This window comes from Streptomyces sp. NPDC102274 (genome assembly GCF_044766385.1).
Lineage (GTDB): Bacteria > Actinomycetota > Actinomycetes > Streptomycetales > Streptomycetaceae > Streptomyces.
Window position 1 is genome coordinate 340,886 of sequence record NZ_JBIWLW010000002.1, and the last position, 57,671, is coordinate 398,556.

Genomic DNA, 57,671 nt, shown 5'->3' on the forward strand with positions numbered 1-57,671 from the left:
CTCCAGCGGCCGGGCGCAGACCGGGCCGACGCACACCGGCAGCACGTCCTCGCGCAGCGCGGTCAGGATCTCGCGGTGCAGTCCCAGGGTGTCCGCCGCCGCCAGGAAGGCGGTGATCGCCGGGGCGCTGGTGAAGGCGATGGCCTGTACCTCCCGGCGTATCGTCTGCTGGATCAGCCGGCGTACCGGCTCCGGGTCCTGGGGCGGGGCCCAGCGGTAGACCGGGACCTCGATCACTTCGGCGCCGCGTTCACGCAGCGCGGCGGTGAAGCCGTCCAGTGGGGCGCCGTGTTCCTGCACCGCGATCCGGCGGCCGTTCAGATTCCGGGCGAGCAGCCAGGTCAGCAGCTCGTCGTTGGCCTCGGAGCGCGGTGAGAAGGTCTCGTCCAGTCCGGTGGCACGGACCGCGCCGGTCGCCTTCGGGCCGCGGCTGAGCACCACCGCGTCCCGGCAGGTCTGGGCGAGCCGGCCGCCCTGTCCCCAGCCCTCGGCGGCGCTCATCCAGCCGCGCCAGCCGACTCCGGTGGTGGCGACCACGTAGTCCAGCGGGGCGGTCAGGCACAGCTCGGTGGCGCGGCGCAGCGCCGCGTCGTCCTCCAGCGGGAGGATCCGCATGGTGGGCGCCTCCACCACGCGCGCGCCGCGCCGGCGCAGCAGGGCGGTGAACTCGTCGCGACGACGCGCGGCGGTCACTCCGATCGTGCAGCCGACCAGCGGGCCGACCGGCTCGGTGGCCGGAGGGCCGCCGGTGGACCTGCTGGCAGTTCCCATGCTGTGCAGGCTCGGTGCGCGGGGTTTCGGTCGCATTGCGCGGGCGTCACGCGGGGGTTAGCGAAGCGCGGTGTGCTGTTACGGAAGATGTCATTACCCCCACCTTGTCCCGGGGGCCGCGTGAGGGACGCGTACCTCGGCCGCAATACGGGGGACCCGGTCGCGTAACCGGGCCGGATGACGCTCGGTGCCATGACGACGACCGACACCCACTGCCCGTACTGCGCGTTGCAGTGCGGCATGCGGCTGCGCACGGCGCCTTCCGGAGCGACGGTGCCGGTGGAGGTCGTGGAGCGGCCGGATTTTCCGGTCAACCTCGGCGCGCTGTGCGGCAAGGGCCGTAGCGCCGCCGCGCTGCTCGACCGGGCCGCCCGGCTGACCGCACCGCTGGTGCGCGACCGGCGCGGCGGCGAGCTGCGCGAGGCGTCGTGGGACGAGGCGCTGGACCGGGTGGCCGCCGGCCTGTCGGGTGCCGCCGAGTGGTACGGCCGGGACGCGGTGGGGGTCTTCGGCGGGGGCGGGCTGACCAACGAGAAGGCGTACCTGCTGGGCAAGTTCGCCCGGGTGGCGCTGCGTACCGCGAACATCGACTACAACGGCCGCTTCTGCATGTCCTCGGCGGCTGCAGCGCACCGGCAGGCGTTCGGGATCGACCGCGGGCTGCCGTTCCCGATGGCGGACATCGCGCGCACCGGCTGCGTGATCCTGGTCGGCGCCAACCCCGCCGAGACCATGCCCCCGGCCGTGCGCTACTTCCGCGAGCTGCGCGAGAGCGGCGGGCGGCTGATCGTGGTGGACCCGCGCCGGACCAGGACCGCCGAGCTGGCCGACCTGCATCTCCAGCCGCTGCCCGGCACCGATCTGGCGCTCGCGCTCGGTCTGCTGCACCTGGTGGTCGCGGACAGAAGGCTCGACCAGGACTTCATCGAGGAGCGCACCACCGGCTTCGAGGCGGCCCGAGCCTGCGCGATGGCGCACTGGCCGGAACGGGTGGAGGGGCTGACCGGTGTGCCGGTGGCCCAACTGCGGGAGACCGCGGCCATGTTCGCGGACGCCGAGACCGGCATGGTGCTCACCGCCCGCGGCCCTGAGCAGCAGAGCAAGGGCACCGACACGGTCAGTGCCTGGATCAACCTGTGCCTGGCCACCGGCAAGGCCGGCCGCCGGTACTCCGGGTACGGCTGCCTGACCGGCCAGGGCAACGGGCAGGGCGGCCGGGAGCACGGGCAGAAGGCCGACCAGCTGCCCGGCTACCGCTCGATCGAGGACCCGGCGGCGCGGGCGCACGTCGCCGCGGTGTGGGGGGTGGACCCGAACCAGCTGCCGCGCTCGGGGCGCTCGGCCTACGAGCTGCTGGACTGCCTCGGGCAGGAGGGCGGCGTACGGGCGCTGCTGCTGATGGGGTCCAACCCGGTGGTTTCGGCGCCGCGGGCCGGGCACGTCGCCGAGCGGCTGCGGAGTCTCGACTTCCTCGCGGTGAGCGATCTGGTGCTGTCCGAGACGGCCGAGCTGGCCGATGTCGTGCTGCCGTCGGCGCAGTGGGCCGAGGAGACCGGAACCACCACCAACCTGGAGGGGCGGGTGATCCTGCGTCAGCAGGCGGTCTCCGCGCCACCGGGCGTGCGCAGCGACCTGGCCGTGTTGAGCGGACTCGCCCGGCGGCTGGGGGTGGAACAGGGCTTCTCCGAGGACCCGGAGCAGGTCTTCGAGGAGCTGCGGCGGGCCTCGGCGGGCGGCCAGGCGGACTACTCGGGCATCAGTTACGAGCGGATCCGCGCCGAGGACGGGGTGTTCTGGCCCTGCCCGGCCGACAACAGCAACGGCAACGGCACCAACAACGAGGGCAGCGGCAGCAGCGGCAACGGGAGCAACGGCAGCAGCGGCGACGGTAACGGCACACCGCACCCCGGCACGCCCCGGCTGTTCCTGGACCGCTTCGCCACACCGGACGGCCGGGCCCGGTTCGCCGCCGTCACGCACCGTCCGACGGCGGAGCAGCCGGATGCCGAATACCCCTTGTTCCTGACGACCGGCCGGGTGGTCTCCCAGTACCAGAGCGGCGCGCAGACCCGCCGCGTGCCCGAGCTCAACCGGGCCGCACCGGGACCGTTCGTGGAGCTGCACCCGCGGCTCGCGCACCGGCTCGGGGTGGCTGAGGGCGAGCTGCTCGCGGTGACCAGCCGGCGCGGGCGGGCGGTCGCCCCGGCCCGGGTGACCGAGAGCATCCGACCCGACACCGTGTTCATGCCCTTCCACTGGGGCGGCGCCGGGCGGGCCAACTCGCTGACCAATCCGGCCCTGGACCCGACCTCCCGGATGCCGGAGTTCAAGGTCTGCGCGGTGCGGGTCGAGCGGGCGGGGAGCACGGCGTGAACGCGCGCATCGCGGTGGTCGGCGCGGGCATGGCCGCCGCCCGGTTCGCCCAGCAGTACCAGGACCTCGGCGGAAAGGCCGAGGTGACGCTCTACGGCGTGGAGCCGCGCGCCCCCTACAACCGGGTGCTGCTCGCCGACGTACTCACCGGCCGCTACGACCCCGAGGCCATCGCCCTGCCGACCGGCGCCGCCCTGCTGCGGACCGGCGCCGAGGTCGTCGCACTGGACCTGGCCGCCCGCACGCTGCGACTTCCGGGCGGGGAGAGGGCCGGGTACGACGAACTGGTGCTGGCCACCGGCGCCAACCCCGTACTTCCCCCGATCCGCGGCCTGCGCGCCCCCGACGGCGACCTGCTCGCCGGGGTGCACGCACTGCGCACCCTCGCGGACTGCCGCGGCCTGGCCGAGGCCGCGGCCGGAGCCGCGCGCGCCGTGGTCATCGGCGGCGGAGTGCTCGGCGTCAGCGCCGCCCGCGCGCTGGCCGCGCGCGGGCTTCCGGTGGAGATCGTGCACCAGGGCCCGCACCTGATCGAGCGCCAACTCGACGCACAGGCGGGCGCGGCGATACGGAGCGTGCTGGCCGGACTGGGGGTCGAGGTCTACCCCCGCAACCGGGCTCGGGCGCTCCGCGGTGGCGATCGGGTCGACGGGGTGGAGTTGGCCAACGGCTACCTGCTGACCACCGATCTGGTGGTGCTGGCCTGCGGGGTGCGCCCGCGCACCGGGCTCGCCCACGCGGCCGGGCTGCTGGTGCGCACCGGCGTGGTGGTGGATGACCGGCTGGCCGCCTCCCACCCCGGCGTGTTCGCCATCGGCGACTGCACCGAACACCGCGGCACCGTGCACGGTCTGTCCGGCCCGGCCTGGCAGCAGGCCGACGTCCTGGCCGCGAGGCTGTCCGGGGCCGAGCCGGACAGGGAGTACACCGGCTCCCACCCGCTGACCCGGCTCTCGGCGGGGCCGCTGGAGTACGCCGCGTTCGGCGAGGTGGACGGCGAGACGCACCAGGCCGACCCCGGCCACCACGTGCTGCGGCTGGTCGACGCCACGCGCGGCTCCTACAAGAAGCTCGTGCTGCGCGGCGACCGGCTCGTCGGCGGCATCCTGCTGGGCGATCTGGCCACGGTCGGCGCCCTGACCCGGGCGTACGAGCGGGACGAGCCGCTGCCCGAGGACCCCCTGCACCTGATCACCACCCGAGGAGCCCGTTGATGACGCGCACGGACGGCAAGGACCACCCGGACCGTATCGGTGACACGCACAGCACGGACAGCACGGACAGCACGGACCGCGAACACCTGGTCCTGATCGGCCACGGCATGGTCGGCCAGCGCTTCCTGGAGGCGTTGTTCGAGCAGCCGGACGCCGGGGCAGGAGCCCCGGTCCGGCGGGTCACCGTGCTCGCCGAGGAACCCCGCCCCGCCTACGACCGCGTACGGCTGACCTCCTGGTTCTCCGGTACCTCGGCCGAGGAACTGTCGCTGTGCCCGCCCGGCTTCCTCGCCGAGCACGGCATCGACCTGCGGCTCGGCGACCCGGCCGTCGCGATCGACCGCGACGCACGGACCGTCACCACCGCGTCCGGGCACCAACTCCGCTACGACGCCCTGGTGCTGGCCACCGGCTCGTACCCGTTCGTCCCGCCGGTCCCCGGGCACGACGCCGAGGGCTGCCACGTCTACCGCACCATCGAGGACCTGGAGGCGATCCGGGCCGGCGCCGCCGGGGCCCGGGTCGGCGCGGTGGTCGGCGGCGGGCTGCTCGGGCTGGAGGCGGCCGGCGCGCTGCGGGCCATGGGGCTGGAGACGCATGTCGTGGAGTTCGCCCCGCGGCTGATGGCGATCCAGGTGGACGAGGGCGGGGGCGAGGCGCTGCGCCGCAAGATCGACGACCTGGGCGTGCTGGTGCACACCGGCGCCGGCACGCGGGCGGTCACCACGGACGAGGACGGCCGGGTACGCGGCATGGCCCTGTCCGACGGCACCGAACTCGCCGCCGACCTGGTGGTCTTCTCCGCCGGAGTGCGCCCGCGCGACCAGCTCGCCCGTGACTGCGGCCTGCCGGTCGGTGAGCGCGGCGGCATCGTCGTCGACGCGCGGTGCCGCACCGCCGATCCCGCGGTCTGGGCCATCGGCGAATGCGCGCTGGCCGCCGACGGCCGGGTCTACGGGCTGGTCGCCCCCGGCTACGCGATGGCCGGGGCCGCCGCCCGCGAACTCACCGGCGGCACCGGCTCCTTCACCGGAGCGGACACCTCCACCAAGCTCAAACTGCTCGGCGTGGACGTGGCCAGCTTCGGCGACGCGCACGGCACCACCGAGGGCGCACTGGAGGTGCTCTACGCCAACAGCCGCGCGGGCGTCTACAAGAAGCTCGTCATCGGCGCGGACGGCGCGCTGCTCGGCGGCGTCCTGGTCGGCGACACCGACTCCTACGCGCTGCTGCGCCCGCTGGCGTTGAGCGGCTCCCCGCTGCCCGCCCCGCCGGAGCAGCTGGTGCTGCCCGCCTCGATCGGCGCCGCCGCCGGCCCGATCGCGCTGCCGGACGAGGCGGTCGTCTGCTCCTGCCACCACGTCAGCAGGGGCGAGATCCGGGCCGCCGTGCGCGAGCGGGGCAGCACGAGCGTCCCCGAGGTCAAGAAGTGCACCAAGGCCGGTACCGGCTGCGGAAGTTGCGTCAAGCTGCTCGGCGGCATCGTGGCCGAGGAGCTGGCCGCGAGCGGGGTCGAGGTCGCCAAGGGCCTGTGCGAGCACTTCACGCAGACCCGCGCCGAGCTGTACGAGATCGTCCGGGTCAAGGGCATCGGCTCGTTCGCCCGGCTGCTCGACGAGCACGGCGGCAGGCTGGGCGGCGAGGGCTGCGACATCTGCAAGCCCGTGGTCGCCTCCATCCTGGCCAGCCTCGGCAACGGCCACATCCTGGACGGTGAGCAGGCCGCCCTGCAGGACACCAACGACCACTTCCTGGCCAACATCCAGCGCAACGGCTCCTACTCGGTGGTGCCGCGGGTCCCCGGTGGCGAGATCACCCCCGAGGGCCTGATCGTCATCGGCGAGATCGCCCGCGACTTCGGCCTCTACACGAAGATCACCGGCGGCCAGCGGATCGACCTCTTCGGCGCGACCGTGGATCAGCTCCCCCCGATCTGGCGCCGACTTGTCGACGCCGGTTTCGAGTCCGGACACGCCTACGGCAAGGCGCTGCGCACCGTGAAGTCCTGCGTCGGCGAGTCCTGGTGCCGCTACGGCGTGCAGGACTCGGTGGGCCTGGCCATCGAACTGGAGCTGCGCTACCGAGGGCTGCGCTCCCCGCACAAACTGAAGTCCGCGGTCTCCGGTTGTGCCCGGGAGTGCGCGGAGGCGCAGAGCAAGGACTTCGGGGTGATCGCGACCTCGGCGGGATGGAACCTCTATGTGGGCGGCAACGGGGGGATGACCCCACGTCACGCGGATCTGCTGGCGGCCGACCTGGACCGGGCGACGCTGATCCGCACCATCGACCGGTTCCTGATGTTCTACATCCGCACCGCGGACCGGCTGGAGCGGACGGCCTCCTGGCTGGAACGGCTGGAGGGCGGCATGGACCATCTGCGGGCCGTCGTCCTGGACGACTCTCTCGCCATCTGCGCCGACCTCGACGAACTGATGGCCCGCCACGTCGAGACCTACGAGGACGAATGGGCGGCCACCCTGGCCGATCCGGAGCGGCTGCGCCGCTTCGTCTCGTTCACCAACGCACCGGGCGTTCCCGACCCGACGATCCGCTTCGTCGCCGAGCGGGACCAGATCCGCCCGGGACCGGCCCCGACGCCGGCCCTGATCGCCGGTCCCGACCTGGAGGTACGCGGCCGATGAGCGGGACGACGAGTGTGGTGCGGGTGGAGATTCACGACGGCGCGGGGTGGGTTCCGGTGTGCGGGTACGCGGAGCTCACCCCGGGGCGCGGCGTCGCGCTGCTGGTGGGCGGCGCGCAGGTCGCGCTGTACCGCGACCGTACGGGGGAGGTGTACGCGGTCGACAACCGCGACCCGTTCAGCGGGGCGTATGTGCTGTCGCGGGGACTGCTGGGGAGCCGGGGGGCGGTCCCGGTGGTGCTCTCACCCATGTACAAGCAGGCCTTCGACCTGCGCACGGGCGAATGTCTGGACGAGGAGACGGCCCCGGACGGGTCGCCGGCGGTGCTGAGGGTGTGGCCCGCGAGAGTTCAGGCGTAGGCGAGCGGTCACCACGCGCGAATCCGAGGGGCGCGAGGGAGTGCGAGTGCCCATCCTCACGCCCCTCGCCACGCCCCGTGCGCAGGACGTTCCACCACCGAGCCACCACGTGCCGTCAGCCGAAATCTCGCCTTCCTACCTTGCTGCGTGGCGAAGCGCCAGACGCGTCAGCAGACTCCCTCTCCGCTCCGGCAGGTGCCCATGAGTACAACGGTCAGCAACTCCAAGAACACCGCGAACACCGAGAACACCGCGACCCCGGCAGTGGCCCGGGTCCGAACCATCGACGACTGGCGTCCGGAGGACGTCCGCTTCTGGGAGGAGGCCGGAGCGCGGATCGCTCGGCGGAACCTGGTGTTCTCGGTCATCTCCGAGCACATCGGCTTCTCCATATGGAGCCTCTGGTCCGTACTCGTCCTCTTCCTCGGGCCGGAGTACCACGTCGACCCCGCCGGCAAGTTCCTGCTCACCGCCCTGCCCACCGCGCTCGGTTCGGTGCTCCGGCTGCCCTACACCTTCGCCGTGGCGAAGTTCGGCGGACGCAACTGGACCGTCTTCAGCGCGCTGCTGCTCCTGGTCCCGACCATCCTTGCCGGGATCGTGCTCGAACCCGGCGTCTCCTACGGAACGCTCCTCGCCGTGGCCTGTGTCGCGGGGGTCGGCGGCGGCAACTTCGCGTCTTCGATGGCGAACATCAACGCGTTCTATCCGCAGCGGCTCAAGGGCTGGGCATTGGGCATCAACGCGGGCGGCGGCAATCTGGGCGTGCCCGTGGTCCAGTTGGCGGGCCTGCTGATCCTGGCGACCGCGGGGGCCGCGCAGCCGCGGTTGCTGCCGCTGGTGTACATCCCGCTGATCGTCCTCGCCGCCCTCTGCGCGGCCTGGAAGATGGACAATCTCACCGCGATGCGCAACGACAAGCGGGCCATGCGCGAGGTCTCCCGTGATCCGCACACGTGGGTGATGTCGCTGCTCTACATCGGCACGTTCGGTTCCTTCATCGGCTTCAGCTTCGCCTTCGGGCAGGTGCTGCAGGTGCAGTTCCAGGAGCAGTTCGACACCCCTGTGAAGGCCGCGTATCTCACCTTCCTCGGCCCCCTGCTCGGCTCGCTGATCCGGCCGGTCGGCGGGCTGCTCGCGGATCGCTTCGGCGGGGCGAAGGTGACGCTGTGGAACTTCGCGGCGATGGCCGCCGGTGCGGCCGTGGTGCTGGTCGCTTCGGTTCAGGACTCGCTGGGCCTGTTCGTCGCCGGTTTCGTGGCGCTGTTCGTCTTCAGCGGTGTCGGCAACGGCTCCACCTACAAGATGATCCCGGCGATCTTCCGCGCCAGGGCGCGTATCGCGGTGGCGTCCGGCGCGGACCCGGAGACGGCCGAGCGCGACTCCCGCAGGCGGGCGTCCGCGCTGATCGGCATCGCGGGCGCGGTGGGCGCGTTCGGCGGGGTGCTGGTGAACGTGGCGTTCCGGCAGTCGTTCCTGACCACGCAGAACGGGAACGCCGCGTACCTCTGCTTCCTGGTGGGGTACGGCCTGTGCCTGGTGCTGACCTGGGCCGTCTACCTCCGTACGTCCCCGGCACGGCTTTCCGACGTGTAGCGCGGGGCGGCCCCCGACCCCTTCGAGCGGATACAGGCGGCTGGACCGAACTCGGACGCCAACCGTGCGAGGGGGCCCTCGACCGTGGTGAGACACGGTCGGACAAGGTGGCTGCAAGGCCTCTGCAAGGAAAGCGTCGTGTGCCCCGGGCACCCCCTCTGTCGACTGCTGCACGCAGCCGACAAGCATGGGGGAGTGTTGTGTCTGTCAAAACCACGAAATCGGCGCTGATCGAACAAGGTCGGTGGCTGACCGTACAGGACTGCAAGCGGGTGCTGGTTGTCGCTCATACCGTGACATTCGCTCAGCGTCTGCGAGAGGCCTTCTGCCTGCTGGAGGCCGACTTCCGTATCCAGGTGGTGTTCACCGCCCCGCCGCACGCGTTCGGTGAGGGTGTCTCGCGGTATCTGGAGACTCTGGGCATCGCCACCGTGCCCTGGGAAGAGGCCCGACGGGCCGAGTTCGACCTGGCGCTGGCCGCCGGATCCCGGGGGGTGCACGAGCTGCGGGCTCCGGTCGTGCGCATCTCACACGGAGCCGGCCACATCAAACTGCTGACCGACACCACAACCCTGGAACCGGGGGAGAAGCGGTCGCCCGGGATGCTGAGCCGTCAGCATCTTCTGCACGAGGGACGGGTGGGTCCGGCAGCGATCGTCTACGCGCACGAGCGCGATCTGGAGGAACTGGCGCGATCCTGTCCCGAGGCGCTTCCGGTGGCCCACGTGGTGGGGGATCCCTGTGTCGATCGCATCAAGGCCGGCATGGCCCGGCGCGAGCGGTACCGCAGGGCGCTGGGGCTCGAAGCGGGGCAACGGCTCGTGATCGTCTCTTCGACGTGGGGACCCACCTCCACCTTCGGGCGGCTCGACGCCCTTCTGCCGCAGTTGCTGAGCCAGCTTCCCGGCCGCGACTACCGGGTGGCTCTGCTGCTCCATCCGAATGTCTTCGCCGGCCATGGGGGGTGGCAGGTGCGGAGCTGGCTGGCCGGCTGCCGCGGCCGGGGGATCGCGCTGGTGCCCCCGGAAGCGGACTGGCAGGGTCCGCTGATCGCCGCCGACTGGATAATCGGTGATCACGGATCGCTGACGGCGTACGGAACCCTCACGGATGCCACCATGCTGCTCACGCCCGGACCGAGGCGCGAGATCTCGGACTACTCGCCGGCGGCGCTCCTGGCCACCCTGGCGCCCGTGATCTCTCCCGCATATCCGCTGGACGAGCAGTTGCGCTACGCCGCGGAGCGGCATCGTCCGCGGCAGTACGAACAGGTGGCCTCCCTGCTGTCCTCGGCGCCGGGCCAGTTCCACCAGCGGATGCGGGCTGTCATCTACCGTCTGCTGAAGCTGGGCGAACCGGCCTGCGCGCCGCTCGTTCCCCCCTTGCCACTGCCACCGCCGCTGGAACAGTGGGAGGCCGTTGACCCGGGGGTGGCGCAGCGATGAGCCGGCCTGCCGACACGACAGGGACAGAGCAGCCCGCGCCGGACGGGAGGCCGGTACTGGTACCGGACGCCGCTTGGTGCGCGGTGCGGTTCGGTGCCCGGCGTCCGTCCGTCGACGCCGGTTCGGATGCTCACACCGGCCTGGTCACTGTCTCCGCCTCCGTCATCTGGAGAGCGGCGACCGGGCACGGTCTGGTCTCCGTCCGGCTCGACGCGGTGTCCGCGGCGGCGGGGAGCCGTCCGTACCTGTCGGGCGATCGTCCCTGCGACGTGCATCTATGGGTGGATCCGGACGCTCCGGGAGAAGCGGAGCAGGTGGAGTACGCCGATGTGCTCGTGCCCCGGACGCCGCTGCCACCGACGGCTGCCCGCCGTCGCGCGAACGAACTGATCGCGCGCTATCCGGGCTGCCTCGTCGCCGCCGTTCCCGACTCCGAGAACGGGTGCGTACTGGGAGCACGGTACGGCGGGGGGATCGTCATTCCGGCGTGGCCGGGAGCGGATGGGTCCCGGCGCCCGGCTCCGCCGTACGCCGTGGCCGCGGTGGCGCACGCCTGGCTGGTGGCCGGAGAGCCGTTGGAATCGCTCCGATCCGTCCGCCTTCGCGAGCAGGGCGGCCGTTTCTGAACCGACGACAGTAAGGGTGCGGAGCCGGCTGCGGCAGAGCTCACCATTGCCGCAGCCGGTCATCGAGGCGCTGCGCGTCGGCAGGGTTCAGCCGCCGGAAAAGGTCCTGGGCCGCCTCGTAGCAGCGGCGTGCCTCCTCCAGGTCGCCCCGCAGCTGGGCGGCCTGTCCGAGCCATTCCAGGGACCGTGCCTGCCAGTGCCCGGACCGGGCGTCGGGCCCCCGGAACATCTCCAGCGCCTCGCGCAGCCGCCGCGTGCCCGTTTCGTGGTCCCCGTCGCAGATCAGGACATGGCCGAGGAGGGCCAGGGCGCGGGCCGCTTCGTATCCTTCCCCCTGGGAGTCCAGCTCGGAAAAGGCCCGCGTCAGATGCCGGGCAGCCGTACGGTGATCGCCGGTCGCCAGGGCGGTTTCGCCGAGACGCCTTCTGGAGAGCGCGGCACCCCGCCGGTAGCCGATCGACTCGCGGAGGCGCAGGGCACGTTCGAAGTGCTCACGAGCCTCGTCGAAGCGCGAGGTGAGCAGTCTGATGTGCCCCAGTCCGTTCACGGCTTGCGCCTGTTGCCGGACGTCACCGTCGGATGTGGCGTGCTCCAGCGCCTGGACGTACCAGTCGGCGGCCTCCGTGTAACGACCGGCGTTGCGCAGACCGATCGCGCCTGAGGTCAGCATGCGGCCCTCGCCGGCCCTGGAGCCGCTCGCGCGCGCTGCCGAGAGGCCCGTGAGGTGCGCCTCGACCCACATCTCGGAGGGGCGCAACCGCAGGAAGAGCGGCCACATGGCGTCCACCAACTGCCAGCAGGAGCTGTGCCATCCCGCCCCGGCACAGTGCCGTACCGCACTCATGAGACCGTTGCGGTGTGTATCGAACCAGGCCAGCGCCTCGGCCGGGTCCGCGAGCGGAGTGGGCAGGACAGGCGAGGAGGGGCGTTCACGCGCCAGCGTGCGGTGGCTGGGGGTGAGGATTCCCTCCGCCGCCGTCGCGGTGGACAGACACCAGTCGACGAAACGACGGAGTACGCGTTCACGCTGGGAAGTGCTCTCCTCCGCGTCACCGCGGCGGCGGGCGTGCGGGCGTACGAGATCGTGGAAGCGGTAGATCCCCGGGCTTGTTTCCTCCAGGAGATTGGCTTCCAGCAGGGCGCCGACAGCTATGTCGACGGCGTCCGTCCCGGTCGTACAGGTGGTGCCGTCGGTCGCGGTCGCTCCGTCGCCACCGATCGCGGTGAGCATGAAGAGGTCGTAGCGATCCGTGGGCAGTAGCCCCATCCGGCGGTAGAGCGTCGCACTGTCGCGGGGCAGCAGACCGTACGACATGTCCAGCGCCGAGCGCATCACGGCTTCTCCATCGATACGCAGGGCGTCGAGCGACCCCTGATCCTGGGACAGGCTCTCGGCGAGGGCGGATACGGAACGGTGCGGGCGGAGAACGAGTTGGGCGGCGGCCAGGCAGACCGCGAGGGGCAGACAGGCGCACAAGGCGACCACCTCACGCGCGGCTGCCGGATCCTGTGCGACGCGCCCGCCGCCACCGCCGACGGCCAGGAGTTCGACGGCCGACTCCGGCGTGAGGGCGCCGAGCCGGTGTATGGCCGCACCCTCGGCAAGCAGCCCGGTGAGGTGGTTTCTGCTGGTCACGACGGTGAGTCCGGTGGGCGCACCGAGCAGTAACGGCCGCACCTGCGCCGCCGTGAACGCGTTGTCCAGGAGAACGGCCAGTCGCAGTCCCGAGGTCAACGAGCGCCACAGCGCTATCCGTTGCGCGGTGTCCGCCGGTACGGAGGGTGCTCCGAGCGCGTACAGGAAGCCTTCCAGGACGGTGCTGGCGGGGACCGGACCGCCGTCCTCCTCCGTGGCATGACCGCCCAGGTCGGCGTACAACTGGCCGTCGGGAAAGCTGTCCGCGTTCTCGTGCAGCCAGCGTGACGCGAGCGTCGTCTTGCCGATGCCGGGGAACCCGCTGACGACCAGTAGTCGGGGTGACTGAGCCGGACGCTCGGCGAGCAGGGCGTCAAGGGCTCGCACATCGTCCACCCGGTCCACCAACGTCCTTCTGATCGGCGGAAGTTGGCGGGGAACCGGAGGCCGGGGCCCGTCCTCTCGGGCCGCCTGGTGAAAGTGGATGCCGCCCTGGATGTCGCGGGCCTGCACAACCGGACCATGGAGAACGGCCGCTCCGGCGATCGTGTTCGTGTGCGTCCGGTGGCCCGCGGGCGGAGAGTGACGTCGTAACCAGTCATTCACGGAGGCGTCGGTGCCGGCGTCGTGAACGGCCAACGTGTCCAGTGCCAGGGCAAGTTGCCGCATCACAGAAGCGGTCCCGACACCTCCCGCCGCTTCCTCCGCCTCCGCGGGGACCTCGGAGGCGCCTGTTCCATGTGCGAGGCGGGGCCACAACCGGGCCACCGCGTGATCTGCCCGCGCCGCCGCTTGTACGACATCGGCCAATTCCCGCCAGGCGAGAGATTCCCGGTCGGTACCGCACGCGGCCATGGCCGACAACAGCGCTCCCGCTCGGTCGAATTCCGGAAATGGCACGTCTGTAGCCCCCCTTCGGCACGGTAAAGATCATGCCAGCAGCATATGCATCAGGAATGCCTCGTCCTCAGCACGCTAGAGAGTCCTTCCCCATCTCGCGCCGCGGATGAACAGATTCGTTCAGTCGTAAGTCAGTTTCGGACTTAAAAAATCCACATATAGCCAGGTGGGCGGCGCTCATGGCACTCTCGGATACCCGGCCTGCAGAGGGGCCGGACCGGCGGGAGGACGCTGGTGGAGTTCGAGATTCGACTTTCAGGATCGGTCGAAGTACGGGCCGCCGGCCGACGCAATGATCTCGGTTCCACCAAAACCCGTCTGGCGTTCGCCGCGCTGGCCTGGGACGCCAGTCGCACCGTGAGCGTGGACAGGCTGATTCACCGGATCTGGGACGACAATCCGCCGGTCAAGGCCAGGGAAGCGCTGCACACGCACGTATCGCGTATCCGTAAAGCGCTACAGATCGTCGGAAGCGACGCACCGGCTGTAGTCAGCCGCACGAACTCCTACGTGATGAACGTCGATCCGGACCGGGTGGACCTGCGCCGCTACACAAGCTGTGTCGACCAGGCCCGCTCCCTGAAGGACAGCGACGACGAGCGAGAGGCGATCCGCCTGCTCGACCACGCGGCGGGCCTCTGGCGCGGAGAACCGCTGGCCGGGATCACGGCCTACTGGGCCGGTCACCTGCGCGCCACCATCGGCGAGAGAAGTCTCACCGCCGCCATGGTGCGTGCTGAAATCCTCATGGCAGCAGGGAAGTTCGCCGACGCCGTACCCGTACTGCTGCCCCTCGTCGAGGAGCACCCCGTCGACGAAGCACTGGTCGAACAACTCGCTCTCGCCCTTTACGGCAGCAGTCGCGCCGCCGAAGCGACCAAGCTGTTGCAGAGGACGCGGCAGCGCGTTGTCCGTGACATCGGCCTCGACGCGGGCCGCCGGCTGCGCCGGGTCCATCAGGGGATCATCTCGGAGACACCAGCGGCGGCGTTGCTTGAGCAGGCGGGCATCGGCAGGCGCACCGTCCCGCGACCGACAGGGAGGATTCCGGACAACTTACCGCGAGATATCCCGTGGGTCGGTCGGCGCGACGAGCTGCGGCGGCTCACAGCGGCGCTCTCCGAGAGGAGCGGTCTGTCCGCGCCGGTTGTCACCATTGAGGCAATCGACGGCATGGGCGGCGTCGGCAAGACGTCGATGGCCGTGCACCTCGCGCATCAGCTGCGCGACCGGTTCCCCGCGGGCAGGCTCTATCTGCATCTTCACGGGCACGCCTCCGATCGGGCGCCGCTGAGCGCGGCCCACGCGCTCAGCGAACTGCTGCGCCTGCTCGGTACGCCCCCCGAGGAACTCCCGCAGAGCCTGGACGAGTTGGTCTCTCTCTGGCGCACCACCGTGAGGGATCGCCGCATGCTCGTGATCCTGGACGATGCCGCAGGCCCCGGACAGGTCCGTCCCTTGCTTCCCGGCGCGTCCCCGACGGCGGTCATCGTGACGAGCCGACAGCGGCTTCCCGGTCTGCCCGGCGTGCGCCCCGTCTCCCTCGATGTGCTGCCGCCCGAGGATGCCATCGCGCTCTTCCACCAGCGGCTCGGCGCGCGACGCGCCGTCCAGGAGGCGGACACCGCGGAAATCGTCCGCATCTGCGGATATCTACCACTGGCTGTTGATGTCGTGGCGAGCCGTCTGCTGGCCCGGCCTTCGTGGACCACGTCCGACCTGCTCAAGCAGCTGACCGGCGGTGGCGGAAATCTTTCCCAATTGCGCGACGGTGAGCGAAACATTTCACATGTCTTCGCATCTTCCTATCGATGGCTGACGCCCTTGCAGCGGCTTGTCTTCCGCCGTATCGGCCTCCATTTCGGATTGGAGTTCGGTCCGCACGCGGTCGCAGCACTGGCCGGACTGTCCTTCGAGGCGACCGAGAACGCATTGGAAGAGCTCCTGGCTCACCACCTCATTTTCGAGCCGTCACCGCACCGATTCACCATCCATGATCTTCTGCGTGTGTACGCCCGTACGTTGATCGATGACGGTTTTGATGCCGATTCCGCTCCGGGGGGTGAGAGTGGGGCAGAATCCGACCTGGACACTGAGGCCGCCTCCGATCAGGCACTTCGCCGCTTGGTGGATCATTACATGAGTGTCGCGGACCGGGCCGATCGGCTGGCTTACCCATTCCGTTCACGCATCCCCGTCGGAGATCCTCGTCTCACCGCATGGCCCGAGATCGCCGACGCGCGTGCGGCGGAGCAGTGGCTGATCGCCGAGGGCGCCAATCTGATGGCTGCGCTGGACTGGACCCGCCGTCATGGTTCCGAAGGTCAACTGGCCTTGTTTTCCCATGTGTTTGCGGGCTACTGGCATATGGAGGGGCATCTGGTCACGGCTGAACCGCTGTTGCGCCGTGCGGTCGCCCACTGGCATGCCGTCGGTGATGACGCGGCGCGGGGGCGAGCTCTGCTCGACCTGAGCGCGCTGTGTTCCAATAGCGGTCAGTACGAAGAGGGGCACTCGACGGCGCACGAAGCCCTGGGTATCGCACGGTCCCTGAAGGATTCCGAGCTGGAGAGCGAGTCCATTCACCAGCTGTCGATTCCGCTGTGGCACACCGGTCAATACGTGCTGGCCCAGACTCTTCAGGAACGATCTTTGGCTTTGCGGTTGCAATTCAATGATGGGCTTCAGATAGCTCGCGCCCACAATTTACTCGGAATCACCCATCTCCACCTGGGCCGGCATCAAGAGGCGATTGATTGTTTCCTGCTCGCCCTCTCGGGTTTCGCCGATGCCGGAGATGACCGGGGTAGATATCGCACGCTGAATAATATAGCGGAGCGTTACCAGGAAATTGGTGATCTGGAAGCCGCGGAGCGCGCTTATCGAGAGGCGATCGAGATCTCAAGGAATATGGGTGGAAGGGGCGATCAAGCCACCCTTCAGATGAATCTCGCGAGCGTGCTGACCGCACTCGGGAAAACGGACGAAGCTCTCGCTCTCTATGGGGGTGCCCTGGGGGCCCTGCGTGCCGTCGGAGACGCGAGAGGGGAAGGGATCGCCCTCAACGGGACCGGTAAGGCCTATCGGGCGGCCGGTCGCGGCGAGCAGGCCCTGGCGAAGCACATCGCCGCCCTCGCGGTCATGCGACGCATTCAAGCCGCAGGTGAGGAGGCCGGTGTGCTCTACGACTTGGCGCAGGCCGAGCAGGATACGGGGCGGCTGGACCAGGCCGCGGCGCACTTGGAGGAGAGCCTCTCCATCAGTCGCAGGCTCGGGGCCCGGAGCGATGAAGAGCGGGCATTGCGGGCGTTGGCCGGACTGCGGCGGCTGAGGGGTTACAGGAGTTAGTGGGTCGTCGCTTCCCGAACGTTGGCACATTGGGCGTATGCGTGCGACGGAAGGCTCCGGCGATCCCGCAGATCCGACGGGGTGTTCCGCGTGCGCGACTCGTCCGGGGGCCAGGGTAGGATCATCGTTATGAGGGCGATCGCCCTCCACCGCTCTTCATAAGTTTGGATTGCTCTTGTCGACGCTGGTCTGTATGCCGTACATCGTGCGGGTGGCAGAAATTATGTCGCAGTCGGGAATTATTTAACGGAACAAGTGAGGTGCCGGACCGCAAACGCGCGGTCCGGCACCTTTTGGTTTGGCCGACGAGGGCTCAGGGGCTGTCCTTTACCAGCGGTTGGCCAGGGTGCGTTTCGGGGCCTTCGCCGGTGTGGTGGTGCCGCCCGTGATCACGAAGCTTGAGCCCGGTTGGGTGACGATGTTGCCGTCCGCCGAGTTCGTGATGGTCACGTTGGACAGCGTCGCGCCGCCGCGCGCGCCGCTCATGGCGAGGATGCCGGCGCCGTTGTTGGATTTGTCGATCTTGACGTTGGTGATGGCGACGTTCGGCATGGCGCCGCCGCCCGTCTTGAACTGGATGCCGTCGTAGGTCGAGTCGTGGATGTCGGTGTCCCGGATCGTGACACCGGGGATGTCTCTGCTCTGGGCGAAGAGGGTGATCGCGCCGAACTCCTGGTCCTCGTTCCAGAAGGCGCCGCCGGTGCGGTGGAGTGCGTTGTTGGCGATCAGGGTCTGGCCGGAGAAGGGCAGCGGGTCATGGTCCGTGGCCAGCATGATGCCCGGGTAGTTGGCCGTGTCGTAGATCAGGTTGTTCTCGATCTTGTTCCCGTAGCCGCCGTAGAGCGCGATGCCGTTCGCTCGCCAGGGCAGTTGGATCGTGTTGTTGAGGAACTGGTTGTCGTGCGCGATGTCCGTCGACGGGTTCTTCACGTAGCGGTTGGCCCAGACGGCCAGGGAGTCGTCGCCGGTGGTGCGGAACGAGGAGTTGAAGACGCGGGAGTTGCTGGTGCCGTTGGTGAAGTTGATGCCGTCGGCGTAGGTGTTGCGGATGCGCATCCCGCTGAACTGCAGACCGTCGGCCGGGCCCCAGAGGTCCGGGATGTTGTCGTAGTCACGGCCGACCCAGACGCCCACGTTGGCGTGCTCGATCCAGACGTTGGAGATCTTGGTGTCCTTGCCGAAGCGGCCGTTGAGGCCCACTCCGCCCTCGGCGCCGCCCGGTCCGCCGCGGATGGTGCCGGAGCCGAAGATGGCGATGTCGGAGATCTGGGTGTTGTCGTCGATGTCGAAGCCGAAGTTGCCCTCGTGCGGGTGGTTGATGCTGCCGACCGCCTGGTGCGGCTCGGTCAGGGTGTAGAGCTGGGAGTGCCACATTCCCGCGCCGCGGATCGTGACATCGCTGATGCCCACCTGGTTGTACTGTCCGCGGTCCAGCGGGTCATCGGTGAGGATCTTCTTCTCCTGGCGCCACTGCCCCGCCGGGATCCATACGCAGGCGATGTCACCCTCCTGGTCGGCCGTCACCGCGCGCTGGATGGCTGTCGTGTCGTCGTTGCCGTCGTCGGGTACCGCGCCGTACTCCGTGATCGAGGTGCACTCGGCGGGCTTGCTCGCCGGGGGCGCCACCTGCTCCAGGTCGATCAGGTCGATGATGTAGAACGAGGCCGAGTCGCCGGCGTCGCGCTGGAGCCGGAACTTGGTGCCTACCGGGTAGGTCGTCGACAGCAGGGCGTGCGACTCGTCGAACAGCCGACGGGCGTCGGCCTGGGGCGTGTTGGTCAGTGCCTCGGGGCCGTCGGTGTTGCCGTACAGCCAGCTGTGCTTCGACGAGAGGGTCAGCTTCCGGACGAAGGTGTCGTTGGCGTAGAGACTGATGGTGGCTTCGGCCCCGCCGCCGTTCGGGGCGTCGGGGATGGAGTTGCGTACGACGATCGAGTTCGAGGGGTTGGTCGAGGTGAACTCGACGAACTGACCGGTGGAGTTGAGCCGTACCGACTTGCGGCCCGATGACTCGCTGGCGAAGTTGGTGTGCCCGAAGGTGCGCAGCGGGTCGGCCTCCAGCAGGGTGCCCTGGTACCGGGCGGCTTCGGCCTCGTACTCGACGTACGGGACGGCGGCCCCGCGTCCGACGACGATCGAGCGCGAGAACGCGTTGTTGGTCTCGTTGGTCTCGGTGACGGCGTTGGTGGCGTCGGCGGTGGCGACGATGGTGGCTCCGCCGTTGGTGGCGGTCCAGGTGCCGTTGACGCTCACGTTGGCCGTCGCGCCCGCGGCGACCGCCGGGGTGTTGGTGTTGAGCGTGGTGCCGCCCACCACGACGCGGGTGACCGTGGTGGCGCCGGAGCTGGTCGTTCCACGGTTCTTCACCGCGACGGTGAAGCTGACCGGTGCTCCGACGGCCGGGTTCGCGGGGGTGGATTCGATGCCGAGCACTTGGAGGTCGGGGCCGGGGCTCTGCCCCACGACCAGGTCCGAGGGCGCGGTGAAGCTGTTGTTGGCGTTGTCCTGCTCGATGATCGTGTCGGTCGGGTCCACCAACGCCGTGACGCGGTAACTGCCCGCCGCGCGCTTCCCGATGTCGACCGGGACGACGGCGGAGGCCCCCGCGGCGAGCGCGGCCACCGGGGCGCTGCCCGCGACCGCACCTCCCAGGCTGACGTTCACCGTGGTCGCGCCGGCGGCGGCCGTTCCCACGTTCCGTACCGTCGCGTTCACCTTGGTCGTGTCGCTCTCCACGGGAGATGCGGGGGTCCACGACAGCGCGCTGACGGTCAGGTCCGGATTGGGCGCCGGTGTCCCGATGACCTGGAGTTCGGCGACCTGCCCGCCGGGCGCGCCGGTGTTGCTGAAGAACTGGAGCTGGAGGTCGGCGGCGCGTCCGGTGACCGGGATCGTGACCGTGTTCTGGTTCGACGCCGGGTTGAAGGTGTAGTTCGCGCGGGCCACGAGTGACGTGAAGGCGGTCGCACCCTGGTCGCGGCCGAGTACCTGGAGGTTCTGGGTACGGGTCGCCCATATCGGGTCGGGGTTGAGCTTGATCACGACAGAGGTGATGTCGGCGTTGGCGCCGAGCTTCACCGTCAGCGTCGACGGGTGTCCCGCGGCCTCCCAATAGGTGCCGGTATTGCCGTCGTTGGCGTTGCGCGCGACGTACGTGAAGACCGTCGACGACGCCTCGATCGGCTTGCCGCCGGCCAGGTCGGCGGCGGCGACACTGCCGCCGTCGGACCGTTCGGCCGCGTAGGCGGGGCCGGAGCCGGCGGCTGAGACGGGCAGGAGCCCGACGGTGATCAAGGCGGCGGTGATCGCGCCGATGATCAGCCGTCGGCGGGGCTGTTTCCGTTTCATGGTGTCCTCTGTTCTGTCGGAACGAGAGAGCCTGTCGGAACGAGAGAACGGACAGCCCGCTGGACTGGGCCGGCCGTACGACGCGCGGGACCCGCGTCACGCGCCACGCGGGTGCGTGGGCGGCGAGGCGCGCGGTGCCGGTGCGCCGGGCCGGGATCTCGGACAGCTGTCGCCCTGAAACAGAGCGGTGCTGTCCGAAACAGAGCGGTGCGGTGGCGGCAGGCGGGGGCGGGTCCCTGCCGCGAAGGTGCACGTGAAGTCGCACGCGAGTAGCACGCGAGGAGCACGTGAGGTCGCAAACGAAGTTGCACGGTGAGCGCAAAGAAATTGAGCTAGTTATCGATGTTTTTGCGAGTCACAGGCTGCAATCATGTCATGTGTTTGTCAACGGTTCTCGCACGCCTGCCCAGTTTTTGGCGCGCCGCAGTGGCACACAGGGCAACACAGAGCCCTGGCGCGGAGTCGTACGACGTGACGCGTCAGTCGCCCATGAAGACGACCCGGCGCGAGGGGCCCGCCGTGCCCGGGGCCGCGGTGCTGAGCGAGCGGCCCGCCGGGACGGCGCGGTCGCGGCCCCAGGAGCGGATCTCCTCGATCTGTTCGGGGTTGGTGCGGCTCATGGGGGAGGCGTTGGCGAAGGTGTCCTCGACGAACGAGGGGTCGAGCCCCTGCGGGGCGTCGCCCTGGAGGTGGAGTTCGGCGCCGACGTCGTGGAGGGCGGCTTCGATGTCGGAGCCGGCGAAGCCGTCGGAGAGGTCGACCAGCAGGTCCAGCCGGTCCGGGGCGGGCTCGGCCTTGACGTAACGGCGGTAGTAGAGCTGGATGATCTCCCTGCGGTCCTGCGCGTCGGGCAGGTCCACGAAGAAGAGTTCGTCGAAGCGGCCCTTGCGCAGCAGCTCGGGCGGCAGGCTGCGGACGTCGTTGGCGGTGGCGACGACGAACGCGCGCGAGTCGGACTCCTGGAGCCAGAAGAGGAACTGACCGATGATCCGCTGAGGCACCCCCGACATGTCGTTGCTGCCGGCGAGGCCCTTCTCGATCTCGTCGATCCACAGGATGCACGGCGCCACGCGATCGGCGGTCTCCAGCGCCTCGCGCATCCGGCCCTCGGACTCGCCGAGGTACTTGCCGTGGATGCTGGCCATGTCCAGCCGGTAGAGGGGCAGCCGCCACTGGGACGCGATGGCCTTGGCGGACAGCGACTTCCCGCAGCCGGGCACACCGACCAGGAGAGCGCCGCGGGGCGGCCGGAGGCCGGTGCCGCGGAGATCGGAGTGCATCAGCTGGTGCTTGCGCCGCAGCCAGTCACGGAGATTGGTCAGTCCGCCGATTCCGTAGTCCTCCTCGCTCTTGAGGTGGATACGTTCGAGTCCCGCCAGATCGCTGAAGATCCGGTCCTTGGAGCGGGCGAGGGCGAGGACGTCGTCCTTCTCGACGGAGCCCTTGGCGACCAGCGTGGCCATCAGGTTGACGGCCTCGCCCTCGGTGACGCCCTGGAGGAATTCCGCCGCCCGGCGCGCGTCCTCCTCGGTCCAGGCGATCGGTACGACCCCGTGGTGGTCGGCGAGGAAGCCGTGGATCGTCGTGTACATCTCGTCGGGGTCGGGGAGTTCGAGCTGAAGGCTCATCCCGAGACGCTGGAGGCCGCTCCAGATCGGCTTGTCGGTGATCAGGACCAGGCTGCCCGCGTTGGCGTCGGCGAGCCTGGCGAGTTCGGCGACATGCCGGGTGAAGGGCGTGTCGGTGTCCAGGTCGTCCGGGTCCACCAGCACCAGGGTCGCGTTCGGCCGGCTGCTGAACTGGGCCGCGGCGAACTCCATCGCGCCCGTCAGCGAACGGTCGTCCTGCACCGTCGCGTTGGACCGCAGATCCCGCAGTCCGGTGGCGCGCGTGTAGATCCAGAACGGCAGCGCCGAGCGGCGCGGCTGGGCGGCGATCTCCTTCACGAGGCGCAGGGCGCGCGGCTGTTCGATGGTGCGCAGGCCGATGACCGGCACGCGTGCGGTGAGGTAGTTGTCCAGGTCGTCGCGGCACTCGCGGTAGTTCGGCATGCGTGGCCTTCTGCTGAGTGAAGGGGGCGAAGGGGGGCGAAGGGAGTGAAGGTGGCGAAGGGGGGCGAAGGGAGGGGAAAGAGGTGCGATCCGAAGGAAGGAAAGGCGAGTTATGGCGGGGTGACCCGGCGCCTGCCCGTCGCGGTCGGGTCGTACGACCACCCGCCGGTCGCCGTGGGCTCCGCCGCGGGTGCGGACGGCGGCGCGGAGGTCACCGCCGTGAGCGGGTTGTCGCGCAGCGTCCGCATCCGGGCCTCGACCCGGCGCGGGTCGCCGCCCTCCGACATCATGCTCTCCACCGCCCGTTCGAGGTCGTGCTGGAGCGAGCGGGTCGCGTCGTCCACCATCTTCAGCAGCCGCGGCCGCAGGTCCTCGGGCAGCCCTGGGTGGGTCGCCAGGGTCCGTACGGGATGCAGTCCCGACCGGGCCTGCGCCAGGGCCCGCCCGACCGAGAACTCGTCCGCAGCCTCGCCGAGCGCCGCGCCGAGCGCGTCGGCGCAGAGCTGGAGGCGCGCGGAGATCGCCTCGGTGAGCCGGATCCGCAGCCGGTCCCAGGTGTCGGCGGCGAAGTCCTCCTGGCGCAGGGCCGGCAGGCCCGCGCCGTCGGACCTGTCGCCGGCCGCCCAGCCGGTCAGGAACGCCGCCCAGGTCTCGTACGTACCCCCGTGGGCCCAGAGACTCCCGGTCACAGGTCCTTCTTCGGGCGTCGTACGGTCATCTCGCCCGGCGGCAGCGGCTCCCAGCCGGGCAGCCCCTCCACCACCTTGCGCAGCCGGGAAGTGGCCCGCTCCTTGGGGCGTGCGGGGGCGGACGCCCAGGGCGAGGCGGCCTGGAAAGGCGTGGCCCGGGACGGCGCGGCCTGAGGCGAGGCGGTCGGGGGCGAGGTGGTCTGGGACGGCGCGGGCCCCGGGACGACGCGCCGGGGCTGCTGTTCGGGGATCATGATGCCTTCTCCTCCGCCGGCTCGGTGACGGTGCGGCCCTCGTACGGCGACGAGGCGTGCGCGGCGGTCGCCAGCGAGGCGATCATGGCGCGGGTGGCGGCTTCCACGGCGTCCGCCTGCTGGAACCGGCTCTGCCAGTCCGTCAGCTCGGCGCGGGCCGCGCGCAGGGTCCCGACGGATTCCTGCTTGGCCCGTTCCAGGGACTGCCTCGCCGTCTCCTGGAGCTTGCGGGCCCCCGCGGCGCGGTTGTGCAGGATCAGCGCCCACACCCCGCCGACGACCAACGCCGCCACCAACGCGAAGCCGACGCTGAACGGGCTGATCAGCAGCAGGACGGCGAGCACGATCCCACCGGGCAGCAGGGCCTTCTGCCGCCAGGGGAAGGCCAGCGCGTCGATGAACGGACGGGCGTGCGCGTCCCAGTGCGCCGCCAAGGACGCCTCCAGCGTCTCCAGCGGAGTCGTGAACGAACCCGACCACGGCGGCAGCGCGAAGGTCTGCGCCCCCACGCCGTGCGTCGTGGCGAAGTACGCCCCCACGTCCGGCGGGATCGCCGCCCGGTAGTCCCGGCTGAAAGAGGCGTGCGCCCGCTTGAACCAGCTGTGGCAGGCGGCCACCGAGAGTCGCTGGGTGGCCGGGGAAGCCCCGATGGCCCCCGGGTTGAGAGCCGATGTGGTCTGGACGGTGAGGTAGTCGAGGGTCTCCTCCAGCGACGCCGAGTCGACGTCGACGGCCTGCTTCGCGGCGTCCAGATCGCCGCCGTTGTCGATGACGGCGTGGTTGAAGGCCAGATCGCGGCGGAGCGGCAGCTCCTCGTTGTCGTACTCCCCGACCAGCCGGTCCAGGATGTCGTCGACCGCGTCCTCGATACGGCCCGAGGGCTGGGACTCGCGCGCCATCATCGCCGTGTACTTGTCGAGTACGGCCTGCTGGGCACGGGCCGAGGAGAGCACGGCGTCCAGTTGAGCCCACTGCGGGGACACCGCGGCCAGCCGCGGGAAGTCGGCCTGGGCGGACGGCGCGCGCATCGAGTCGATCTCCGCCCGCCACCGGGTGACCTGCGCGGTCTCGGTCGCCTCGTCGGCGAGCAGCGTCTCGCGCCAGGTGGCGAGGGTGTCGCGCAGCAGCTCGCGCCCCGCCGCGCCGAACGCGCCCTGCGAGATCGATTCGAGGATCACCGCGAACTCCCGGCCGAGCGTGGCCGGGTCCTGGACATTGAGGTAGTGGCGCAGCCAGCGCACCGCGCCGGCGTGCCGGCCCTGGCGGCGCAGCACCAGCGCGAAGAACAGCGAGGTCCGGTCGGGGGAGCGGCGGAACGCCTCCTCCACGGCGCGCTCGCACAGCGACCGGTCGTCCGCCGCCCAGCTGGACAGTGCGATCAGCGCGGGGGCCAGCCAGTAGCGCGGGGTCTGGAGCATGAGCTGCTCGCCCACGTTCCGTACGGTCTCGTCGGAGACCAGACCGGTGTCGAAGGCCTGGAGCATGCCGACCGCCGAGCGCCTGACCACCTTGTGATGGCCGAACTCGTGGTCCACCTTGTCCTGGATCACACCGACCCGGGTCTCGGCCCGCTGGACGTTGGCCGTCAGCTCGGCCTGCTTCACGAACGTCATGAAGTCGGCGCGCAGCTGCTGGAGTTCGGTACGGGTCTCCTGCTGGGCCTGGCCGACGGCCGACACCTGGCCGGAGACCGCTCCCACCTGTTCGCCCAGCCGCACCACGAGGTTGTTCACGCGATCGACCTGGCTCCGCAGGTGGTAGTCCACCTCGGACATGGATCCTCCGTCGTTGTCTGTGGCTATGTGGCTCTGTGGGTCTGTGGCTCTGCGGTTCCGGGGTCTTCGAGGTTCGTGTGTGTGGGGGCCCTACGGGCGTACGACCGAGCCGTCGTCCAGGACCGGCAGTACCGTCCCGCCGGCATAGACCTCGACGTACTCATAGGCCCTGGACCGCACCAGCATCCGGGCCGCCGCGAAGGGTTCCGGCATCGGATCGCCCGGGGCGAAGTGGTCGATGATCGTGTGGAAGAGACTGAGCCGGTGGTCCACGAAGGGCGGCCCGAGCCGGCACACGGCCACGAAGCCCACCGGGACATCGCCGTACGACGTGGCGTACTGCTCGCGGATCCAGCCGGACAGCTCCCGCACCGCCGCCTCGTTGAGCCCGGCGTCCAACCGCCGTACGGAGTCCATCAGTTCGCGCGTACGGTCCTGGTAGCGGTCCCGCGAGAGGGCCGGGGAGCCCGCCGGCGGCGCGGGTGCGGTGCTTCTGCCCGGTGCGGCGCCCGGCCCAGCGGCGGGGCGTACCACCCGGCGCGGCCCTTCGATGAATCCCATGGATCCCCCAAGATCCCCCGTGTGTCATGCGTCCGTCCGGCACGGCCTGAACCGCGCGGGTTCAGAACAATAGCGACGGCACCTCCATAGTGCGAAGCGCTTGGCGGCTCTGACAGCGGATGACCGAAGTACGCCCGGTAAGCGCCCAGTTCACGACCGGTGCGCGTACGCCGCGCCGCGCGCGCCCTGACAGACTTCCTCCATGGGGACTGCGTTCGTACTTCTGGTGGGGATCAATGACTACGCGGCCTTGTCGCCGGCCGCCGACTCGACACCGGGTTCGCTGAGCGGCTGCGTCAACGACATCCGGGCCGCGCGGGGCTGGCTGGAGGGACGGCTCGACGGTCCGCCGCCCCGGATACTCGAACTGACCGACGGCGAGGCGACGGTGGCCGCGGTCACCGACGCCCTCCGTACGCATCTGGGCCAGGCCGGCCCCGGGGACACCGCGCTGTTCTGGTACGCGGGCCACGGCACCGAGTTCGCCGCCACCGAGCGCGCCCACCTCTCCATCGAGCCGACCGGCTACTGCCAGGCCCTGGTCTGCGCCGATGGCATTTTGATCGACAAGGATCTCGGCGCCCTCCTCGACGGTGTCGCCTCGGGCGGCGCGCACACCGCCGCCGTCCTCGACTCCTGCTTCTCCGGTGGCGCCACCCGGCTGAGCGACGACCTCGTCAAACGCTCGCTGCCGCACGACCCGTCATGGCCGGCGTACGGGGACGGGGACCGGGAGCCGGGATCCCGGGCGGGTGGCCCCCGGGCCCGCGACGTTCCGGCCCCCGCCGAGGCGGCGCGGCATGTGCTGTTGGCGGCGTGCCGCGTCAACCAGGCGTCGTACGAGGACGGACACGGCGCGGGGCGGCACGGGCTGTTCACCCGCGCCCTGCTCGGCGCCCTGCGCGACATGGGGCCGGGCGCGACCTACCGGCAGGTGCTGGCCGCGGCCGGCTCGCGGGTGCAGTCCGCGACCGAGCACCAGAACCCCGTGCTGTACCCGGCCGATCCCGGAGGCATCGCCGACCGGGCGGTTCTCGGCGGCGCGGCGGACCGCCCGCTCAGTCCGCATCTGCTGCTGCACGGCGCGGACGGCTGGCAGGTCGACTGCGGCAGCACACATGGGCTGGTGGGCGGTCCGGAGGGTACGGGGGCCACCCCCGGACATGCGGAGGCCACGGGCCCCACGGAGGCCACGGGCCCTACGGACGCCACCGGGCATACGGACGCCACCGGGCATACGGAGTTCAGCGTCGTCGAAGCAGGTCGCGAGGGGGACCTCGTACGCGTACGGGCCGTCGAGCCCCTGCGCGCGCTGGTCACCCCCGTGGGGTGGACCCCGGATCCGGTGCGGATCTATCCCGTGGCGCTGTCCGCGCCGGCCGTGCCGCCGACCTCGGTCGTGGTGGACGGCGGCGACCGCGCGCTCCTCGACGCCATCGACGCGGCACCGCTGCTGCGCCTCGCGGACGGCGGCCCCAGGAACAACAACCGGGGCCACGGCCGGGCCGGCCATGGCCAGGTCTTCAAGGTCGTCGTCCGGGACGACGGCTGGGCCCGTGTCCTGCGCCGGGACGGGACCGAGGCGACCGCCCCGCTCCCCGCCCACCGCGCGCCGGACTGCCTGGTCCATCTCACCCGCTGGCACCAGCTGCGGGATCTCGCCAACCCGGCGTCGCCGCTCGCCTCCCTGGTGGACGTCGAGGTGTCCGCCTGGAACGGCGAGCGGATTCTGCCGGACGGCCACGGCGAGATCCGCTGCGCGTACGCCGACGGGCGCGAGCCGCTGGTCTCCGTACGGATCCACAACCGCTCCCACGACCGCACGCTCTGGTGCGTGCTCCTCGACCTCACCGACAGCTACGCCAGCCACTCGGGGCTCTTTCCCGGCCACTTCATCGGCCCGGGGCGCACCGGTTACGCCCTCGGCAACGCGCCCGTACAGCTCTCGCTGCCGGAGTCCCGCAAGGCCGAGCCCGGCGCGTTCGTCCGTGACTGGCTCAAACTCATCGTGGCCGAGGGCGAGTTCAGCACTGTTCCGTTCCGTCTCGCGCCGTGGAGCGCGGACGCTCCGCCCGTCGCCCGCGGCACCGAGGAGGATCACGTCCTGCGCTTCACCCGCCCTCCGCACGCGGGCCGCGACGCGGGCCCGGGGCCGGGCGGCGGTGGCGCGCCCGGCCAGTGGCACGCCCTCACGATCCCTCTGCGCACGGTGGTGCCGGAGTGACGCCTGTCCGGTGCCCGGGAGTCAGTGCCCGAGGTGCGTGAAGCCGGCCCACGCGGTGAGGTCGTCCGGGGTGAGGGCCCCGGCGCGCAGCGCCAGCGCGTCGGGCATGGCGGACGGGAGGACGCGCGCGGGGTCCAGCATCCACAACTGGGCGCGGCGCAGGGCGGCGCCGGGGGAGAGGTTCTCACCGCGCAGGTAGTGATGGGTCATGAACATGAGCAGCGAGGTCGCGTCGTCCGGCACCGGCCAGAGCGAGCCCACGACCGACCGGGCCCCGGCGACGAGGAAGGCCGTGGCCAGGCTGTACGCCTCGTTGTGGCCGCGCCCCGAGACATGGCTGCGGCAGGCCGCCAGCACGACGAGTTCCAGCTCGCCCCGCCCGGCGCCCGCGGCGGCCTCCGTCAGCTCCTCGGCGGCCAGCTCGCCTCCGTGGAGGGAGAGATAGGCGCTGTGCCGCCGGTTCGCCGCGACCGTTCCGTGGCAGGCGAGATGGAGTACGCCGCCGGTGTTCGCGGGATCGCGCAGCCAGGCGGTGACCTCGTCGGGGGTGGCCAGGCCGCGCCCGAGGAAGCGCCCGGCCGGGTAGAAGGCGTGCCGTACCGCGTCGGCCTCCTCGCCCGCGTACCGCAGGTCCCCGGTCGGGTTGCCGACGACCAGGGCGGCGCCCGTGTGCGGGACCGCGGGTCGCCCCGCGACCTCGCAGAGCAGCCGCGCGGAGGCCGCGTACGAGATCCCGGCCGCCTCGACCGCGTAACGCCGGCCTCCCGCCCCGAGGGATTCCCAGGCGGCGTGCCAGGGGACCACGCCCAGGGCGCCCATCGGGACGAGGACGAAGGTGGGCGGGGGTTCGCCGGGCGCCTCGCCCACCCCGAGCCCTTCCAGGAGCGGCTTCATCGCGGCGTACCAGGCCCAGCCGCACAGCCGGTCGAGCTGTCTGCGCGGGGTCGGCGCGGCGGTGGCGTCCGGGTCGCCGTACGGGGCGCCGCCGTCCGGCACCGGGCCCATGTCACGTGCGGCCAGAGGTGTCGGGTCGTAGGCGCGCAGGGGCGCCGCGTCCTCGCGGAGCAGGGGCAGCGGGAGCGAGCCCACCCGCCCGGCGGCGGTGACGACGACGGCCGCGCCGGGGCGCGCCTCGTAGCCGGGGACGAGATAGACCAGATAGTCGGCGCGTACGGCGGTGAGCGCCTCGCCGATCCGGGCGGGCGACGGCGGTTCGAGGAGCAGGTCCTGGGGCTGACCCGTCTCGTCGGGGTCGGTGAGTACGGCCAGCACGCGCCGGCGTAGTTCGCTGGGGACGGTCTGCGCCGCGTCGGCCGTCGGATCGGCCGTCGGGTCGGGACCGCTTCCGGACCGCCGTCCCGAGCCGGTCGCGGGCGACGGGCCGACGCCCGCCCCCGGCAGTACGTCCGTGCCGCCCGCCGCCCGCCACTCGTCGGCCAGATCCTGGCGCCCGGCTGCGGCCAGCCGCTCGGGCACGGATCTGGACGTGGTCGCCGTGTGCAGGACCAGCCCGCGACACGAGTCCAGCGCCTGGACCGCCTCGTCGGGGACGTTGTCCTCCAGACACCACGAGGCCACTTCGAGGGCCGCCCGCGTGGCGTTCGCGGCGACCTCGGCGGCATGCGAGGTGCCGGATTGCAGCAGCGCGGCCCAGGTCCAGCCGCGCAGCGCCTTGAGTCCGGTACGGCGCCCGGTGCGCCGGTCGTCCCGGCCGGGGGCGGCGCGCAGCCGGTACGCACGCCCGAGGGTGAGCCCCAGCGCACCGTACAGCCGGTGCTCGGGCCCGCCGGTCCGGAGCGCGGCGCGCTCCAGCCAGTCGATGCCGGTGTCGAGATCACGCCGGTCGCGCCCGGCGGCGGCGAGCCCGCAGAGGGAGGTGCCGACGACGTTCGCGTACCGCAGCCAGTCGTCGCTGCCCTCGTCGACCAGCGCGAGCGCCCCCTCCACCAGCGTGAGGGACTCCCGTACGCCCTGCGCATCGCCCCGCGCGCCCGCGCGCAAGCCGCGCGCGATGCCGTTGTCGCCGAGCACCCAGGCATGGTGGTCGCGCGGCAGCTTGGCCGCCAGCCGCCGCAGTTCGGCCGTACCGGGCCGGCCGTGCGGCGGCGGGAGCGGCGGTACGCCGAGCCGGTCAGCGAGCTGGTCGCGCTGCGAGTGGACGTTCTCCAGGAGCGTCCAGACCTCGATGCGTGAGGGGTCCTCGGGGTCCATCTCCGCGTGGAGCGCCGCCAGTTTCGCGCGACCCCGGTCCACGCCGGCCAGATCGCCGCTGAGCGCCGCCCGGTTCGCCTCGAACCCCGCCTGCTGGCCGTCCAGCACCCGGCGCATGTACGGGGTGATGGCGGGGCTGTCCCTCAGCCGTTCCCAGGCGGCCCCGGCGCTGTCCAGGTCGTCCACGGCGCCGCGCAGCTGGCCGCGCTGGTTGGTGGCGAACGACCGCAGGAGGCCGAAGCTGTCGTGGAGATCGCGCTGGGTGTCGCCCGGCGCGGCCCCGCTTCCGGCGCCCCCTTCACCCGACGCGTCGCCGGTCTCGCCGGTCCTGTCGGATTGGCCCAAGGCGGTGCGGGCCCGGTCGAGTTCGGCGATGACCTCGTCCAGTCCCGTGCCCGAGCCGGCCAGTTCGTCATGGAGTCTGACGTACCCGACGGCCCCGTGCACCGTGCTCTGCCAGGTGGAGTTCTCCGGTCTGCTCGCCCTGGCGGCCTCGAAGAGGGCGGTCTTCTGCTCCTCGGTGATGTGGGTGCTGTGCGGATCGAGCATCGGCGCCACGCTGAGGAGATAGCCGGCGAAGGCCCCGTACTCCTCGCTCTCCGGATCCAGGGAGCGCCACTGCTCATAGAACTGATCGAACGTACGTGTGAGCCGGTCGGCGCTTGCCATGTCCTTGCCCATGGCGCCGTACGCGTCGTCGTCGAAGTCGAGGAAACTGCGACCGTGGGAGAAGTCCGCCATCATCTCCCGGGCTGCCTCCCTGCCCTCGTCGAGCACTCCGTCGGGGTCGTCCACCGGCCCGGACGGGGTGGGCCCCGCCGCCTGGGACCGCAGCCAGGCGAGCATCACCTTCGCCATACGCCGCAGCCCCGGGTCCGCCTCCGCCCCATCGATCGCGAGTACGCGCCGCGCGCAGTCCTCGATGTCCGCCAGCCGGTCCGGGTCCTGGTCATCCTGGTAGCGCGCCTGTTGCAGGGACGCGAGCAGCATCGCGCCGGGCACCGGGTCGCCGTCCCGCGCGGGCCGCCACTCCCGTACGGCCCGCCTGAGCAGGGGGATGGCCCGGTCGCGGGTGGTGTCGTCGTCCTCTTCGGCGGCGTGATCGTAGAGCAACCGGCCGAACGCGTCCGCGAAGACCGGTGTGAGCTGCTCCTCGGCGCCCGGTTCGGCGAGCAGCGCGTGCAGTTCGGCGACGGCGGGTGCCAAACGCTCCCGCTCCTGCCAGTTGAAGCGCAGAACGGCGCGGACATAGACGCTCCTGGCCCGCGCCTGCCAGGCCCACCAGGGGTCTCCCGCGTCCGTCGCGTCCGTCGCGCCCTGTTGCTGTCGCCGCCGCTCGCGTGCCTCGGCGAGCGCGCGGACGAACTCGTTCCGGGCCTCCCGCAGTTGCTCACGGTCCGCGGCGGCCCGGCCGCCCATCAGCAGGCTGGTCGCGAGCCCGTACCGGAACAGCGGGACGTCGGCGCCGGGCGCGGCCCCGGCGAGGGCGGTCCGGTAGTGCTCCACCGAGGCGCCGAAGTCGCCCTGTTCGAAGGTGAGGTCGCCCAGACGTCCGAGCAGCTCGGTGGCCTCCTCGGAACCGGCCGCGTGGTCGCCCAGCGCGTCCCGCTGCCGGCGGGCGGCCGTCGCGAGGAGGTCCGCGCGACCGGGGTCGTCCTCCGCGGCGCCGCGGTACCGGGCGTCGGAGGTACGGGCCAGCAGGAGACGGGCCAGTGGTGCGTTCCCGGCGGCGAACGGTGAGGTGTCGGGCAGGCCGGCGAGCCCGGCGGTCAGCTGTTCCTCCGCCCGGTGGAGGAGCGCGGGGGCGGGCTCCTGGTCGTACTGGCACAGCAGCACCTGGCCGTACAGCACCCGCCAGGCGTACCAGATCTCCTCGCCGTCCTGTCCGTTCTGTCCGTCCTCGTCCCGTGCCGCCGTGCTTGCCGCGTGTGCCGTGCGTGCCGTGCGTGCCGAGAACGCGCGCGGCAGCGCGTCGGCGGCCCGGCTCAGATCGTCCTCCCGGCCCTGCCGCAGATGCAGATGGAAGCTCCACTCCCCGGCCCAGGCCCACATGTGGGGGAGTTCGGGGTCGTCGTCCGTCGTCCGGGCCGCCGCCGCGAGCAACTCGTCCCGGGAGGCGCGCAGTTCGTCGTCGGACAGTTGAGAGACATCGGGAAACTCGTCCTCGGGCAAGAAGGTGCTCCTACGGTGCGATCTGCGCGAGATACGGCGCGAGTACGGAGTTGAGCCAGTGTTCGCCCTCGGGCGTCGCGAAATCGACGGCCGGCTCGCCCGTCTCCTCGACGATCTCCGTGAGCCCCCGGTCCAGGCACCGGTCCTGGAAGAGGATCAGCGCCTGCGCGGCGGGCTCGCGCTTCGACGGCCAGACGAAGCCCTGGGCCCACGGGGCGGTCCGTCCCCGGATCCAGTGCCCCCAGTGCCGGGTGTACGCGTACTCGTCGGGCTCGGACTGAACCAGCCACGCGTCCTGCGCGACAGAGGCGAGATCCGCCCCGGAGACCAGTGACACCACGTCGACATCGGCGGACAGCCGCAGGAAGGACAGCCGCTTGCCCCGTACGGAAGCGCGCGGCAGCAGCCGGACCCCGCCGCCCGGGGTGAAGGGGACGGACCGCAGCAGCGACTCGCAGACCGCGGCGGGCACGGTACGCCCGGCGTAGAGAAAGGGGTAGTCGTCGCAGCGCGTCGCGTCGAACCGGCCGCCGTCGTAGAGGCAGTCGGACGGTACGGGGTTGAACGCGGTGCCCGGACGTTTGGACGCGTGGACCCGGAAGAGCGGGGTACCGGCGGGCAACGGCACCTTCGTGGGCGTGCCCGGGAGGGCGGTGGGCGGACGGCTGTTCGGCACGGAGTTACTCCCCCTCCACCAAGTAGCGTGCGGTACCGACGAGTTGTCCGTCCTGGCCACTGCCACTGCCGAGCAGTTCCGCGGGCGCGACGCCGAGGTAGCCGTTCGCCGACAGCCACCAGTCGGCCGCGCCCCAGGGATCGCGTGCGGCGTCCAGCAGCCCGTTCACCGTCACGACGACCGGCCAGGGGGTGGCCACGTCGCTGAACTGGAAGGACGGGATCCGGTCCGACGGGATCCCGTCCGACGGAATCCGGTCCGACGGAATCCGGTCCGACGGAATCCGGTCCACGTCCAGGGCGCCGGACTCACCGCACAGCCGGATCAGCCCGGGGGTGCGCGCGTGTGCCTCCGCGGCCCAGTCGTCCAGCATCGGATACGAGAGCAGGCGCTCCCGTACAGGGCCGAGCAGCGGGCCGACCATGGGGTTGTCGTCCAGCAGCAGGAAGGCCAGGTCGGCGGCGGTGAAACCGGCGTACGTCTCCTCCGACGGCGTTCCGCCCCCCGGCGGCCCGTGCTCCAGGGTCTCTTCCTCCAGCGTCCCGGCGAGGCGTCCCGGGTGGCCGGCGACGAGCCGCTCGGCCTCGGCGGGAGGCAGCAGCGCGAGGACGAAGCGCGCGGTCTCGTCGGCCGCCGCCGTACGGCCGGGGGCATGGCGCTCCATGGAACGCAGCGACCGCAGCGAACGCAGCGCGGACGACAGCCCGTTCGGGGCACTCGTCACGTCTCCCGCACCGGCCGTACCTTCCGTGCCTTCCAAACCCCCGCGCAGGTAGGGGCCGAGCCGGCCCCAGTCGGCGGCCACCGCCGCCAGCACACGATACGGATTCACCCGCGCCCTCTCCCCGTGATGAGCGCCCCGCTCCACCACATCCGTTCCCGGGGCGTCTGCGGCATGCCCGAAAGGATCGCACTGCCGGGCACGCCGCTTCAACCGCATCCCCCGGCCCATTCAACCGCCCGCACTGGTCGCTTCCCGGTCGCGAACGGGGCGACTGCTGGGGGCTGGAGGGGCGGCGCGGCCGGAGGTGCCGCACGGAGTCTTCCGTGCGCCCCTGGTGAACAGGTTGTGCAGAAACGATGTGAAGATCCCACTTTTTTCCTGCGTCGCCATGTGGTGAGATAATGCGCTCGCGCATTCTTCTGCGCCGTTTCAACAGGGGGAGGTACGGCGTGACGTCGCGTCGGATCTGGGTCACGGCCGGCATCACGGCTGTCGGTGTCTCGGGGGTACTCGTCTTCCAGGGCATGTCCGGGGGGCTCGGGTTTCCCGGGTCCCCGGACGCGCCCGGGGACGGCAAGCCGTCCGGGCCCCTGCGTACGGACGTCCGGGCGGCGGAGCTGAAGACCCGGGACGACGGCCGTGGCGCCGATCTTCCGCGGCGGGACACCGACCGGTTCAGCATGCTGGGTGTCACCTGGAGCGACCCGCGGGCACGCGTGACCGGCACGGTCGAGGCGCGTACCCGCGCCGTGGGGTCCGGGACATGGTCCCGCTGGCTGGTGCTCGACGGTGACAGCGGCCAGGGCGAGAGCGCGGCCGACCGCGGCGGGACCGAGCCCGCGTGGGTGGGGCCCTCCGACGGTGTCGAGGTACGTGTCACCGGCGACGGGAAAACCTCCGCACGACTGCCCGCCGGTCTCAGCCTGGCCATGATCGACACGGACAGCGGCGGTAACGGCGGCGGCAGCGCCAGTGACGGCGGTAGTAAGGGCGGTGATGTCGGCGTCGGCGGCGGTAGTAAGGGCGGCAAGGACCTGGCGATGGCGCCCGCGGGCTTCGCCGCCGACGATCCCGTCACCCCGGCGCCGGGCGAGACCTCGGACGCCCCCGCTCCCACCGACGCCCCGAGCACCGCTCCCACGGACGGTACGCATCCCCCGGTCCCGCCCGCCCCGAGCGGGAGCCCGAGCGACGAAGCCTCGACCACTCCGCCGTCCTCGCCCTCGTCGGAGCCGCCGGATACTCCACAGCCCTCGACGCCCCCGACGTCGTCCCCCACCCCGACCCCCACGGTCAGCGTCCCCACCGCGCCGCCGTCGACCGCGCCGCGCCCGCCGATCACCTCGCGGGCCGGCTGGGGAGCCGACGAGTCGATCAGTCCCGACGAGCCCGGCTATCTGCCGGACGGCCGGATCAAGGCGGTCGTCGTGCACCACACCGCCGAGAGCAACGCCTACACCTGCGCACAGGCCCCGGCCGTGGTGCGGGGCGTGTACGCGTACCACGTGAAGGAACTGGGCTGGAAGGACATCGGCTACAACTTCCTGGTCGACAAGTGCGGCACGGTCTACGAGGGCCGCAAGGGCGGCGTCGACCGGCCCGTGCAGGGCGCGCACGCCTACGGCTTCAACTCCGAGACGACCGGCATCTCCGTCCTCGGTACGTACACCGACGTCGCGCCGTCGCAGGCCGCGATGGTCTCGGTCGCCCGTATCGCCGCCTGGAAGCTGGGCCAGTACGGGGTGAACCCGGCCGGCACCGCCACGCTCACCGCCGGTGACAGCGGGCGCGACTACTTCGGCAAGAGCTGGGCCAAGGGCGCGCGGATGTCCTTCCCGGCCATCCACGGACACCGCGACGGCTACAACACGCAGTGCCCCGGCGACGCCTTCTACGGCAAGCTGGCCACCGTCAAGTCCTGGGCGGCGGGGCCCGCCACCGGACTGGCCGTCACGTCCGTCACCGGAGCGGGCCTCGCCGGATCGACGTACTACACCAAGGCCGCCGTCACCGTGAACTGGTCGACGACCACGCCCTCGGCGCTGATCACCAAGAACGAGCTGCTGGTCGACGGCAAGGTGGCCGCGAGCGTCTCCGGCGCCACGACCTCGGCGAAGGTCACGCTCGCGGCCGGCACCCACAAGGTCGCCGTCCGAGCCGTCCACCAGTCCGGCAAGACCGCCACCAGCGCCGCGGCTACGGTCGTCGCGGAGACCACCGCCCCGGCCTTCACCACCAGGCCCGCGCTCTCCCTGCGCGTCGGCGTGGTCAACACCACCGCCGTTCCGCTCACCCTGAGCTGGAAGGCGGCCGACAGCGCGGCGCTCAAGGAAGTCCGGCTGACGGCTCCGGTCGCCAAGACGTACGGGCCGACCACCACGAGCGCCGCGCACACCGCCAAGTCGGGTGCGGCGACGACCTGGTCGATGACCGCGTACGACCAGGCCGGCAACACCGCCGCCGCGTCGGTGGCCGGTACCCCGGTGATCGTCCAGGAGAGTTCGGCGACCAGGACCGGCCCCTGGACCACCAAGTCGTCCACCAGCTATCTCGGCGGCAAGTCCGCCACCAGCTCGGCCAAGAACGCCTCCCTCAGCTGGACCTTCACCGGCCGCTCGGTGGCATGGGTGGTCTCCCGGGCGTCGACCTCCGGACAGGCGTACGTCTATCTCGACGGGACGAAGGTGGCGACCGTCGACCTCAAGTCGCCCACCACCAAGTACCGGGACGCGATCTTCACCAGGACCTGGGCGTCCAGCGCCAAGCACACGATCAAGATCGTCGTGGTCGGCACCAGCGGCCGTCCGACCCTCACGACCGACGGCATCGTGTACCTCAAGTGACAAGTGGCGAGTAACAGGAAACAGGTGACAAGCAACAAGTAGTGAGGCACACGTGGCATCCCGGCCGGCGCCGTTCGCCGGCCGGGATCCTTGCTTTCTCCACGTCCGGTGAAACATTTCCGCCGGTCCACCGCGTCAGTGGAGTGAAGGCGGGGCGGGGAGCCGGGCGCCACGGGGGATCAGGGGATCGGGGGACCATGAGGCGCACGGGGTGGCTGGGGCGTACGGGCGGTGGGCGGGCACGGACCTCTCGGGCGGATGACTTCAGGGAGTTCGCGAGCGGCCGTACGAACCAGCTCTTCCGCTCCGCCTCTCTGCTCACCGGCGGCGACACCCACCTCGCCGAGGATCTGGTGCAGGAGACGCTCGGCCGGATGTACGCGCTGTGGGGGCGCGTCGACCGGATCGACAACCCGGCCGGGTACGCGCAGACCGTCCTCGTCCGTACGTTCCTCACACATCGGCGGCGCCACTCGGCGACCGAACGGCCCCTCGGGGAACTCCCCGAGCCGGCCCCGGTCCCCGGTGACGACCCCGACCTGCGGATCGCGCTGCTCGACGCGCTCGGGCGGTTGTCGGCCAAGGACCGCGCGGTGGTGGTGCTGCGGTACTGGGAGGACCGCAGCGTCGAGGAGACCGCCGACGCCATGCATGTCAGCTCCGCCGCCGTACGCACCAGATCGGTGCGCGCGCTCGCGAAGCTACGGGAGCAACTGGGCGGCAGATTCGCCGAGTTCGCCGACCGCTGAGCGCCCGTCCCACGGGGCTCGGCTCTGATTCTGACCGGTACATGAGCAAGGAGTGGGATCGACCATGCCCTCTGAAAATCCATTCGAAGCGCCCTTCGAGGACGGACTCGGTGAGGCGCTGCACCGCACCGGCGAGACGTTCGCGCCCCCGGACCGGGCCGCCCTGGTGGACGCCGGGCTGGCCCGGGGCCGCCGTCGGGAAGCCCGGCGACGCGCCGCGGCGGTGACGGGCAGTGCGCTCGCGCTGGCCGCCGTGGGGATCGGCGGCGCGTACGGCGGCGGACTGCTGGGCGGGGAACAGGGCGGCGGACAGGGCGGCGAGACGTCCGTGGCCGCGCCGGCCCCCATGCCCACCGGCCCCGCGCCGGCCACCGAAGCGGACCTCATCGCGATTCTCACCGGGCTGCTTGCCGGCGGAGAGCTGAAGAATCCGACGACGAACAGCTCTGACATCCCGGGCTTCCGGAGCGTGCGCGGAGTGTTCGACGACGGAAAAGGCGACGCCGCGATCTCGGTCGGCCTCACCCGCGCCGACGGCACCGAGGCGGAAGGGCAGGTGACCTGCCCCGACAAGGTCTTCGTCCCGTACGACGCCTGCGCCGAGACCGAACTGGCCGACGGCTCCAGGCTCATGGTCCTCCAGGGGTACGAGTACCCGGACCGCCGTGAGGACACCAAGAACTGGCGGGCCGTTCTGCTCACCGCCGACGGCTTCCTGGTCGACGCGAGCGAGTACAACGCCCCGGCCGAGAAGGGCGCCGAGATCTCCCGCGCCGATCCGCCGCTGAACCCCGCGCAGTTGAAGGCACTGGTCACCTCGGACAAGTGGCGCGCGCCACTGAACGAGCTGCCCAAGCGGCCGTCCGTGCCGCCGGCCGCCGGTGGATCCGGGACCTCGGCCCACGAGGACGGCGTGAACACCCGTGACACGCTGGTCTCGCTGCTCCCCGCCGGGCTGGAGGTGACCGGCGAGGGTGGCCAGGAGGGGTTCGTGTATCTGGTGGTCGACGACGGCAAGGGCCTGAGCTATGTCCAGGTCAATGTGCAGCCCGGTATGTCGGATGACATGGAGGATCTGTTCTCCGGCGCGACCACCCTGCCGGACGGCACGCTGCTCAAGACCACGAAGAACGCGGGAGAGAAGGGGGTCGAGGGCATCAAGATGTGGACCGCCGACACCCTCAGGCCCGACGGGCTGCGCGTCGTCATCTCCGCCTTCAACGCGGCCGACCAGGTCACCCCGGCCACCCGCGAGAACCCCGCGCTCACCATGAAGCAGCTCACCGCGATCGCGACCAGCCAGAAGTGGCTGACGCGCCCGTAGTCCGTAGCCGTACTCGCACTCCGTGGCTGCAGTCCGTGTCCGCAGTCCGTTATTCGTCGGCCCGCGGTGGCGCGGCCCGCGCCGCCGGTGCCGCGCCGCCGCCGGTGCCGCCCGCGCCGCGCCGCCGCCTCACTTCGCGTCGGAGTACCGCTCCACCGTCGCCGTCGTGAACGGAAACCGCACCGGTGTCTCCCCGAAGGCGATCCGCCCGGCCAGTTCCCCGGCCGCGCGGATCGCCACGGCCACCTCCTCGGCCTCCTTCTCCGGGCAGTGCACGATCACCTCGTCGTGCTGGAAGAAGACCAGCTCCGCCCGCATCCCGGCGGTCGCCCGCCGCAGCGCGGCCAGCATCAGCAGGGCCCAGTCGGCCGCACTGCCCTGGACGACGAAATTACGGGTGAAGCGCCCGCGCGCCCGTCCGTTCGACGACGCGTACCCCGGGGTGAACTCGCCGCCGGGCGAGGGTGATCCATCCCCTTCCGTCCCCGGCGCCGGGGATATCTCCTGCGGGATCCCTGCCTCGCCGTCGTCCTCGTCGGCCCCGGCCGCCCGCGGACTCGTCCGCCCCAGCCAGGTCCGTACGAGCCTGCCCTCCTCTCCCGCCCGCGCCGCGTCGTCCACATAGGCCACGGCCAGTGGGAACCTCCGGCGCAGCGCCGCCAGGTTCTTCAGCCCGTCGCCGGACGTCTGGCCGTAGATCGCCCCGAGCAGCGCGAGCTTCGCGTGGGCGCGGTCGCCCGAGAACGCCTGGGCGGAGAGGGCCGTATACAGATCGCCCTCATGCCCGGCCACTTCCATCAGCCCCGGGTCACGGGAGATCGCGGCCAGCACCCGCGGCTCCATCTGGTCGGCGTCCGCGACCACCAGCCGCCAGCCCTCGTCGGCGACGACCGCCCGCCGGATGACCTTGGGGATCTGCAGCGCCCCGCCGCCATTGGTCGTCCACCGGCCCGAGACCGTACCGCCCGGCAGATACTCGGGTCTGAACCGGCCGTCCCGTACCCAGTCCTGGAGCCAGCCCCAGCCGTGCGCCGTCCAGATCCGGTACAGCTTCTTGTACTCGATCAGCGGCTCCACCGCCGGATGGTCGATCTCCGCCAGCTCCCAGCGCCGGGTGGACTTCACCTTGATGCCGGCCTGTCCGAAGGCCCGCACCACATCCGCCGGCAGATCCGGCCGTACCCGCCGCCCGAACGCCTCCGACACCTCGTCGGCCAGCTCGGCCAGCCGCCGCGGCTCACCCCCGCCCGCGTACCGCTCGCCGAGCAGCTCGTCCAGCACCTCACGGTGCACATCCGCGCGCCAGGGCAGCCCCGCGCGATGCATCTCGGCGGCCACCAGCATCCCCGCCGACTCGGACGCGGTGAGCAGCCGCATCCGTCCGGGGTGCTCGGCGGCCGTATGGCGTCGCTGCTGCTCCGCGTACACATCGAGCAGCCCCTCGAACGGCACCTTCGCGCCCGCGTGCGGCTCGAAGAGCGAGAACTGCGACCCCGGCTCCGCCGACCGGGGCGGCGGGTCGGGCGGCACCGGCGCGTTCCGCAGCCTGGCCCAGGCGGCCGCGGCGGACCTGGGTTCCCCGAGCCGCCCCTCGTGGCCGAGCAGCAGCAGCTCGGCCGCCTCGATGTCATAGCACCGTTCGACCCGCACCCCCGCCGCGAGTAGCCTCGGATAGACCTCGGCGGTGGAGCGCCACACCCAGCGCCCGACCTCCGGCAGCCGTGCCCCGACCGCCGCCACCAGATCGGGCTCCCGCACCACGGGACCGGCCGGGCGGCCGTCCACACCCAGCGGAACGAGCAGCGCGCCGCCGCCCTCCGCCGGGGCCAGAGCCCATCGTTCGGTCATACGGCCGAGTCTCGCAGCAGGGTCTGACAACGACGGGCGGATCCGCCGGGAGCCCGCCCCACCGCCATGACCCCATGGAGGTTGAGATGCAAGCGATCGTTTTCGAGGAGTTCGGCGGCCCGGACGTCCTGCACGTCAGGGAGATCGCCGAGCCCCACGCGGGCCCCGGCGAGATCCGGGTGGCCGTGAAGGCGGCGGGCGTCAACCCGGTGGACTACAAGATCCGACACGGATGGATGGAACAGGTCTTCGCCACCCCGCTGCCCGCCGTGCCCGGTCAGGAGATCGCCGGGGTGGTGGACGAGATCGGCGCCGGGGTCACGGGCGTCGCGGTCGGCGATGACGTGCTGGGGTGGTCCGCCACCGGTGCCTACGCGCAGTACGCCCTGGCCGAGACGGTCGTTCCCAAACCCGCCTCGCTGGGGTGGGCCGAGGCCGCGGCCATCCCGGTCGCCGGGGAGACCGCCGCGCGGGTGCTCGACGAACTGGCTCTGCGCGACGGCGAGACCCTGCTGCTGCACGGAGCGGCGGGCGCCGTCGGGTCCGTGGCCGCCCAGCTCGCGACGGCCCGCGGCGCGATCGTGATCGGCACGGCGTCCCCGGCCAACCACGAATACGTGCGCTCGCTGGGCGCCGTACCCGTGACCTACGGCGACGGGCTGGTCGAACGCGTCCGCTCGGTCGCGCCGCAGGGCGTGGACGCGGTCTTCGACGCGGCGGGCATGGGAGCGCTGCCCGACTCGATCGAGCTGCGCGGCGGGACGGCCGACCGGATCGTCACCATCGCTGACCCGGCCGCCGCCGAACTCGGCGTGCCCTTCTCGGCCGGCATGTCCGGCGACACGGCGCCGGAGCGGAAGCTCGCCGGCCTCGCGGAGAACGCCCGTCTGGCGGCGGAGGGCGCGCTGCGGCTGCGGATCGCCGGTACGTTCCCGCTCGCGGAAGCGGCACAGGCGCAGCGGACGAGCGAGGACGGTCACGCGCGCGGGAAGCTCGTCATCACGCCCTGAAGCGTCAGCCCCTGAAGTGTCACGTCCTGAAGCGTCACGCGCTGAACTGCGGGACAGGCGGCGCTCGGCCGGAATGGTCGATACGACCTCGTATGGGTGATGTGGCATGGCGGCACCCTCCTCGGGCAACATAGGTTGCTTTCGGTGACCTACTGATGTCCGAGAGTAACGATGCTCACTGACAGTGGACTTGCGCACGACGTCTACGACCAGGGCCGGCCCTGGCTGCCCCTCACGCGGATGCCGCTCCCGCACAGGCCGGAGGCGGCTCCCAGGGCCCGCCGTCACGCCCGTGACGTTCTCGCGCTGCGCCGGGTGGACAGTGAGCTGATCGCCACCGTCGAGCTGGCGGTCAGTGAACTCGTCACCAACGCCGTGCGGCATGGCATCTGCCTCTGCGGCTGCACGCGCGGCACGGTCTCCCTCACCCTGTTGCGGACGGGGGGCCGCCTCCGGGTCGAGGTCGCCGATCCGTCCCGTACGCCCCCGAGGTGGCCCACGGGGATCGACTCGGTCGACGCGGAGGCGGCGGAGGGGAGGGGGTTGCTGCTGGTCACGGCCCTGGCGGCGGACTGGGGCGATCAGGCGGGCCCCACCCGGGGAAAGGTGGTGTGGTGCGAGTTCGCCCCCGCCCCGGCTCCCGCCGCCCCGGCGGTCATGCGCGCCGCCACTGTCCCCGCCGCCTCGGCAGCCATGCGCGCCGCCACTGTGTCCGCCGCCCCGGCCCCGGTCGCCCCGCCCGCCGCTTCTGCCGCCCCGCCGCCCGCCGTTCCTGCCGCAGCGCCCGCCGTGGACCCGCCCGTGAGGTAGGGGCCCTGTCCCCGGCTCAGCCCTCCAACTCGCGGATCACGCGCGCGGGATTGCCCACCGCCAGCACACCCGCCGGGAGGTCCTTCGTCACCACCGACCCCGCGCCGACCACCGTGTTCTCGCCGATCGTCACTCCCGGGCAGACGATTACCCCACCGCCCAGCCAGACGTTGTCACCGATCGTCACCGGCGACGCCTTCTCCCAGCCCGCGCGGCGCCGTTCCGCGCCGAGTTCGTGGGTCGGGGTGAGGAGTTGGACGTTCGGCCCTATCTGGACGTCCGAACCGACGGTGATCGGCGCCGCGTCGAGGAAGACCGCGTTGAAGTTGATGAACGTACGGGCGCCGATACTGATGTACGTCCCGTAGTCGCACTGGAAGGGCGGCCGGATACGGACATCCTCTCCCACCGAACCGAGCAGCTCCGCGAGGATCTTGGCGCGATCGGCCGGCGCGGCGGCGCCGTTGGCGTTGTACGCCGCGCACAACGCGAAGCGCCGTTCGGTCTCCGCGCCCAGCTCCTCGTCGTCGGGGAGGTACCACTCCCCGGCCAGCATGCGCCGCTTGTTCTCGCCCATGGATGCCCCGTGCCCTCTCTGTCATCGCTCTGTCATCGGCCGGAAGCGTCCACGGTAGTGCGTCGTGCGAAACGGCGGCGAGATATCCACAGCCTGTGGACAAAGGCGGTGGAGAGGGACCTGCGACCATCGGAACGCGGCAAGGAGCAGTTCCGAGGAGGCACCCCGCATGATCATGGAGCACACCGAGGCCGCGGCATGACCGACAAGGACGCCGCCGGCGCGGCGGCCCGTACCGTCGAGCGCGCCCTGACGGCCGTACTCTCCGCGCGGGCCGCGGACGGTGGCGGCGCCGACGGCATCGACACCGGCGCCTCCCTCCTCGCCGCGGATCCGACGGCGGACGCGGAGCTGCGGCGGCGCGGCGAGCAGTTCGTACGGCTGGCCTGGGAGCGCGGCTGGCAGCCCGCCGATGTCGTACGGCTCGTACGCCGCGACCTCGACGGCCCGCACCTGCGCCTTCTCGCCGAGCTGACGGCGGCGGAGGCGCGGCGCTACGAACGGCTGCCGCCGCGCTGGGCCGCCCAGCTCGCGGATCTCGGCGAGGAGCGGGAAGCGCGTCCCTACCGGGCCGACCGCTTCTCGTACGCCACCGCCGTACTGGAGTTGTATCTGCTGCTTGCCCGGCTGCCCGTGATCGAACCGGTCGGTCCCGTGCCCGGCACGCCCGTTCATCTGACCACCCCCGTGGACGGCGAGCCGCGCATGCTCACCCGGATCCGCGCCCTGCTCGCCAAGGCGGAGGCGACCGGATATCCGCAGGAGGCGGAGGCGCTCACCGCCAAGGCGCAGGAGCTGATGGCGCGGCACAGCATCGACGAGGCGCTGCTCGCCGACCGTACGCACCGGGGCGATGTGCCCGGCGCGTGCCGGATCGGCGTGGACGCTCCGTACGAGACGGCGAAGGCGATCCTGCTCGACGCCGTGGCCTCCGCGAACCGCTGCCGTGCCGTCTGGAACAGCGCGCACGGCTTCTCGACGGTCGTCGGCTTCGAGCCGGACCTGGAGGCGGTCGAGCTGCTCCATACCTCGCTGCTGGTGCAGGGCACGGCCGCGATGACCCGTGCGGAGGCGGCCCAGCGGGCGGCCGGGCGCAATCGGACGAAGACATTCCGGCAGTCGTTCCTGCTGGCGTACGCCCACCGCATCGGCGAACGCCTGGCCCTGGCCACGGAACAGGTGACGGCGGAGCAGGAGACGGCAACGCAGGTGACCGACGAGGGTGTTGGCGGACTGCTGCCCGTACTCGCCGCCCGCGAGGCGGCGGTGACCGACCGTACGGACCAAATGTTCCCGGAGACGGTGGCGACGCGCGTGCGCGGGGCGACGGACGCCGAGGGCTGGACCCACGGCACCTCCGCGGCGGACGCGGCGCGGGTGCCGTACGGACCGGGCGCGGCCGACGGGCCGGGCGGGACGGACCGGCGTGGCCGTATCCGCCCCGCCCGCTGACCGCCCCGCCCGGATGTCGACCGACGGCGGTCGCCGGGGCGGCGGGTCGGCCCGTTGGGTCCTGTCCGGTCAGCCGGCCGACCGGCCCGTCAGCCGGTCGTCGTGACGCTTCACGACGGCATCACGACGTCGTCAGATCCGTCGTCAGATCCGTTGGCAGGTCCGTCGGCAGATCGCTCGGCAGTCCCTCCGGCAGCTTGCCGTCCCCGGCCTTCGCCAACGTGTCCTTCACGCCCTTGCCCCAGGAGATCACCAGGGTCTTGCCGTCGTTCGACTCGATCGTCCCCATGGCGCGGTCGGTGTTGCCGTCGGCGCACTTGAGGGAGAACATCGGCTCGCCCATGTCCTCCACCGCGCCCTGGCAGACATGCTGGTCCGCGACCAGCGCGACCTTGCCCTGGCTGACCGACAGGGCGACGGTCTTGCCGTCGCTCAGCCCGGCCCATGTGCCCTCGACGCTCGCCGCGTCCGCGCCGGAGCCGGAGTCCGCGGTCGAACCGGAGCTTTCGCCGCCGGTCCCGCTCGACGCCGTCGCTCCGCCCTTGTCCCCGGCCGAGTCGTCGCCGCTGTCACCGCCGCAGCCCGTGAGCGCGAATGCGAGTGCCGCGACGAGCCCGGCCGCGGCCGCACCCTTCCGTACGAGTTTCTGCACGTTCAAGTCCCCCTTGTCGGTGGCTGGACCGCGCAAAACTACCAGGACGACTTACGCACACCCGGAAGGAATCCGGCGTGCGCCTGCTCGCGCATCCGCACCCTGGAGAGGCCGAACTTCCTGAGATGGCCGCGCGGCCGGCCGTCCACGCTGTCCCGGTTGCGCACCCGCGTGGCGCTCGCGTCACGCGGCTGACGTCGCAATTCCTCCCACGCGGCCGGCCGTTCCCCGTCGGGCGTTCCGGGGCGCCGGATGATCTCCTTCAACTCGGCGCGGCGCACGGCGTACCGCTCCACGACCTCCTTGCGCCGCTCATTGCGGACGACCTTGCTCTTCTTCGCCATCAGACGTTCACCCCCCGGGCACGGATCCGGGCGACGGCGGCCTCGATGCCGATGAAGTCGATGGTCTTGATCGCCTTCGCGCTGAGGGTGAGCCGGACATGCCTGCCCTCGCTCGGCAGCCAGTAGCGCTTGCGCTGGATGTTGGGGTCGAAGCGGCGGGAGGTGCGCCGGTGCGAGTGGGAGATCTGGTTGCCGAAGCCGGGCTTGGCCCCGGTCAGCTGGCAGTGGGCGGACAAGGTCACACATCCTTCTCTTTGATAATGGAAACCATTTCCATATACTAACCCCATGGCACGCAACGAACTGCGCCCGATCATCAAGCTCCGCTCCACCGCGGGGACCGGCTACACGTACGTCACCCGCAAGAACCGCCGGAACAACCCCGACCGCCTGACGCTGCGCAAGTACGACCCGCTCATCCGCCGGCACACCGACTTCCGCGAAGAACGCTGACCGGCGGCGACCGAGCGAAGCGGCAACAGAGGCCACGAAGAGAAGTACGAAGAGAACTTCGAAGAGAACGAAACGAAGAGAACGAAGAGGCCGACATGAAGCCCGGAATCCACCCCGCGTACCAGCCCGTCGTCTTCCGCGACAAGGCCGCCGACTACGCCTTCCTCACCCGCTCGACCGCGACCGCCGAGAAGACGGTCGTCTGGGAGGACGGCCAGACCTACCCCGTCATCGATGTCGAGATCTCCTCGGCGAGCCACCCCTTCTATACGGGTACCGCGCGCGTCCTCGACACCGCCGGCCGCGTGGAGCGGTTCGAGCGCCGCTACGGCCGCCGCCCCGAGGCGCGTCAGTGAGAGACATCGACAACGGACTCAGCGACAGCAGACTTCCCGTCGCGATCGTCTGCGGGCTGCACTCCGACGCCCGCAAGGCGGCCGTACGACGGCTTCTCGCCACCGTGCCCGGCAGCGTCGCGCTCCATCACGACCTGTCGACGGCCACGCGCGGCACCGTCGTACGCACCGTCCACGACGCCACCGAGCTGATCTCCACGGGCGAGGCGCCGCTGATCAACGACTGCGCCTGCTGCGCCCTGCGGGAGGATCTCGTACCCGAGCTGGAACGGCTCGCGGACAGTGGCCTGACCCGGCTCGCGATCGTCGAGTTGTGGGACTCGGTCGAGCCCCGGGCCATGGCCGAGGTCATCGCCGCGCACGGCGAGCGTCTTGTCGTCAGCTCCGTGCTGACCGCGGTCGACCCGGCGCTGCTGCTGCCGTACCTCGGCAACGGCGACGATCTGGCCGACGCCGGGCTCGCGGCCGCCTCCTCCGATCAGCGGACGATCGCCGACACCTGGGCGCGGCAGCTGGAGTACGCGCCGGTGCTCGCCGTCGTCGACAGCCCGCTCGCGGACGACGAGGACCGCGCGCTGCTCGCCCAACTGCACCCGACGGCACGGCAGGTACGCGTCGACGGCGAGGGGGCGTCGGCCGGCGAACTGGCCGAAGCCGCGCTCGGCGGATTCGATGTCGAGGCCGCCGCGGCCCGCCAGCACCCGGCCTGCGCGCTGCTTCCGCAGGAGGCGGACGAGTGCGGGGTGGCCACGTATGTCTGGCACCGCGCGCGCCCCTTCCATCCGGAGCGGCTCTACCAGGCGCTGGAGGATCTGACCTGCGCCGCCGCCCGCAGCCGCGGCCGGTTCTGGCTCGCCGACCGCCCCGACACACTGCTGCACTGGGACGCCGCCGGTGGCGCGCTCTGTGTGGAGAGCGTGGGGCCCTGGCTGGCGGCGCTGCCCGACGCCGCCTGGGAGACGGTCCCGCCGCCGCGCCGGGCCGCCGCCTCGCTGGACTGGCATCCCCTGCACGGTGACCGCTGCCAGCATCTGGTCTTCACCTCACCCGGCCTCGACCGGGAGGGCATCGAACAGCTGCTGGAGTCCTGTCTGCTGACCGATGCCGAGTACACCGCGGGCCGCGCCGCCTGGAAGCGCCTTCCGCCCGCCTTCGACAACCTCCTGGAGGTCTGATGTCCACCCGTCGTGGGGACCGCAAGCCGCCCAAGCCCCGCCCCAATCCGCTGGACGCCGCGGACATCACCTATGTCGACTACAAGGACACCGACCTGCTGCGGAAGTTCATCTCGGACCGCGGCAAGATCCGTGGCCGCCGTGTGACGCGGGTCAGCGCCCAGCAGCAGAGGCAGCTGAAGCGCGCGATCAAGAACGCCCGGGAGATGGCGCTGCTGCCGTATCGCACGACTCCGCGCTGACCGCTGGACGGCGCCGTACGACCGCCGTAGGGCTGGGCGGTACGACCGTCGTACCGAAGCTCCCCGCGCTCGAACCGCGCGGGGAGTTTTTATGTCCGCGCGGGGTACACGAACACCGTTTCCCCCCGGCGAGGGATCCGGAAGGCCCTGAATCGCGTCTCCATCCATAGTGCGGGCGATCGGGCCGGGGGGCGCGCCTGTAATCAAGGGAACACCCCGTGTGCACGTGCATTTGCTCATGCATCAGCACAAGAAACAAAGCTATGATCCGAGAAAGTTGACGACTGCACCTTGCAACTCGGGGAGCGACCTGTGCACCACGTGTACAACGGCATTACGGCCACAGAGCTTCACGGAGTCGTCTGGCAGAAGAGCAGGCACAGCAACTCCCAAGGATCATGTGTGGAGTTCGCCAAGCTGCCCGGCGGCGAGGTGGCGGTGCGCAATTCACGTCACCCCGACGGTCCCGCGCTGGTCTACACGATCGCCGAGATCGAGGCCATGCTGCTGGGCGTCAAGGACGGGGAGTTCGACCATCTGACGGCGAGCGGCTGACCGACAGCGGGCGGTCCAGCGTATGGCTCAACCCGTTCCGGCCGATTTTCCCGGCCTGATGGCCGAGATGGCCCGCCGCCGTCAAGCCAGGCAGCAAGCCACACGCCGCGGGCGGCAACCCGTGGGCGGCAAGCCGCGGTGGGCAGGTCACGGTGGGCAGGCCACAGGCGGCACGTCCGTATCGACGATCCCGTACGTCTGTCAGTCGGCCGCCCGTAGCTGGAACAGCGCCCAGACCACCTTGCCGTGCAGCGATCCGGCCAGCGGATGCCAGCCCCAGGTGTCGCTGAACGACTCGACCAGGAACAGTCCCCGGCCGGACTCCGCCGCGCAGTCCTCCTCGGTCTTCCGCGCCTCCGGGCTCGCGTGGCTGGGGTCCCGTACCGCGCACACCAGCCGTGACGACCACCGCATCAGATGCAGCCGTACGGAAGCGTCCTGGGGCTCCCGCGGGGTGTCGGCCGGCAGGGCGTGCCGCAGCGCGTTGGTGACGAGTTCGGAGACGACCAGCGCGACATCGTCGAAGCGATCGCTCAGCTCCCACTGGGCCAGCGTATTCCTGGTGAACTGCCTGGCCCCGCGCACCGCTTCATAGCGGGCGGGCAGGGCGCACGACACCGAACCCGCGGCCGCCGAGGGATCGATGGGGGGAAGCCCCTGCCTTAACGGCTCGAGCATGGTCGATCCATTCGTCCCCACGCGAGGCACTCCCGGGATTCGCGGCCGTAGCGATACTGCGGTGGTCCAGCGTCACAACACGTCAATCACGAACGAGCACGCAGGTGCGCGGGGACCATGGTTCCGAATGCGTACGGCAGATGCAAGGGCAGATGCACGTGCACGTGCCGGACTTCACCTTTTACATTATGGTTTCGTGGCATTTCTCCTCGTGACCAGTTTTGCCCTCTCCGCAAAGCCTTCTTATTTCCGTAATCGAATGAGTACGGGCTGAAGCGTTTTGATGGCAGAATCCGGCACTTGGAGTTCGGGGGTGCTCCGAGGAGATCCACATGTGATGGGGAGGGTTGAAGACGTGACCGCAGCCGAATCGGGCGGTTCCGTGGTGCGGCGCATCCTGCTGGGCTCACAACTGAGGCGGCTGCGTGAGACGCGCGGCATCACACGTGAGGCCGCCGGCTACTCGATCCGCGCATCCGAGTCCAAGATCAGCCGTATGGAGTTGGGACGGGTGAGCTTCAAGGCCAGAGACATCGAGGACCTGCTGACCCTCTACGGGGTCGCCGACGAGGGCGAGCGCGCTGCCCTTCTCGGCCTCGCCCGGGAGGCCAATGTCGCGGGGTGGTGGCACAGCTTCGGCGATGTGCTGCCCGGTTGGTTCCAGACATATATCGGTCTCGAAGGTGCCGCCTCACTGATCCGTATCTATGAAGTGCAGTTCGTGCACGGTCTGTTGCAGACCGAGGCCTACGCGCACGCCGTCGTCACCCGCGGCCAGCCCGAGGCGCCCTGTGCCGAGGTGGAGCGCCGGGTCGCGCTCCGGCTGGAGCGGCAGAAGGTCCTCGTCTCCGAGCGCGCGCCGCGCTTCCACGCCATCCTCGACGAGGCGGCGCTGCGCCGCCCGTACGGCGAGCGCTCCGTGATGCAGGGGCAGTTGAGGCATCTGATCGAGATCTCGGAGCAGCCGAACATCACGCTCCAGGTGATGCCCTTCAGCTTCGGCGGCCACGCGGGCGAGAGCGGCGCCTTCACCATGCTGAGCTTCCCCGAGTCGGATCTCTCCGACGTCGTCTTCCTGGAGCAGCTGACCAGCGCGCTGTATCTGGACAAGCGCGAGGAGGTCGCCCAGTACGAACGGGTGATGGGGCGACTACAGCAGGACAGCCCCGGACCCGAGGAGAGCCGAGATGTCCTGCGCGGACTGCTCCAACTGATCTGAGACATCAGTACGATGGCGTCATATCAGGAGTTTGCACCTGCAGCACCTGCAGTAAGGGATCGCATGTCCTACTTCACCGACCTGGCCCACCAGTACATCGACGGCGAGTGGCGGACCGGCAGCGGCTCGTGGGACATCATCGACTTCAATCCGTACAACGGGGAGAAGCTCGCGGCCATCACGATCGCCACGGTCCGGGAGATCGACGAGGCGTACCGCGCCGCCGAACGCGCGCAGCGCGACTGGGCCGCGACCAATCCGTACACCCGTCGCCGGGTCTTCGAGCGCGTCCTCAGGCTGGTCGAGGAGCGCGAGGACGACATCATCGAGGCGATCATCGATGAGCTGGGCGGTACGCGGCTGAAGGCGGTGTACGAGGTCAGCGCCGTGCAGGAGTTCCTGCGCGAGGCGATACAGCTGTCGCTGCGGCCCGAAGGCCGGATTCTGCCGTCCCCGGTGGACGGCAAGGAGAACCGCGTCTACCGTCTTCCGGTCGGTGTCATCGGCGTGATCACCCCCTTCAACTTCCCCTTCCTGGTGACGATCAAGTCGGTGGCGCCCGCGCTGGCGCTCGGCAACGCCGTCGTCATCAAGCCCAACCAGAACGCGCCCGTCGTCGGCGGCGGACTCATAGCCAAGCTCTTCGAGGACGCGGAGCTGCCGGCCGGACTGCTCAACGTCGTGGTGACGGACATCGCGGAGGTCGGGGACGCGCTCATCGAGCACCCCGTGCCGAAGGTGATCTCGTTCGCCGGCTCGGACCGGGTCGGCCGTCATGTCGGCGCGGTGGCGGGCGGCAACTTCAAGCGGGCGATACTCGAACTGAGCGGCAACAGCGCGCTGGTCGTCCTCGACGATCTCGACGAGGCGGGGCTCGACTACGCGGTGGACGCGGCGGTCGTCAGCCGCTTCGTCTACCAGGGGCAGGTCTGTATGGCCGCCAACCGGATACTCGTGGACCGGGGCGTCGAGAAGCGGTTCACCGAGAAGTTCGTGGCGAAGGTGGCGTCGCTCAGGACCGGCGATCCGCGCGACCCCGAGACCCAGATCGGCCCGGTCATCAACTCCTTCCAGGCGGACTCCCTGACGGCGCTGGTGGACCAGGCGCTGGCGGAGGGCGCGACCGCGCTCGTACGGGGGCGTACCCGCGGCAATCTCGTGGAGCCGACGGTACTGGCGGGCCTGGACGAGAACTCCCCGCTGATGCGGCAGGAGATCTTCGGCCCCGTGGTGCTGCTGATCCCGTTCGACGGGGAGGAAGAGGCGGTACGGCTCGCCAACAACACCCCGTACGGGCTGAGCGGGGCCGTGCACACCTCGAACGTCGAGCGTGGCGTCGCGTTCGCCAAGCGGATCGTCACCGGCATGATGCATGTCAATGACTCGACCGTGCAGGACGAGCCGCTGGTGGCCTTCGGCGGGGAGAAGTTCTCGGGGCTCGGCCGGCTCAACGGCGACTCGACGGTGGAGGCGTTCACGACGCAGAAGTGGATCTCGGTGCAGCACGGCCGCACCTCGTTCCCCTTCTGAGGACGCCGAGCGCGGCGCGGCCGCGGGAGCGGCGCCGCTGACCTGCGCCGAGGGCCGGGCCCGGCAGGAACGCCGCGCTCCCGGGTCCTAACCTGGAGCAATGTCAGCGATCCGGTTGCTCGTACTCTGCGCGGTCCGCCAGCACGGCCGGGCCCACGGCTATCAGGTGCGCAATGACCTGGAGTACTGGGGCGCCCACGAGTGGTCCAACGCCAAGCCCGGGTCGATCTATCACGCGCTCAAGCAGATGGCGAAGCAGGGCGTCCTGCTGGCGCACGAGGTCGCGCCGAGTACGGCGGGCGGGCCGCCGCGTACCGAGTACGAGCTGACGGACGCGGGCCACAAGGAGTATCTGCGGCTGCTGCGCGAGGCGCTGACCACCTACGACCAGAAGATGGACGTGCTGTCGGCGGGGATCGGCGCCATCGTCGATCTGCCGCGCGCCGAGGTCGTGGAGCTGCTCAAGGAGCGCGTGGCCGGGATCGAGGCGTGGCGTGCCGCGGTGACCGAGCACTACGTGCCCGAGGACGGCCCGGAACAGCTCGGGCACATCGGCGAGATCATGAACTTGTGGGTGCACTCGGCGGACTCGGGCGCGGAGTGGACGCGGGGTCTGATCAAGCGCATCGAGGGCGGTGCGTACACCTTCGCGGGCGAGGGCGAGCCCTTTGTGGGGGTGCTCGCCGAGGGCGAGGAGAACCCGTACGCGACGGGTATCCCCGATGACGGGGATCATCAGTAATCAAGTTTGACCAATGGGGTCGTCGGGGTTACTCTTCCGGCTCGGTAGTCAAGTTTGATTACCTGGGTGGGAGGCGAGGACATTGACCGATGTGACCGACGTGATCGTGGTGGCGGGCGCACGGAAGCGGTACGGCGAGAAGCGGGCGCTCGACGGGTTCGATCTGAGAGTGGAACGCGGCACGGTGCACGGCGTGCTCGGACCGAACGGCGCCGGCAAGACCACGGCCGTACGGATCCTGACCACGCTGCTGCGGCCCGACGAGGGGCTGGTGCGGGTGGCCGGGCTCGATGTGCGGACCCATGCGCGCCAAGTGCGGCGAAGGATCGGGCTGCTGGGACAGCACGCGGCCCTCGACGAGGATCTGAGCGGCCGGCAGAACCTGGAGATGTTCGGACGGCTCTACCACCTCGGCACCCGGCGCGCGGGGGAGCGGGCCGACGAACTGCTGGAGCGGTTCGGTCTGGCGGACACCGGTCGCAAGGCCGTCAAGCAGTACAGCGGCGGCATGCGGCGCCGGCTCGACCTCGCGGCGTCCCTGATCACCGACCCGGAGGTGCTCTTCCTGGACGAGCCGACGACGGGACTCGATCCGCGCGGCCGGGCCGAGGTGTGGAGCGCGGTGCGCTCGCTGGTCGGCGGTGGTACGACCGTACTGCTGACGACGCAGTATCTGGAGGAGGCCGACCAACTGGCCGACCGAATCTCGGTGGTGGACAGCGGACGGGTCATCGCGGAGGGCACGGCGGACGAACTCAAGGCGCGGATCGGCGGCGACCGCATCGATGTCGTACTGCGCGACGCGGACCGGCTCGCGGACGGCGCGCGGGCGCTGGCGCGCACAACGGGTACGCACGCCGTCAGTACGGACGTGGACCGGCGGCTGCTGAGCGCGCCCGTGACGGACCGGATGGCGGCGCTGACGGAGACCGTACGCGCCCTGCACGCGGAGGGGATCGAGGCGGAGGACATCGCGCTGCGCCGGCCGACGCTGGACGAGGTCTTCCTCCATCTCACGGGCGAGGACGCCGCTACGAATGACGCAGCTACGAAAAGTGAGAGGGACGGGGCCGCCCCTCCGAAGCAACAGGAGGTGACGGCGTGACGACGGTGAACGCCACGGCATCGGCGTCCATGGACACGGCCCCCGAAGGCGGCAGGCTCGGCTGGGCGCTCGCCGACTCCTGGACCATGACCCGGCGCGAACTCGCCCGCTGGGCACGGCAGCCGGTCCAGGTCGTCGTCGGGCTGGTCTTCCCGGTGATGCTGCTGCTGATGTTCGGCTATCTGGTCGGCGGTGGCCGGGGGATCGACGGGGCGTACGTCGAATTCCTCGTTCCGGGCATGCTCGCCCTGACCATGGCCTTCGGCCTGGAGTCGACGATGCTCGCCGTCACGCAGGACCTGAACAAGGGGGTGGTGGACCGCTTCCGTTCGATGCCCATGGCGTCGTCCGCGGTCCTGGTGGGCCGGAGCGTGGCGGACATGCTCCAGTCGGCGGTCAGCCTGCTCGTGATGATCGGCGTCGGCTACGCCATCGGCTGGCGCTGGCACGACGGCACCGCGTCCTTCCTCGGCGCTCTCGGACTGCTGCTGCTGTTCCGGTTCGCGATGCTCTGGCTCGGGATCCAGCTGGCGATGGTGGCGGGCCGTCCCGAGATGGTGCAGGCGGTGCAGATCCTGGTCTGGCCGATCGGCTTCCTCTCCAACGCGTTCGCGACGCCGGAGTCCATGCCGGGCTGGCTGGGCGCGGTCGTGGAGTGGAACCCGATGTCGGCGACGGCGACGGCGGTACGCGATCTGTTCGGCAATCCGGCCGCGGCGGGCGGCTCCTGGGCGGCGGACCACGCGGGGACGCTGGCGGTCCTCTGGCCGGTGGCGCTGCTCGCGCTCTTCTTCCCGCTGGCGGTACGGCGGTTCGGGAGGCTCAGCCGCTGATTTCGTACCACGTCGGACCCCGCCCCGCCCCCGGAGAGCGGGTCCGGGGGCGGGGCGCGTACGCGCTCAGTGGTGGAAGGCCGTCGCCCTGGACTTGTCCGGGCTCAACGGGTGCTCCTGGCGGTGCAGTTCGGGCAGTACGCGCTTCAGGTCGGCCACCAGCAGCGCCGCCAGGTCGGCCGAGAAACCGTTGCGGCAGACCACGCGCAGCACGGACAGATCCTCGCGATGGGCGGGGAAGGTGTACGCCGGCACGAGCCAGCCGTGCTCGCGCAGCCGGCGCGAGACGTCGAAGGCATCGAAGGCCGTCACACCGGGGGCGGTGGTGAAGGCGAACACGGGAAGTTCGTTCCCGCGCGTGAGCAGCCGGAATTCGCCCATCTCCTCGATCCCCCCGGCCAGTTTCCCGGCGATGTCCCGCGCCGTCTGCTGAACGGCGCGGTAACCGTCCCTGCCCAGCCGCAGGAAGGTGTAGTACTGCGCGACGACCTGCGCGCCCGGCCGGGAGAAGTTCAGCGCGAACGTGGGCATGTCACCGCCCAGGTAGTTGACGCGAAAAACCAGTTCCTCGGGGAGCTCGGCGGGCGAGCGCCACAGCGCCCAGCCGACGCCCGGGTAGACCAGCCCGTACTTGTGCCCGGAGGTGTTGATGGAGGAGACGCGCGGCAGCCGGAAGTCCCAGACCAGGTCCTCGTCGAGGAACGGCGCCACCATGGCCCCCGACGCCCCGTCGACATGGACGGGGACGTCGAGCCCCGTACGCTCCTGGAGCGCGTCCAGCGCCGCGCACAGGTCGGCGACGGGTTCGTACGAGCCGTCGAAGGTGGAGCCCAGGACGGCGACGACCCCGATGGTGTTCTCGTCGCAGAGTTCGGCGGCGGCCCGCGGGTCGAGATGGAAGCGGTCGCCCTCCATGGGCACCTGCCGCGCCTCGATCTCCCAGAAAGTGCAGAACTTGTCCCAGCAGACCTGGACATTGATGCCCATGACGAGGTTGGGCCGGGCCGTCGCCGGGTAGCGCGCGGCGTTGCGCGACATCCAGCGGCGCTTGAGCGCCATCCCGGCCAGCATGCAGGCCTCGCTCGATCCCGTCGTCGAGCAGCCGACGGTCGCCGCGGGGTCCGGGGCGTTCCAGAGGTCGGCGAGTATCGCCACACACCGCCGTTCCAGCTCGGCGGTGCGCGGGTACTCATCCTTGTCGATCATATTCTTGTCCCGGCACTCCGTCATCAGCGCCGTGGCCTGCGGCTCCATCCAGGTGGTGACGAAGGTGGCGAGGTTGAGCCGTGAGTTGCCGTCGAGCATCAGCTCGTCATGGACCAGCTGGTACGCCGTGTCCGGCGGGGTCGGGCCGTCGGGAAGCTGGTGCGTGGGCGGCGCCGAGGTCATCTCGCTGGTCGGATCGGCCTCCCCGTAGAAGGGGTTGATCGACAGCCTGCGCAGCTCTTCGCGTTGGCTGCGGGGCATTCCGGCTGCCCTGTCCGCGCCTCGGTGGAGTGGCATCGGCGGATCTCCTCGGGGTGGGTACGGTTCCCATCCGCGAGAATACGGATGAACAGGACGAACCGCCCGCCGGGTGCGAGCCGGGCGGGCCCGCTGCTTTGGGTGGGTCTGCCCCGGCTGCGTCCGGTGTGGGTCCCCCGGCCGGATCCGGAGTGCGTCGGTAAGGAGCCGGGTGGAACCTGGAAGGGCAGGTAGGCGTTGATAGCTTGTGGGCGGCCGACTACGCCGAATCGACGATCGACCGACTAATGACACAGGAGTCCGGAACCCGTGACCACCCTTGCGCTCGGACCCAGCTGGCTGGATCCGGATTATCTGATCGGGACCTTCGGGCTGATCGGTGTTCTGGTGATCGTCTTCGCCGAGTCCGGCCTTCTCATCGGCTTCTTCCTGCCGGGCGACTCGCTGCTCTTCACCACCGGCCTGCTGGTGACGTCCGGCACCCTCGAGACTCCGCTCTGGCTGGTCTGTCTGCTGATCGTGCTCGCCGCGATCATCGGTGACCAGGTCGGCTATCTCTTCGGCCGGAAGGTGGGTCCCGCGCTGTTCAAGCGCCCGGACTCCAAGCTCTTCAAGCAGGAGAACGTCGAGAAGGCGCACGAATTCTTCGAGAAGTACGGCCCCAAGTCGCTGGTCCTCGCGCGCTTCGTGCCCGTCGTCCGTACGTTCACGCCGATCATCGCCGGTGTGAGCCGGATGAACTACCGCTCGTTCATCACGTACAACCTCATCGGTGGCACGCTCTGGGGCGCGGGCGTCACGCTGCTGGGGGCGGCGCTCGGCAAGATCGAGTTCGTGAACAAGAACATCGAGATGATCCTGATCGGCATCGTGGTGCTCTCGGTGCTGCCGATCGTGATCGAGTTCCTGCGCGCGCGCTCCAAGTCCAAGAAGGCAGCCGCTCAGCAGCCCGTGGTCGACGACGGCCTGGTCGGCCCGGGTACGGCCGCGACGGACGGGCACGCTCCCGTTACGCCGCCGGGCGCGCCGGGTACGCCGGGCGCCCCGGGCGGCGGCGGCCGCGGCCGTCACGCCAAGCGCTGACCCGCTCCGAAACCCCTCAGACCGGACAGGACCTAGCGCCGCGACCGGCAATGTTTGCCCGTCGCGGCACTAGAAGCCGCGCGTCCGCTTGGCCGCGCGGCGGCTCGACGCCCGGCCGGCCCCCGGCACCGTGAGGAACAGCCGGGCGATCTCCCCGCCGAGGTTCACCCCGACGGCGATCGCCAGCGCCAGCGCCACCGCCCGGGAAAGCGATGTGAGCCCGCTGGCCGGCTCGTTCTGCGCGAAGCCCAGCAGCCCGAAGTAGGTCGCCGAACCCGGCAGCAGCGGTCCGATCGCCGCCGTGATGTAGGGCAGCGCGGAAGCGAACTGGTAGCGCGAGAAGAGCTGCCCGAACAGCCCCACCAGACCGGCGGCGACCGCCGTCGAGGCCACCGGCGAGATGCCGCCCACGTCATGCATCGCCGCGTAGACGATCCAGGCCACGCCGCCGTTGAGCGAGACCATCAGTACGGTCGAGCGGTCCTGCTGGAGCAGGATCGCGAAGGCGAAGCTCAGCGTCACCGCCGCGAGGGTCTGGGCCACCGGCCGTACATCGCTGTGCAGCGCCGCTTCCGGCGTCAGCTGCGCGTGCAGCTGAACGCCCAGATAGAGCACGAGCAGCACACCGACGACGATCGCGATGAAGAAGTACATGACTTCCAGGAGCCGTGCGGCGGCGGTGATGTAATAGCCCGTCAGTCCGTCCTGCACCCCCGCCACCAGCGCCCGCCCCGGCAGCAGCGCGAAGAGACCACCGGTGATCACCGCCGAGGGCCGGCCCTCCCACGACACATGCGGGCCCAGCAGCGTCAGCGCCACCCCCATCGCGGCGGGCGGCATCGCGGCCACCACGAACTGATAGAACTCCGGCAGCCCGCGCCCGGCGCACAACCAGGCCAGCCGGTCGCCGAACATCGCGCCGAGCGCCGCCGCCGCGAACACCACCACGCCACCACCGACCAGCACGGACGCCGCTCCGGCCAGCAGTCCGCTCGACGCGGTCAGCGCCCAGCCGGGGTACGGGTGCCGGTT

45 protein-coding genes (2 of these 45 running past the window's edge) are annotated in these 57,671 nt (G+C 70.9%); 26 read left to right on the forward strand and 19 right to left on the reverse strand.

Annotated features, from left to right (window positions below):
• On the reverse strand, positions 1–771 hold the 5' portion of the coding sequence (locus ACIRQP_RS03970) for a uroporphyrinogen-III synthase (protein WP_403882960.1). 384 nt of this gene lie to the left of the window's left edge; the window shows 771 of its 1,155 coding nt (coding positions 1–771); it begins with the start codon at positions 769–771; its stop codon lies beyond the left edge, outside the window.
• Between the two features lie 192 nt (positions 772–963).
• On the opposite strand from ACIRQP_RS03970, the gene ACIRQP_RS03975 reads away from it, so the two are divergent.
• From ACIRQP_RS03975 to ACIRQP_RS04005, 7 genes are all read left to right on the forward strand, one after another.
• A complete protein-coding gene (locus ACIRQP_RS03975) occupies positions 964–3,144 on the forward strand; it encodes a molybdopterin oxidoreductase family protein (protein ID WP_403882963.1) in 2,181 nt (726 codons plus the stop codon).
• Positions 3,141–4,358 (forward strand): NAD(P)/FAD-dependent oxidoreductase, encoded by a 1,218-nt coding sequence (locus tag ACIRQP_RS03980; RefSeq protein WP_403882966.1) that lies wholly within the window; start codon positions 3,141–3,143, stop codon positions 4,356–4,358. Before ACIRQP_RS03975 ends, ACIRQP_RS03980 begins: the two co-directional genes overlap by 4 nt.
• Positions 4,358–7,000: a nitrite reductase large subunit NirB gene (nirB, locus tag ACIRQP_RS03985; protein ID WP_403882969.1), complete on the forward strand. Its 2,643-nt coding sequence runs from the start codon at positions 4,358–4,360 to the stop codon at positions 6,998–7,000. Before ACIRQP_RS03980 ends, nirB begins: the two co-directional genes overlap by 1 nt.
• A complete protein-coding gene (nirD, locus tag ACIRQP_RS03990) occupies positions 6,997–7,359 on the forward strand; it encodes a nitrite reductase small subunit NirD (protein ID WP_403882972.1) in 363 nt (120 codons plus the stop codon). The genes nirB and nirD overlap by 4 nt, the downstream gene beginning before the upstream one ends.
• Before the next feature lie 201 nt (positions 7,360–7,560).
• Complete coding sequence (locus ACIRQP_RS03995; RefSeq protein WP_403882975.1) at positions 7,561–8,955, forward strand: nitrate/nitrite transporter; 1,395 nt, start codon at positions 7,561–7,563, stop codon at positions 8,953–8,955.
• A gap of 200 nt (positions 8,956–9,155) precedes the next feature.
• Positions 9,156–10,400, forward strand: coding sequence for a hypothetical protein (locus ACIRQP_RS04000; RefSeq protein WP_403882978.1), 1,245 nt, complete (start codon positions 9,156–9,158; stop codon positions 10,398–10,400).
• Complete coding sequence (locus ACIRQP_RS04005) at positions 10,397–11,026, forward strand: hypothetical protein (protein WP_403882982.1); 630 nt, start codon at positions 10,397–10,399, stop codon at positions 11,024–11,026. Before ACIRQP_RS04000 ends, ACIRQP_RS04005 begins: the two co-directional genes overlap by 4 nt.
• 40 nt (positions 11,027–11,066) lie before the next feature.
• Here the strand turns inward: ACIRQP_RS04005 and ACIRQP_RS04010 are convergent, their stop codons facing one another.
• Positions 11,067–13,058: a tetratricopeptide repeat protein gene (locus ACIRQP_RS04010; RefSeq protein WP_403882985.1), complete on the reverse strand. Its 1,992-nt coding sequence runs from the start codon at positions 13,056–13,058 to the stop codon at positions 11,067–11,069.
• A 738-nt stretch (positions 13,059–13,796) separates the two neighbouring features.
• Here ACIRQP_RS04010 and ACIRQP_RS04015 point away from each other — a divergent pair.
• On the forward strand, positions 13,797–16,910 hold the full coding sequence (locus tag ACIRQP_RS04015; protein WP_403882988.1) for an AfsR/SARP family transcriptional regulator: 3,114 nt from the start codon (positions 13,797–13,799) through the stop codon (positions 16,908–16,910).
• 327 nt (positions 16,911–17,237) lie between these two features.
• Here the strand turns inward: ACIRQP_RS04015 and ACIRQP_RS04020 are convergent, their stop codons facing one another.
• The 6 genes from ACIRQP_RS04020 to ACIRQP_RS04045 all read right to left on the reverse strand — a co-directional run bounded on the left by ACIRQP_RS04020 (position 17,238) and on the right by ACIRQP_RS04045 (position 25,588).
• Positions 17,238–20,258: a CARDB domain-containing protein gene (locus tag ACIRQP_RS04020; protein WP_403882991.1), complete on the reverse strand. Its 3,021-nt coding sequence runs from the start codon at positions 20,256–20,258 to the stop codon at positions 17,238–17,240.
• Positions 20,259–20,737: 479 nt separating this feature from the next.
• A complete protein-coding gene (locus ACIRQP_RS04025) occupies positions 20,738–22,309 on the reverse strand; it encodes an ATP-binding protein (protein ID WP_403882994.1) in 1,572 nt (523 codons plus the stop codon).
• 110 nt (positions 22,310–22,419) lie between these two features.
• On the reverse strand, positions 22,420–22,998 hold the full coding sequence (locus ACIRQP_RS04030) for a hypothetical protein (RefSeq protein WP_403882997.1): 579 nt from the start codon (positions 22,996–22,998) through the stop codon (positions 22,420–22,422).
• Entirely contained in the window at positions 22,995–23,252 is a 258-nt protein-coding gene (locus tag ACIRQP_RS04035; RefSeq protein ID WP_403883000.1) for a hypothetical protein, read from the reverse strand. Before ACIRQP_RS04035 ends, ACIRQP_RS04030 begins: the two co-directional genes overlap by 4 nt.
• Positions 23,249–25,027 (reverse strand): hypothetical protein, encoded by a 1,779-nt coding sequence (locus ACIRQP_RS04040; RefSeq protein ID WP_403883003.1) that lies wholly within the window; start codon positions 25,025–25,027, stop codon positions 23,249–23,251. Before ACIRQP_RS04040 ends, ACIRQP_RS04035 begins: the two co-directional genes overlap by 4 nt.
• Positions 25,028–25,117: 90 nt before the next feature.
• Complete coding sequence (locus tag ACIRQP_RS04045) at positions 25,118–25,588, reverse strand: hypothetical protein (RefSeq protein ID WP_403883006.1); 471 nt, start codon at positions 25,586–25,588, stop codon at positions 25,118–25,120.
• 202 nt (positions 25,589–25,790) lie between these two features.
• Here ACIRQP_RS04045 and ACIRQP_RS04050 point away from each other — a divergent pair, with 202 nt between their 5' ends.
• Positions 25,791–27,812, forward strand: a complete 2,022-nt coding sequence (locus tag ACIRQP_RS04050) for a caspase family protein (RefSeq protein WP_403883009.1) — start codon at positions 25,791–25,793, stop codon at positions 27,810–27,812.
• Positions 27,813–27,833: 21 nt separating this feature from the next.
• On the opposite strand, the gene ACIRQP_RS04055 is transcribed toward ACIRQP_RS04050, so the two are convergent.
• Genes ACIRQP_RS04055 through ACIRQP_RS04065 form a run of 3 tightly spaced genes read right to left on the reverse strand, consistent with a single transcriptional unit; the run spans position 27,834 to position 33,703 of the window.
• Complete coding sequence (locus ACIRQP_RS04055) at positions 27,834–32,195, reverse strand: CHAT domain-containing protein (RefSeq protein ID WP_403883012.1); 4,362 nt, start codon at positions 32,193–32,195, stop codon at positions 27,834–27,836.
• A gap of 10 nt (positions 32,196–32,205) precedes the next feature.
• On the reverse strand, positions 32,206–32,871 hold the full coding sequence (locus tag ACIRQP_RS04060; protein ID WP_403883015.1) for an RES family NAD+ phosphorylase: 666 nt from the start codon (positions 32,869–32,871) through the stop codon (positions 32,206–32,208).
• A gap of 4 nt (positions 32,872–32,875) precedes the next feature.
• Entirely contained in the window at positions 32,876–33,703 is an 828-nt protein-coding gene (locus ACIRQP_RS04065; protein ID WP_403883018.1) for a hypothetical protein, read from the reverse strand.
• Between the two features lie 416 nt (positions 33,704–34,119).
• Between ACIRQP_RS04065 and ACIRQP_RS04070 the strand changes: the two genes are divergently transcribed.
• The 3 genes from ACIRQP_RS04070 to ACIRQP_RS04080 all read left to right on the forward strand — a co-directional run bounded on the left by ACIRQP_RS04070 (position 34,120) and on the right by ACIRQP_RS04080 (position 38,511).
• Positions 34,120–36,438, forward strand: coding sequence for an N-acetylmuramoyl-L-alanine amidase (locus ACIRQP_RS04070; RefSeq protein WP_403883295.1), 2,319 nt, complete (start codon positions 34,120–34,122; stop codon positions 36,436–36,438).
• A gap of 197 nt (positions 36,439–36,635) precedes the next feature.
• Positions 36,636–37,187 (forward strand): SigE family RNA polymerase sigma factor, encoded by a 552-nt coding sequence (locus ACIRQP_RS04075; protein ID WP_403883021.1) that lies wholly within the window; start codon positions 36,636–36,638, stop codon positions 37,185–37,187.
• Positions 37,188–37,251: 64 nt separating this feature from the next.
• The gene (locus ACIRQP_RS04080) at positions 37,252–38,511 is read left to right on the forward strand and encodes a hypothetical protein (RefSeq protein WP_403883024.1); all 1,260 of its coding nucleotides are present in this window, start codon (positions 37,252–37,254) and stop codon (positions 38,509–38,511) included.
• 129 nt (positions 38,512–38,640) lie between these two features.
• On the opposite strand, the gene ACIRQP_RS04085 is transcribed toward ACIRQP_RS04080, so the two are convergent.
• Entirely contained in the window at positions 38,641–40,359 is a 1,719-nt protein-coding gene (locus ACIRQP_RS04085; RefSeq protein WP_403883027.1) for a bifunctional 3'-5' exonuclease/DNA polymerase, read from the reverse strand.
• A gap of 86 nt (positions 40,360–40,445) precedes the next feature.
• Between ACIRQP_RS04085 and ACIRQP_RS04090 the strand changes: the two genes are divergently transcribed.
• Together ACIRQP_RS04090 and ACIRQP_RS04095 are read left to right on the forward strand one after the other, a co-directional pair.
• Positions 40,446–41,369: an NADP-dependent oxidoreductase gene (locus tag ACIRQP_RS04090; protein WP_403883030.1), complete on the forward strand. Its 924-nt coding sequence runs from the start codon at positions 40,446–40,448 to the stop codon at positions 41,367–41,369.
• Positions 41,370–41,540: 171 nt separating this feature from the next.
• Positions 41,541–42,179: an ATP-binding protein gene (locus ACIRQP_RS04095; RefSeq protein WP_403883033.1), complete on the forward strand. Its 639-nt coding sequence runs from the start codon at positions 41,541–41,543 to the stop codon at positions 42,177–42,179.
• A 16-nt stretch (positions 42,180–42,195) separates the two neighbouring features.
• Here the strand turns inward: ACIRQP_RS04095 and ACIRQP_RS04100 are convergent, their stop codons facing one another.
• Positions 42,196–42,756 (reverse strand): sugar O-acetyltransferase, encoded by a 561-nt coding sequence (locus tag ACIRQP_RS04100; RefSeq protein WP_403883036.1) that lies wholly within the window; start codon positions 42,754–42,756, stop codon positions 42,196–42,198.
• Positions 42,757–42,954: 198 nt separating this feature from the next.
• On the opposite strand from ACIRQP_RS04100, the gene ACIRQP_RS04105 reads away from it, so the two are divergent.
• Complete coding sequence (locus ACIRQP_RS04105) at positions 42,955–44,208, forward strand: DUF2786 domain-containing protein (RefSeq protein ID WP_403883039.1); 1,254 nt, start codon at positions 42,955–42,957, stop codon at positions 44,206–44,208.
• Between the two features lie 121 nt (positions 44,209–44,329).
• Here the strand turns inward: ACIRQP_RS04105 and ACIRQP_RS04110 are convergent, their stop codons facing one another.
• From ACIRQP_RS04110 to rpmB, 3 genes are read right to left on the reverse strand one after another with little or no spacing between them, the layout of a single operon-like run.
• Positions 44,330–44,860 (reverse strand): hypothetical protein, encoded by a 531-nt coding sequence (locus tag ACIRQP_RS04110; RefSeq protein WP_403883298.1) that lies wholly within the window; start codon positions 44,858–44,860, stop codon positions 44,330–44,332.
• A gap of 38 nt (positions 44,861–44,898) precedes the next feature.
• A complete protein-coding gene (gene rpsN, locus ACIRQP_RS04115; protein WP_403883042.1) occupies positions 44,899–45,204 on the reverse strand; it encodes a 30S ribosomal protein S14 in 306 nt (101 codons plus the stop codon).
• Positions 45,204–45,440: a 50S ribosomal protein L28 gene (rpmB, locus tag ACIRQP_RS04120; RefSeq protein WP_403883301.1), complete on the reverse strand. Its 237-nt coding sequence runs from the start codon at positions 45,438–45,440 to the stop codon at positions 45,204–45,206. The genes rpsN and rpmB overlap by 1 nt, the downstream gene beginning before the upstream one ends.
• A gap of 52 nt (positions 45,441–45,492) precedes the next feature.
• Between rpmB and rpmG the strand changes: the two genes are divergently transcribed.
• The 5 genes from rpmG to ACIRQP_RS04145 all read left to right on the forward strand — a co-directional run bounded on the left by rpmG (position 45,493) and on the right by ACIRQP_RS04145 (position 47,985).
• Positions 45,493–45,657 carry a 50S ribosomal protein L33 gene (rpmG, locus tag ACIRQP_RS04125; protein WP_403883045.1) on the forward strand — a complete coding sequence of 55 codons (165 nt, stop codon included), beginning with the start codon at positions 45,493–45,495 and terminating at the stop codon, positions 45,655–45,657.
• 95 nt (positions 45,658–45,752) lie between these two features.
• Complete coding sequence (locus ACIRQP_RS04130) at positions 45,753–46,013, forward strand: type B 50S ribosomal protein L31 (protein ID WP_403883048.1); 261 nt, start codon at positions 45,753–45,755, stop codon at positions 46,011–46,013.
• Positions 46,010–47,188, forward strand: coding sequence for a CobW family GTP-binding protein (locus ACIRQP_RS04135; RefSeq protein WP_403883051.1), 1,179 nt, complete (start codon positions 46,010–46,012; stop codon positions 47,186–47,188). Before ACIRQP_RS04130 ends, ACIRQP_RS04135 begins: the two co-directional genes overlap by 4 nt.
• Complete coding sequence (rpsR, locus tag ACIRQP_RS04140; RefSeq protein ID WP_403883054.1) at positions 47,188–47,430, forward strand: 30S ribosomal protein S18; 243 nt, start codon at positions 47,188–47,190, stop codon at positions 47,428–47,430. Before ACIRQP_RS04135 ends, rpsR begins: the two co-directional genes overlap by 1 nt.
• 312 nt (positions 47,431–47,742) lie before the next feature.
• A complete protein-coding gene (locus tag ACIRQP_RS04145) occupies positions 47,743–47,985 on the forward strand; it encodes a DUF397 domain-containing protein (protein WP_129770992.1) in 243 nt (80 codons plus the stop codon).
• Between the two features lie 201 nt (positions 47,986–48,186).
• On the opposite strand, the gene ACIRQP_RS04150 is transcribed toward ACIRQP_RS04145, so the two are convergent.
• Positions 48,187–48,684: an ATP-binding protein gene (locus tag ACIRQP_RS04150; RefSeq protein ID WP_403883057.1), complete on the reverse strand. Its 498-nt coding sequence runs from the start codon at positions 48,682–48,684 to the stop codon at positions 48,187–48,189.
• Between the two features lie 316 nt (positions 48,685–49,000).
• On the opposite strand from ACIRQP_RS04150, the gene ACIRQP_RS04155 reads away from it, so the two are divergent.
• The 5 genes from ACIRQP_RS04155 to ACIRQP_RS04175 all read left to right on the forward strand — a co-directional run bounded on the left by ACIRQP_RS04155 (position 49,001) and on the right by ACIRQP_RS04175 (position 54,092).
• Complete coding sequence (locus ACIRQP_RS04155) at positions 49,001–49,882, forward strand: helix-turn-helix domain-containing protein (protein ID WP_403883060.1); 882 nt, start codon at positions 49,001–49,003, stop codon at positions 49,880–49,882.
• A gap of 63 nt (positions 49,883–49,945) precedes the next feature.
• Positions 49,946–51,412: an aldehyde dehydrogenase family protein gene (locus ACIRQP_RS04160; RefSeq protein WP_403883063.1), complete on the forward strand. Its 1,467-nt coding sequence runs from the start codon at positions 49,946–49,948 to the stop codon at positions 51,410–51,412.
• Positions 51,413–51,512: 100 nt separating this feature from the next.
• Positions 51,513–52,154 carry a PadR family transcriptional regulator gene (locus ACIRQP_RS04165; protein ID WP_403883066.1) on the forward strand — a complete coding sequence of 214 codons (642 nt, stop codon included), beginning with the start codon at positions 51,513–51,515 and terminating at the stop codon, positions 52,152–52,154.
• Between the two features lie 91 nt (positions 52,155–52,245).
• Positions 52,246–53,259: an ATP-binding cassette domain-containing protein gene (locus tag ACIRQP_RS04170; RefSeq protein WP_403883069.1), complete on the forward strand. Its 1,014-nt coding sequence runs from the start codon at positions 52,246–52,248 to the stop codon at positions 53,257–53,259.
• Positions 53,260–53,288: 29 nt separating this feature from the next.
• Positions 53,289–54,092, forward strand: coding sequence for an ABC transporter permease (locus ACIRQP_RS04175; RefSeq protein ID WP_403883304.1), 804 nt, complete (start codon positions 53,289–53,291; stop codon positions 54,090–54,092).
• 66 nt (positions 54,093–54,158) lie between these two features.
• On the opposite strand, the gene ACIRQP_RS04180 is transcribed toward ACIRQP_RS04175, so the two are convergent.
• Entirely contained in the window at positions 54,159–55,595 is a 1,437-nt protein-coding gene (locus ACIRQP_RS04180; protein WP_403883072.1) for a glutamate decarboxylase, read from the reverse strand.
• A 270-nt stretch (positions 55,596–55,865) separates the two neighbouring features.
• Here ACIRQP_RS04180 and ACIRQP_RS04185 point away from each other — a divergent pair, with 270 nt between their 5' ends.
• The gene (locus tag ACIRQP_RS04185) at positions 55,866–56,639 is read left to right on the forward strand and encodes a DedA family protein (protein ID WP_403883075.1); all 774 of its coding nucleotides are present in this window, start codon (positions 55,866–55,868) and stop codon (positions 56,637–56,639) included.
• A 69-nt stretch (positions 56,640–56,708) separates the two neighbouring features.
• On the opposite strand, the gene ACIRQP_RS04190 is transcribed toward ACIRQP_RS04185, so the two are convergent.
• Positions 56,709–57,671, reverse strand: partial view of a threonine/serine exporter ThrE family protein gene (locus ACIRQP_RS04190; protein WP_403883078.1) — the 3' portion only. 705 nt of this gene lie beyond the right edge of the window; only the last 963 of its 1,668 coding nucleotides appear in the window; the start codon falls outside the window, past its right edge; its stop codon occupies positions 56,709–56,711.

Bases quoted from the DNA above. Each gene is read 5' to 3' on its own strand.
- ACIRQP_RS04180 (WP_403883072.1), bottom strand. From the start codon at position 55,595: ATGCCACTCCACCGAGGCGCGGACAGGGCAGCCGGAATGCCCCGCAGC.
- ACIRQP_RS03995 (WP_403882975.1), top strand. From the start codon at position 7,561: ATGAGTACAACGGTCAGCAACTCCAAGAACACCGCGAACACCGAGAAC.
- ACIRQP_RS04020 (WP_403882991.1), bottom strand. From the start codon at position 20,258: ATGAAACGGAAACAGCCCCGCCGACGGCTGATCATCGGCGCGATCACC.
- ACIRQP_RS04050 (WP_403883009.1), top strand. From the start codon at position 25,791: ATGGGGACTGCGTTCGTACTTCTGGTGGGGATCAATGACTACGCGGCC.
- ACIRQP_RS04005 (WP_403882982.1), top strand. From the start codon at position 10,397: ATGAGCCGGCCTGCCGACACGACAGGGACAGAGCAGCCCGCGCCGGAC.
- nirD (WP_403882972.1), top strand. From the start codon at position 6,997: ATGAGCGGGACGACGAGTGTGGTGCGGGTGGAGATTCACGACGGCGCG.
- rpmG (WP_403883045.1), top strand. From the start codon at position 45,493: ATGGCACGCAACGAACTGCGCCCGATCATCAAGCTCCGCTCCACCGCG.
- rpsR (WP_403883054.1), top strand. From the start codon at position 47,188: ATGTCCACCCGTCGTGGGGACCGCAAGCCGCCCAAGCCCCGCCCCAAT.
- ACIRQP_RS04160 (WP_403883063.1), top strand. From the start codon at position 49,946: ATGTCCTACTTCACCGACCTGGCCCACCAGTACATCGACGGCGAGTGG.
- ACIRQP_RS04175 (WP_403883304.1), top strand. From the start codon at position 53,289: ATGGACACGGCCCCCGAAGGCGGCAGGCTCGGCTGGGCGCTCGCCGAC.
- ACIRQP_RS04080 (WP_403883024.1), top strand. From the start codon at position 37,252: ATGCCCTCTGAAAATCCATTCGAAGCGCCCTTCGAGGACGGACTCGGT.
- ACIRQP_RS04035 (WP_403883000.1), bottom strand. From the start codon at position 23,252: ATGATCCCCGAACAGCAGCCCCGGCGCGTCGTCCCGGGGCCCGCGCCG.
- ACIRQP_RS04155 (WP_403883060.1), top strand. From the start codon at position 49,001: ATGGGGAGGGTTGAAGACGTGACCGCAGCCGAATCGGGCGGTTCCGTG.
- ACIRQP_RS04130 (WP_403883048.1), top strand. From the start codon at position 45,753: ATGAAGCCCGGAATCCACCCCGCGTACCAGCCCGTCGTCTTCCGCGAC.
- ACIRQP_RS04090 (WP_403883030.1), top strand. From the start codon at position 40,446: ATGCAAGCGATCGTTTTCGAGGAGTTCGGCGGCCCGGACGTCCTGCAC.
- ACIRQP_RS04100 (WP_403883036.1), bottom strand. From the start codon at position 42,756: ATGGGCGAGAACAAGCGGCGCATGCTGGCCGGGGAGTGGTACCTCCCC.
- ACIRQP_RS04095 (WP_403883033.1), top strand. From the start codon at position 41,541: ATGCTCACTGACAGTGGACTTGCGCACGACGTCTACGACCAGGGCCGG.
- ACIRQP_RS04040 (WP_403883003.1), bottom strand. From the start codon at position 25,027: ATGTCCGAGGTGGACTACCACCTGCGGAGCCAGGTCGATCGCGTGAAC.
- rpsN (WP_403883042.1), bottom strand. From the start codon at position 45,204: ATGGCGAAGAAGAGCAAGGTCGTCCGCAATGAGCGGCGCAAGGAGGTC.
- ACIRQP_RS04105 (WP_403883039.1), top strand. From the start codon at position 42,955: ATGACCGACAAGGACGCCGCCGGCGCGGCGGCCCGTACCGTCGAGCGC.
- ACIRQP_RS04085 (WP_403883027.1), bottom strand. From the start codon at position 40,359: ATGACCGAACGATGGGCTCTGGCCCCGGCGGAGGGCGGCGGCGCGCTG.
- ACIRQP_RS03975 (WP_403882963.1), top strand. From the start codon at position 964: ATGACGACGACCGACACCCACTGCCCGTACTGCGCGTTGCAGTGCGGC.
- ACIRQP_RS04045 (WP_403883006.1), bottom strand. From the start codon at position 25,588: ATGGGATTCATCGAAGGGCCGCGCCGGGTGGTACGCCCCGCCGCTGGG.
- ACIRQP_RS04165 (WP_403883066.1), top strand. From the start codon at position 51,513: ATGTCAGCGATCCGGTTGCTCGTACTCTGCGCGGTCCGCCAGCACGGC.
- nirB (WP_403882969.1), top strand. From the start codon at position 4,358: ATGACGCGCACGGACGGCAAGGACCACCCGGACCGTATCGGTGACACG.
- ACIRQP_RS04025 (WP_403882994.1), bottom strand. From the start codon at position 22,309: ATGCCGAACTACCGCGAGTGCCGCGACGACCTGGACAACTACCTCACC.
- ACIRQP_RS04075 (WP_403883021.1), top strand. From the start codon at position 36,636: ATGAGGCGCACGGGGTGGCTGGGGCGTACGGGCGGTGGGCGGGCACGG.
- ACIRQP_RS04070 (WP_403883295.1), top strand. From the start codon at position 34,120: ATGTCCGGGGGGCTCGGGTTTCCCGGGTCCCCGGACGCGCCCGGGGAC.